Here is a 55,938-nt window from a genome sequence, read left to right as displayed (position 1 = left end):
CAACCACAAAAGATTGCACTCGACGCTGGGCTATGTCAGCCCGATGAGGTTTGAGCAACGCTGGATCGCGGCCCAGCAGCAAGACAGGAAGTCCGCATAATGGGCAGTCTATGGAGTGCGGGCAACAGGGGCAAGATCACATTGCTCATTCCAACGCAAGTCCTATGTGTTGCCGCGCGTGCCAAACTCGACCAGGAGCGGACGTTGCTGTTCGTTGATACAAAGTTAGCGGCTGCGATTCTTACGACAATTTACCGAGTGGAAACCGGTCGTCCATTGAGCCCCTGAACAACATCCTCCACGTCATTCCACCAGGCTCTTAGCGGACAATTTAAGCACCGCTACTAACTGGCTCATCCGCAACCATTGGGATTCCCCCAGTCTCCCGGACGATTTGTTTACCCCTTAAACCTCGCGCCGAGCCGGTCGCAATCGTTCAAAAGCGTTCAATCTGAGCGTTTTTAACTCCCTAGGAAACGAGACTCGGTACGGTTAGCAGAATTGAGTTGTTTTATGGTGCGGGTTCGCAAAGTTAACTTGTCGCCACCCGTGATGGGCACGAAAGTCCTACCTAAGTAGTTGATTCCAAAGGGAGTCGGTTAGCAGGTCAAACTTTTTCCGACAGCATCCGCGCTCCCTCTTCTTTTCGCCCAAGCATGTAGGACGACAGAGCATCATGCGCTGGCGTGCCTTTGAGCCGGTCAAACTGAGGGAATGCTTAACCATGACACTCTGAAACTGTGCCGCTGGGCCGCGTCGGCCTGCATGCTCACCAGCTTGGGCGCGGGCATTGTTCATGCCCAAGCGTCGGGCGCTGGTGCCGCCGAATCGGGCGCTGCTTCCTTGCAGGCCAAACACGCTGCCTTGACCCCCCAGCTCGCGCGTAACCCGTTCCAGCGACCGCTGGTGATGGACTCGACCGAGTCGGCCACGGCCGTCAGCGGCAGCGCTTACGCCGTCATCAACTACCCGTACACCACCGTGCTCGCGGCGTTCAAGGATGCGGACACCTGGTGTGAGGCTCTGATTCTTCATCTCAACACCAAACACTGCAGCGCCGACAAGGAGAGCCGGCCGACAGCACTTTCGGTCAGCGTTGGCAAAAAAACGCCTCAGGAGCTTAAGGATGCGCACGCCCTGACTTTCAGTTTCACGCCAGTCGCAGCGCGAGCCGACTATCTTGCGGTGCGGCTCAACGCGGCCAAGGGTCCGCTGGGCACCCATAACTACCGCATTGACCTGGAAGCCGTGCCGATTGAGGGTGACAAGACTTTCATGCATTTGCGTTATTCCTACGGCTACGGCATGACCGGCCGCTTGGCGATGCAGGCCTACATGGCCACGGTAGGGAGCAGCAAGATCGGATTTTCAGAAGTAGCCAGCGACACCGGCGCCAAGGCGCCGGTCGGCGGTATGCGCGGCGCGGTGGAACGTAACACCATGCGGTATTACCTGGCGATCGACGCCTACCTGGCGTCTCTGGTGGTGCCGCCCTCACAACAGTTTGAAAAGCGTCTGCAACACTGGTTTGAAGCAACGGAGCGTTATCCGCGCCAGTTGCATGAAATCGATCGAACGGCCTATCTGAGCATGAAGCGCAGCGAGTACCAGCGCCAACAAACCACGCCCTGAATACGGCCAGAACGGCTGCCCAGCAGCTGCTCCAACCCGCTGTCGCCCCTGTCCGTTCAGGCCTGAACCGGCGTTACCTTGCCTGGCTCACGCACCGGAATCGTGGGTTCAGTCGGCGGGGGCTCAATGATCTCAGGCGGACCGCCAGGGCCGGGCATAGGCGGCATGACCGGTGGCGGCATCTCCGGCGGAATCTGGGTGTCAGGGTCGGGCGTGTCGGCAAGTGTCATAAAGGGCATGTTTTCCCAGAAAGTGATTGAATAAAGCGTCAGCGGCGGGGTCGACTCAGCGCGGCTTTGATGAGCGCGGCCAGCAGGGCGCCCGCGGCCAGCGCGAGCAGCGCGGACTGAAACGGCTTTTCTGACGCGCGACGCGCCAGCCGGTCGGTGTAGGAAACGCGAGTCACGCCCTTGTCAGCTTCGGCCACATGTTCACCACCCTGCAGGGTGTCTACTGACGCGGGACTCGCCAGCACCGCTTCCTCTGCGGACTGCATCACCTCCTCGGTCAAGGGCCGGGAAGGCGCGCCGAAAGGCGTGTCGTGGATGTTGGAAACGGGCGTGCTCATGGTTCTGCTTTCTGGTGACAAAGGTTAAAAGATATCGGCTTATCAGCAAATCATCAATATGGGTGCTCTTGTCAAAGACTGCATCTGCACCCAGCTGTTCGCATCGCCAGCGGACCTCCGGCGTGGCGTGATTGTTTAAAACCACCATTCTCTGGTTCGCGTGCCGATAGCGGCAAGCTTTGACGACCCCCAAACCACTGCCTTCCTTTAAAAACAAGTCCACGATGGCCAGGTCCCATTGCGCGTCATTACGTGCCAGCCAGCGAGTGCCTTCGTCTTCGGTTTCGGCGATACCCATGGTTTGAATGGGCATCACCTCTTCCAGCGTGCCTATGAGGTTGTCACGAATGGTCACGTTGTCTTCGACAATGTAAGCCCGCATGAGTTTTTTACTCCTGTGTACGTTGGTGGTCCGGACAGCTTTATGCCGCAGCAATCACCTAACTTTAAAAGCACAGTCAGGGTGCACACGCGAGAAAGCCGAGCATGGTGGTGTAGGCCAAGGCCCTGCCCTTTTACGTCTTGCGCCTTAGCGCGCCTGCGCGCCCTTTTTCCGTCGGACAGGTCTTACAGGCACTCGCGATTGCCCTTACACCGGTTTCCGTTGGTCAGCTACGACGCAAACCAGTGTTTGTGCGTAACGTGAGACTTGATTGCAGGTTTTGCGTTCCTGCTTCTTTCTTTCAGGACTCACCATGACACTCGCAGCCTCCCCTCACACTGGCATCGGTGCCGCCAAGCGCTGGACGACTTCGTTTCGCCTTGCCGCTCCATGGCTGTCCATAGCTGCGGTCTTTGGCATGCTGATTGCGTTTTTAACGCTCACACCCAACGGCGTTGCCGAGCCAGTGCAAACCCTGGCGGGATGGCTGGTTGGAGGTGGCGTGGCCGCCCTCGCGGTCATCACCGTGGTCACAGGCATGGAGCGGCTGCTGGACTGCGAAGCCGATTGAACATCGATGCGGCAACGACATAGTTGCCGGCACCATCGCCGTCCGGACGAAAGTCGCCGGACTTTTTTTTAGCTTTTTCCAAGGAATCACACATGTCGCAACCCAAGCGCAGTCCAGCCAACACCCCAAAAACGTCCTCAGGTACGGACAAACAGAAACAGCTGCTGGCTTCGACTGCCGATGCGACAGGCAACCTGACGACCAACCAGGGGCTGCAAATTCCCGACAACCACAACTCGCTGAAAGCCGGTGTCCGCGGCCCGACTTTGCTGGAGGACTTCATCCTCCGCGAAAAAATCACTCACTTTGACCACGAGCGTATTCCCGAGCGAGCCGTACATGCGCGCGGCACTGCCGCCCACGGCTACTTCAAGGTCTACAAACCAATGGGGCAATACACCAGCGCAGGTTTTCTGCAGGATCCGGAGGCCGAGATTCCTGTCTTTGTGCGCTTTTCCACGGTCGCCGGCTCCCGCGGTTCGGCAGACACCGTGCGCGACGTACGCGGCTTTGCCGTGAAGTTTTATACCAACGAAGGCAACTACGATCTGGTCGGCAACAACATTCCGGTGTTTTTCATCCAGGACGCCATCAAGTTCCCGGACCTGATCCATGCCGTCAAACCCGAGCCGCACAACGACATGCCACAGGCCGCCAGCGCACACGACACGTTCTGGGACTTTGTCTCGCTGATGCCCGAGTCCACGCACATGTTGATGTGGGCCATGTCCGACCGCGCCTTGCCCCGCAGCTACCGCATGATGGAAGGTTTTGGTGTGCATACTTTCCGCTTCATCAATGCACGCGGCGAGTCGCACTTCGTAAAATTCCACTGGAAACCCAAGCTTGGCGTGCACGGGCTGGCTTGGGACGAAGCCCAGAAGATCGCTGGCAAGGATGCCGACTTTCACAGGCGCGACCTGTGGGAAGCCATCGACCAGGGCAACTTTCCCGAATGGGAATTGGGTGTACAAATTATCGAGGAAGGCAAGGAGGACAAACTCGGCTTTGACATCCTGGACCCGACCAAGCTGATTCCCGAATCGGTGGTGCCTGTTCAGCTTATCGGCAAGATGGTGCTCAATCGCAACCCCGACAACTTCTTCGCGGAAACCGAGCAGGTGGCCTTTCACCCCGGCCATCTGGTACCCGGCATTGATTTTTCGAACGATCCTCTGCTGCAGGGCCGTTTGTTTTCGTACACCGACACGCAGATTTCACGCCTGGGCGGCGCTAATTTTCATGAGCTGCCGATCAACAAGGCGGTCTGCCCTTTCCACAACTTCCAGCGTGATGGCATGCACCGCCAGACGGTCAACAAGGGCCGGGTCTCCTATGAGCCCAACACACTCGCTACCGGCGCTGAATACCGTGTCGACGGCGGCACCCAGGGTTTCCAGTCTTATCCCGAACAACTGGAATCGCCAAAAATACGGCGCCGCAGTCCGTCGTTCGACGATCATTTCTCACACGCTACGCTGTTCTGGAACAGCCAGAGCCCGGCGGAGAAAGACCACATCGTTGCGGCTTTCCGCTTCGAGTTGTCCAAGGTGGAGGTAGCAGAAATCCGCCAGCGCATGGTTGATAACCTGGCGCATGTGGACGCCAAACTCGCAGCGCGGGTGGCAGCGCCGCTGGGGATCAATACGCCGGACGCCAAGGCGGCGGCGGGCAGGCTCGGTTTTCGCGAATACCGTATCGAGAACACCGTGGAGGAAGACAGGGCGCTGAGCATGGCTCATCCATCGGAAGGCATCAAAACCCGAAAAGTTGCGATTCTGGTGGCCGACGGCGTGGACTTGCTGACCTTCAAACGCCTGCAACAGGAACTGCTGGACGCGGGTGCGGCCTGTAAATTGATCGCGCCGCAACTCGGCACGGTCAAAACGTCTTCAGGCAAGCAGCTTGCGGTGGACCACACCTTTACCAATGCGCCCTCAGTGATGTTCGATGCTGTGCTGGTGCCTGGTGGCGAAGCCAGTGTGGCCGCCCTGTCGCAGCTTGGCGATGCGGTTCACTTCATTCTGGAGTCCTACAAACATTGCAAAACCATCTGCGCGCTCAACGAAGGCGTGCAGTTGCTGGGCACGCTGGGTTTTGCACTGGAAAGCAACGGCAACCAGGTGATGGAGCCCACCACCGGTGTGTTGCTGGCCGACGCGCGCAAGACAGCCGATGGTCAGATCGCTCAGGCCTTTATCGCCTCCATCGCTGCCCACCGGCATTGGGACAGGCTTAATGTAGACGCCGTGCCGGCCTGAAGATACCGGAAATCGACTCAGGGCTTGAGCTGAAGTTCGTGGCTGAAGCTGGCCGGGCTCATCTGTAGCGGACGGTAGCTGACATCTGCCCATCTGCGGCTCATGTCGCGGTAGCGGCTGGAAAACACCAAGCCGCTCTGCCCTGTCTGGTAGACGAACTGCGATTTTTCCAGGTCCGCCAGGTCATATACCGCACGCAGGGAGGCGGCATGCCGGTTGGCAAATGGAAATTTGGAATCGTTGGGCCAGTATTGGCCGACGTTGACCGTGAACGTATCGCCCCCTGTCGGTACGTTGACATCGAACAGCTTCGCCAGCGCAGGCACATTGCTGAAAGGCCGGTGTGCCGACAACGCCTGGTGCGCCTCGCCCCATGTCCACTTCGCAGGCGAGCCGCCTCGCGTTGCCTGCAGCAGCGTCAACGCGCGATCCAGCGCGGCTGTGGACTGGGCCGCGCAACCGGCGGTCCCGCACCAGGATTTGTCATCGCGCTCCAACATGTCTTCGATGGCGCTGCGGAAATGGCGCTTGCCGTACATGCTTTTCAGCCGGGCTTCGCCAAGTTTGCTGCCAATAACGCCGCGTGACAACTCATCGATCCAGACTGAAAAAACCAGCGGCGCGGCACTGTCGGCGCGCATCACGCCATCAAAGCCGGTAAGCAGAGCCTGCACTTCGGCGGCCAGCGGATGCTGCGACACCGTCTTCTGCAAAAACGGCAGGAGTCGGAGTGTGGCCGACGACAACTGATCGGACTGGATTTTCTGCATGGAGGCCGCGTCATGCTTGGGCGCAGCAGCCAGCAGTTTTTCAATGCGGTCGAAGCGGTAAGGCACAACCCAATCCTGACCCAGAAACAAGTCGGAGCCGGGCGGCACCACGCTTTGGTTGGCGTTGGAGAACCAGCCTTTTTTGCCGATCGTAGCCGCGTCAGCCTGCGGCGTCTGTGCATAAGGCAACCAGCCAGCCCAGTCATACCTGGCCAGCCATCCCGGCGACGGCGCGACGCCGAGGATGTCGTTGTCAGCTTTGCGCAACGGCACCTTTCCGATGGCCTTGTAGGCGACCTTGCCGGCCACATCGGCCATCACCACGTTTTGCATCGGTGAATGGTGGTCGGCATAAGCCGCGATCAGCTCGTCCACCGACTGCGCCTGGTTGGCGCGCAGCGCAGCAACCGCCGTGAGATTGTCGGTTTCCAGCGCACTCCAGCGCAGAGAGATCACGTACTTGCTCGTGTCCAGCAAGTCGGTATGGGTTTTCTGCGCATCGCTGAGCACTGGCCCGTGGCGGCTGCTGCGCACATTCAGGCTGACATCGGACTTGCCCTTGACCTTGATCACCTCAACCCGTGTCTTGAACTTCGCCCACTGCGCCGGGCCAGCACCGGGCACGCGGTACTGCTGCGGGTTGGTCGGGTTGATCTGCTCCAGATACAGGTCCTGTACGTCGGGGCCGGTGTTGGTGAAGCCCCAAGCCACTTTGGCGGTGCGGCCCAACACCACAAAAGGCAGGCCTGGCAGGGTCGCGCCTATCACATCGAGTGCGGGTGTGACCTTGCCGTCCGCGCCCGGACCCGCCGGCGCCTGCAGGCGTGCAAAGTACCAGATGGCCGGCGCCGACAAACCCAGGTGTGGGTCGTTGGCCAGTAGCGGCTTGCCGCTGGCGGTGTGGGTACCGGCCAGCACCCAGCTGTTGGAGCCCTTTCCTTCCACATTGCCGATGTTGGCCGCCCAGTCATTGATGTCGAGCGCGAGGAGATTTGCCGATGTTGCCGGTTCTTCAGCATCAGACAAGCCTCCAGCCCTTTCAAAACGGGCGCCAGAAGCTCCTGTTTTGATAGCATCGGGACGGAAAACGCCAAGCTCGGCATAAAGCCTGGCGAAATCGGTTTTCGAGGCGGGGGCCTCGCCCGGGTAGGGTGTGAACAGTTGCCAGAGCTGTTCGGTGCTGAGCACCTTGGCCGCCGACAGGCGGGCAAACTCATTGCCCCAGTTGCCGCCCAGGTCCAGCGCCATCATCAGCGCCCAACCCACGCTGTCCTGCGGTGTCCAGGGCCGGCCGCTGCCGCACGGCTTGACGCCGAGGATGTGAAATTCCGGCGACAGCGCCTGCGCGCTGCCCGCATAAAACGCGTTGATGCCGTCACTGTAGGCCTGCAGCGCCTGCTTCGCCTCGGCGGGTAACACCTGCCACTGGCGCTGCGCCGCTGCCATGATGCCCAGCGTGCGCATCAGTTTGTCAGTGTCCAGCGTGGCTTCGCCCAGCACCTCGGACAACTCGCCGTGCATCACCCGGCGGTTGAACTCCAGCTGCCAGCCGCGCTCCTGCGCGTGCACATAACCGAGCGCCATCCACGCGTCGCGCGGCGACTGGGCCTTGATGTGGGTAACGTCGGCGCCATCACGCGCCACGTTCACGGCAGCGGACAGCCCGCCGACCTTGAGCTCGCCGTCGAGCGCCGGAAAGCTGCGGTAAATATAGATGCCGATGGCCGCAGCCAGTAACAGCACCAGCAGCAACACGCCGCCCAGCAATCGTTTGATCCAGACCATGACGCTCTCCCCGGATGAAGGCCTCTGACGGGCCGTGAAAATCAGGCCGCCGTGACGGGCTTGAGCTGCAAGGACTTGAACTCCAGAAATTCCTCGAAACCATACACCCCGTTTTCGCGGCCGTTACCCGACTGCTTGTAGCCGCCGAAAGGTGCATTGCCATTGAAGGGGCCACCGTTGATGTCGACCTGGCCGGTGCGGATGCGGCGCGCCACCTTCATCGCGTGTTCGTCGCTGCCGCTCCAGACGCCGCCGCCCAGGCCGTAGATGGTGCTGTTGGCAATGGCCACGGCTTCCTCTTCATCCTTGTACGGGATGACAACCAGCACCGGGCCGAAAATTTCCTCTTGCGCCAGGGTGTCGGTGGACTTGATGCCCAGGATGGTGGGTTGCACGAAGTAGCCCTTGGCAATGGCCGGCGGCTCGGCTCCACCGGCAATCACGTCCGCGCCCTCTTCAATGCCGGTACGGATGAAACCCAGCACGCGTGCGCGCTGGTTCGCGCTGACCAGCGGGCCGAGCCGGCTGGTCTCGTCCAGGCTTGGGCCGACGCTGAATTTGGCGATCGCGGTTTGGGCCAGCGCTTTGACCTCATCGTAACGGCCGGCAGGCACCAGCATGCGGGTGTGCGCCGAGCAGGTCTGGCCGCTGTTGAGCATGCAGGCGGAAATCGTGCCCTTGACTGCGGCTTCGAAGTCCGCGTCTTCCAGGATCACGCTGGCCGACTTGCCGCCGAGTTCGAGCGCGATGCGTTTGACTGACTGGCTGGCCAGCTCGCTCACGCGTTTGCCGGCGCCGGTCGATCCGGTGAAGCTGACCATGTCCACTTCCGGATGCGTCGCCAGCACCTCGCCGACCACCGGCCCCATGCCGTTGACCAGGTTGAATACGCCCGGCGGCAGGCCGGCTTCGTGGATGATTTCGGCCAGAATCATGGCGTTGACCGGCGCGATCTCGCTGGGCTTGAGCACCACGGTGCAGCCGGCGGCGAGCGCCGGAGCGATCTTCAGGGTGATCTGGCTCAGCGGGAAATTCCAGGGCGTGATGCAGCCCACCACTCCGATGGCTTCACGCACCACCAGCGAATTGCCGACCTTCTTTTCCCACTCGAAGTTGCGCGCGACCTTGGCAAAGTTGCCCCAGTGCCAGGTGGGGCCGCCGACCTGCACGGTTTTCGCCATCTTCAGCGGCATGCCGACTTCGCGCGCGATCGCCATGGCCATCTCGTCGGTGCGGGCCTTGAGGCCGGCAGCCACCTTTTCCAGGTAGGCCGCGCGCGTTTCGACCGGCAGCGTGGACCACGCGTCAAATGCGGCGCGGGCCGCCAGCACGGCCAGCTCGGCCTCTTGCGCAGTACCGGCAGGCACCGTGGCCATGACTTCTTCGGTGCTGGAGTCGTGAACCGGCAGGGTTTCCTTCGATCGGGCGGTGACCCACTGGCCATTGATGTAGTGCGAAGCGTAGGTGGTCATGGATGGGCTCACAGGGGGTTTGGAGTGGGTTTAAAGAGAAAAGGATGTGAATATTTCACGAGATCAGGAAATCGCAAACTCGCCACGCCGGCAAAAGGACAACGAATTCAAAAGTATTAATCTGGGCCGCATCAGAGAATCAGGATGACATTTAGTTACTAACGTCTTGATTTGTTTGTTGTTTTGCGTTAACCCCGTCACACGATACATCTTGCATCCCGGCCTTCGGGGCTTTAATCTACCAGATCGCGTACTCAATCGCGCCCGCTCAAACAGAAAGTCCCGAGACCTATGCGTTGGATTACCCCTCATTTAAAAAGCAGCTTGTTAGGCTTGCTCAGCGGTGGCGAGGCGACTCCCGCCGTCATGGAAAATCGCACGGAGGGCATCCGGCAGTTGATGCTCAACGAGTTGGGCGAGTTTGGTGAAAAGCATTACCCCAAAATTGCGCTTCGGGTACGTTACGCCCAGGACGCACAAGGCCTGTGGTACGCCCGCGGCGACGTGATGGCTGTGCTGTCGGCGATGCAGGGCGAAACCATTGCCCGGCAAAAAGTCGGCAGCATCACCAAGATGTTTGAAGGCCTGCTCCCCGGCAGCCTGGGCTCGCGGCGCAGCTCTCTGAACTGAGCTTCAAGTCCGGATCAGCACTGGCCACGGCACCACCCTCAGTGCGTGTGACCCCAGAGTAAAAACGCATCCCGGCCTTCCACGGCCAACGTCACTTTTGCGCCCACCGGTAGCAGCACCTTGGTCGGCACATGGCCGAACGGCAGGCCCATCAGCACGGGCGCCTTGATCTGCTTCTGCAACCACGCCACCACCGTCGCCAGCTTGAAGCCCTTGTCGTGCGGCACCAGCTTGTAGTTGGTGAACTGCCCCAGAACAATGGCTTTTTGCTGCGCCAGCACGCCAGCGTGCAGCAAGGACGTCAGCATGCGCTCCAGCCGGTACGGGTGTTCGTGCACTTCTTCAAGAAACAGGATGCCACCCTTGACCGCTGGAAAATAAGGAGTGCCGACGAGTGAAGTCAGCACCGCCAGATTGCCGCCCCACAGGGTCGCATCCTTGATGTTGAATACGCCTCCAGCCCTTTTTGGTAATAGGCTGATTGCTCCTTCTTTGATAGCAGATGCGGGCAGGCGCCAGCCGGTGCCTTCGCCCTGCCCGCTGATCAGGTCGTCAAAGCAGGCTTCCATGATGTCGTCAGGCTCACCGTCGACGCCGAAATCCTCCCCCACGGCGGGACCGGCCCAGGACACAGCGCCGGTTTTGGCCAGCAGCGCGTTTTGCAGCGCGGTGAAGTCGCTCAGGCCGACAAAACGCGTGCCTTTGTGCGCCGCCTTGGCCAGCGCCTTGTAATTGATGCTTGGCAAGATGCGCGTCAGCCCGTATCCGCCGCGTGAGATCAGGGCTACATCGGCGCCGCTGGCGGCCGCCCGGTGGATGGCGGCCAGACGCGTTTCGTCGTCACCCGCGAAACGCTGGTGGCTGGCGAGTACCGCCTCATCAAGTTCGACCTCGTAACCCAGGGCCTTCAAGCGGGACACGCCGCGTTTGAACGCTGCCTTGTCACGCACGGCGCTGGACGGGGAATAAATGTAGATATGTTTTTTCACGGCTCCGAGTATCCCACTGCCCGGAACCAGGCGCCCCGCCGGCCGCGGTATAAACGCCGCACCATGCTGCTTATTTTCTGGACCTCTTCGGTGTCGCCGTGTTCTCCATCAGCGGTGCGCTGGCCGCCGGCCTGCTGGAGCTTGATCTGCTCGGCGTCGTGGTGCTGGCCTCGCTGACAGCCATAGGCGGCGGCACGCTGCGCGATGTGCTGATGAACCGGCATCCGGTTTTCTGGATGGTCAACCCGACCTACCTGATGGTGATCTGCGCCGCAGCGCTGGGCACGGTCATGTATGTGCAGTTTTTGCCGATTCCGGCGCAGGCGCTGCTGGTGGCTGATGCGCTGGGCTTGGCGGTGTTTGCCCTGACCGGTGCAAACTGGCCGAGGCCGCGCGGCGGCACCCGTTGATCGTCGTGCTGATGGGCACCATCACCGGTGTGACCGGTGGCGTGATGCGTGACATCTTCAGCAACCAGGTGCCGCTGCTGCCGCGCCAGGACATTTACGCCACGGCGGCGATCGTTGGTATCGCGCTCTATCTGGTACTCAAGGCGCTGGGGCTGAAGCCGTCCTGGGCCTTCAGGACCGGCATGGCGGGGGTCACGGGCTTGCGGCTTGCGGCTTGCGGCTTGCGGCTTGCGGCTTGCGGCTTGGCGCGATTTTTCTCGGTTGGCACTTGCCAGTCTCCGGCTCCCTTACTAGGGTCCGGTGAAAAAATCGATGGCCTGTCGGGCGATAGGCTCCCCATGCTCCTGCACAAAATGCCCGGCATTCTCCATGACGATCGGCTCGGGACACCCTTTGATCCTCTGCTGCAGCTCAAGCATTACCGGCAGGCCCAGCACCGGGTCCTGCGCGCCGACTGCCATCAGGGTCTGGCCCTGCCACTGGTCGCGCCAGAAGTCACGCGCCCGCCGCGAGATCTCCGCGCCGGGCGAATCGAAAAATTCCGGCACCATGTGCGGGAAAGCGCGCAAGGCGGCGCGGTGGCCCTTGTCGGGAAAGGGTGCGTTGTAGGCGGCACATTCAGCGGCGCTCATCTGCGGATTGCCGCGGGTAAACAGGCGTGCCACATCGAATTCCGGATTCTTCGCGCACATCTCGCGCCACGCCAGAAAACCGGCAGACAGCGGTTGCTCGCCGGTCGCCAGCGTGGTGTTCATGACCAGCAGGCCGCGATAACGCTCGGGTGCAGCCATCGGCAAGGTCAAGCCGAGCAGGCCGCCCCAGTCCTGCACCACCAGCACGATGTTGCGCAGGTCCAGCCGCTCCACCAGGTCCAGCAGGTTCTGCCGGTGACCGTCGAAGCTGTGAAAGCTGTCCTTTTTGGGCTTGTCGCTCTTGCCGAATCCGATCAGGTCCGGCGCCACCACGCGATGCCCGGCGTCCAGAAACACCGGGATCATCTGGCGGTACAGATAGCTCCAGGCCGGGTTGCCGTGCAGACACAGATAGGTCAATGCGTCATTGCTACCCTCCCCCTCATCCAGGTAATGCATGCGCAACCCGGCCAGCGACGGCAGGTTGCTGAGGTAGTTGGGCTGCCACGGGTAGCCAGGTAAGCCGTCATACGCCTCGTCAGGCGTGCGCAGCGCGTCATCACGCAGCGGATGCGCTGCGCGTGTTTCTTGGCGCTGCAAGGCACGCCGCTGCCTGAAAAAATCCTGCAGCGTCGCGCCGCATTCATCGGCGAGCACCCCGCCCTGCACCAGCGTCTGGTGATTGAGTTGGGCATGGTCGAACAGGTTAAGCACCGAGCCGGCAGCGCCGGTCTTGGGGTCGGCCGCGCCGAACACCACCCGCTTGAGCCGGGCATGCAGCATGGCGCCCGAGCACATGGCGCAGGGCTCCAGCGTGACGAACAGTTCGCAATCTTCAAGCCGGTAGTTGCCCAGCACCCCTGCACCAGCGCGCAGGGCCAGCATCTCGGCGTGCGCCGTCGGGTCGTGGCGGTCTATGGGCGCATTGCGGCCGGTGGCAATGACTTGGCCCTGGTGTACCAGCACGGCACCGACCGGCACCTCGCCCGCAGCCGCAGCCTCGCCAGCCTGCGCCAGCGCCAGGCGCATGAAGTCCTCGTCACCCATGGCGCTTCTGTTTTGATAGCTGGCAGCGCCCGGTGGACAGGGGCTGGGCCCCGAATTGTTTCATTTTTCCGGATCCGGGGTGCCCATACCCAGCCGATCCATCCATTGCGCCAGCGCCTGTTCATCGGGCGAACCGGCGGCATAGGCGGCTTTCATGGCGGCATGTGATTCACGGCGGTGCTGGTTGAGTTTGACCTTGCATTGCAGCTCGGTGACCTGCAACTCGAAGGCCACAATGCCGGCCAGCATTTTGTGGGCATACTCCTCACCCAGCCCACGCCACTGCTCGGCGTACGGTGGCTCGTGGTCGCCGATCAGCTTTTTCAGCAAGGCGTCCTTGCCTGCGGGGTCTTCAATCAGCGTGGCCTGCACAGTGCAATGCACAGCCAGGTAGTTCCAGGTCGGCACACGGGCCAGGTCGGGGTAGACCTTGGGCGACATGTAGGCATGCGGCCCGAGAAAAGTCACCACGGCCTGGGGCCGGGCCTGCAGGTAGCGCCAGTGCGGGTTGGGTTTGGCGACGTGGCCCAACAGCACGAACTGGCCATCCCTGTCTTCGAGATGCAGAGGTAAATGCGTCACGTAAGGCAGGCCCGCATCTTCCACGCTGATCAGGCTGGCAAAAGGGTGTTCGTTGATGAGCGCCGCTGCCAGAATGCGGTCGCCTTTGAATTGGGGTGGCAAGTACATGGCGGAAGTATGCGATGAATTTGCCGATTTTAGGACGCTTGCCCTTCGCTGCGAGCCTCGCGAATTGCCCCATCGAGGGCAATTCACTCGCCGGCGGCTACGCTGGTCGACCCCGCTGCGCGGTGGTGCGCCAGAGCATTCGCGTTGCGCAGCAAGCAGCGGCGGCGCATCCTGTGGTCGCGCTCTACGGCTTCGCTTCGCCGAGCTGACGCCTCGCGCGATCCTCGCCCCTCGCTGCGAGTCTTACTCCCACTCAATCGTCGCCGGCGGTTTGCTGCTGACGTCGTAGGTCACGCGATTGATGCCGCGCACCTCGTTGATGATGCGGCTAGACACTTTTTTGAGCAGCGCGTACGGTAGCTCGGCCCAGTCGGCCGTCATGAAGTCGCTGGTCTGCACCGCGCGCAGCGCCACAACATAGTCGTAGGTGCGGCCGTCGCCCATCACGCCGACACTTTTCACCGGCAGGAAGACCGCAAAAGCCTGGCTGGTCAGGTCGTACCAGCTCTTGCCACTCTCCGCATCCTTGAAGTTCCGCAGTTCCTCGATGAAGATGGCATCGGCCTTGCGCAGCAGGTCGGCGTATTCCTTTTTGACTTCGCCGAGAATGCGCACGCCCAGGCCGGGGCCCGGAAACGGGTGGCGATATACCATGTCATGCGGCAGGCCCAGCGCCACGCCGAGTTCACGCACCTCGTCCTTGAACAGTTCGCGCAGCGGCTCCAGCAGCTTCAGGCCGAGTTGCTCGGGCAGGCCGCCAACGTTGTGGTGGCTTTTGATGAGCACGGCTTTTTTGCTCTTGGCGCCGCCGGACTCGATCACGTCCGGATAAATCGTGCCCTGCGCCAGCCACTTCGCCCCTTTGACGTCGGCACCGCCAGCCTTGAGGCTGGCGGCTTCGGCCTTGAACACCTCGACAAACTCGCGGCCGATGATCTTGCGCTTGGCTTCGGGCTCGTTGACCCCGGCGAGGTGGCCGAGAAACTGCGCGGCGGCATCGACCCGGATGACCTTGGCGTGCAGCTTGCCGACAAACATGTCCATCACCATGTCGCCCTCGTTCAGTCGCAACAGGCCGTGGTCGACAAACACGCAGGTGAGCTGGTCGCCAATCGCGCGGTGGATCAGCGCTGCGGCCACCGACGAATCAACGCCGCCGGACAGCCCGAGAATGACTTCTTCGTCACCCACCTGCTGGCGGATTTTCTCGACCGCTTCGCTGATGTAGTCACCCATGACCCAGTCGGGGCGTGTGCCGCAGATGTCCAGCACAAAGCGTTTGAGGATGGCATTGCCCTGCTTGGTGTGCGTGACCTCGGGGTGAAACTGCACCGCGTAAAAACGACGTTCTTCGTCAGCCATTCCCGCAATCGGGCAGGACTCGGTAGACGCCATGAGCTTGAAGCCGGGCGGCATCTCGGTCACATTGTCGCCATGGCTCATCCAGACATGCAGCATGCCGTGACCCTCGGGCGTGGCGTAGTCCTGAATGCCCTCGAATAGCTTGGTGTGACCGCGGGCGCGAACCTCTGCATAACCGAACTCGCGCTTGTGTCCGCCTTCGACCTTGCCGCCCAGCGCAGCGGCAATCGCGTACATGCCGAAGCAGATGCCCAGCACCGGAATGCCGAGTTCGAACACCGCCTGCGGCGCGCGCAGGGTTTCGTCTTCCCAGAGGCTGGCGTGGCTGCCCGAAAGAATCACGCCTTTCAAATTGCCATCTTTGGCATAGTCACGCACCCAGTCGTCAGTCACATCGCAAGGGTGAACCTCGCAAAACACATGGGCTTCGCGGATGCGTCGCGCGATCAGTTGGGTGACCTGGGAGCCGAAATCGAGAATGAGAATTTTTTGATGCATGCGGCGGGAATAGGCTATGGAGTAATAGCCCAAACAATAAATTCATGTTGAAGGCGCGTTTCGTCATTGGGCGTGAACGGCCCACAACCAAAAGCAAAAAGCCACGCTGATCGATGCAACCAGCTATGAACAAACTCGGCGGTAACCGGATCCTTTAAGAGCTCGTTCGCTTTAGCAAGCGTCGCAGGCGTATTCTGCGATGCAAGGTCTTTTTGCACCCGAGCCTTCAGTGCGGGAAATGAGGGGAGCTTTGAAAAGACCGGCCAAAGGGTGTCTCCGTCAACATGCTGTACCCGATCAATAGCCATTTCACGCTGCTGCTGTGTTATTTGTCGGGCAAAGGGCGCCTGCCACAAGCAGGATGGTATTTTTTGCCCCAGCATTTCAATCTGAGACTTCCAAAATATGGAATTTCCACTCAATGGAGCTGCGAATTTAAGTCTTTCCCTCATATCTTCGGCACTCAGTATTGGCGGGTCGACCCGGTTGGTATAGGTTGTAACCTGCGCAAGTAATCCAGTCGATACAAACGCGGTCAAGACGAGTAGCGTTATCAGAGACAAGATTTTCAGAAATTTACTGCGCACACCTAACTCCTCGTCGCGCTCACGCAATGGAAATGGATACACACAATAGCGGCCCCGCAAGCTCATCAATCGGCCCGGTAGTTCGGCGCTTCTTTCGTGATCTGCACATCGTGCACATGGCTTTCGCGGATGCCGGCCGTGGTGATCTCGACAAACTCGGCCTGGTTGCGCATGTCCTCGATGGTGGCGCAGCCGCAGTAACCCATACTGGCGCGCAGGCCGCCGGCCATCTGGTAAATGATGGCAACCATGGAACCCTTGTAAGGCACCCGGCCTTCAATGCCTTCGGGCACCAGCTTGTCGGCGTTCGGGTTGCCGGTGCTGCTTTCCTGGAAGTAGCGGTCGGCGCTGCCCTGCTGCATCGCACCTATGCTGCCCATGCCGCGGTAGCTTTTGTAGCTGCGGCCCTGAAACAAAATCACTTCACCGGGCGCTTCTTCGGTGCCGGCAAACATGCCGCCCATCATCACGGTACCGGCGCCGGCAGCAATTGCTTTGGCGATGTCGCCGCTGTAACGGATGCCGCCGTCGGCAATCAGCGGCACGCCGCTGCCGCGCAGCGCGGTTGCGACATTGTCAATGGCCATGATCTGCGGCACACCCACGCCGGCGACGATGCGCGTGGTGCAGATGCTGCCGGGGCCGATACCCACTTTGACGGCATCAGCACCGGCATCGGCCAGGGCCAGCGCTGCCGCGCCGGTGGCAATGTTGCCGCCAATCACGTCAATCTGCGGGTAGTTTTGCTTGACCCAGCGCACGCGGTCGATCACGCCCTTGCTGTGGCCGTGGGCGGTATCGACCACGATGGCGTCCACGCCAGCCTTGACCAGGGCCTCGACCCGTTCCTCGGTACCTTCACCCACCCCAACCGCTGCGCCTACGCGCAACTGGCCGTGCGAGTCGCGCGCGGCATTTGGAAAGGTGGTTTGTTTGGTGATGTCCTTGACGGTGATCAGGCCCTTGAGCTCGAAGTTGTCATTGACCAGCAACACCCGCTCCAGACGGTGCTTGTTCAGCAGCGCCTTGGCATCGGCCAGCGATGCGGTTTCAGAAATGGTGATCAGACGCTCGCGCGGCGTCATGATGGTGCTGACCGGCACGTCCATGCGGGACTCAAAACGCATGTCGCGCCCGGTCACGATGCCAACCACGCGGCCGCCGTCGATGACCGGAAAACCGGAGATGCCAAGCTGCTCGCTCATGGCCATGACCTGGCGCACGGTGTGGGTCGGGGTGATGACCACCGGGTCACGCAACACGCCGCTTTCGTAGCGCTTGACCTTGGCCACTTCGGCCGCCTGTTGCTGGGGCGTGAGGTTCTTGTGGACGATGCCGATGCCGCCCTCCTGGGCAATGGCAATGGCCAGCCGGGCTTCGGTGACCGTGTCCATGGCAGCTGAAACCAGCGGCAGGTTCAGGCGGATATTTCGGGAAAACTGGGTGGAAAGCGAGGTGTCCTTGGGCAGGACCTGGGAGAACGCTGGCACCAACAATACGTCGTCGAAGGTGAGCGCTTTGCCGAGTAGGCGCATAGGGATGGCTCCAAAAACACGATTGTACCCGCGCCGGTCGGTACAAACCCTGAACCCCAACTGCCATGGACCCGCGTTACAAAAAGACGCCATGTCCTCATGGCCGCCCTGTCCCGCCCGGGCAAGGCAAGGCTACACTGGAAAACATGGACTTGAAAATCACGCCCAAATACCTGATCCTGACCTTGGTTGGCTGGGCTTTTGCGCTGTCTGCAGCGGCCCAATACCAGTGGGTGGGCAAGGACGGCCGCAAGGTGTTCAGTGACCGGCCGCCGCCTGCAGATATTCAGGAAAAAGACATCGTCAAGCAACCCGGCGGTCGGCGCGCGGCCTTGCCCGTGATTGCTGCCGAGACTACGGATGCGGCCAGCACCAACGCCGCAGCGGCACCTGCAGCGGCAGCCGCGAAACTCAAAGTAGATCCCAACGCCCCGAAAATCTCCGGCAAAGATGCCGAGCTCGAGGCCAAAAAGAAGAAACTTGAGCAAGAAGCCGCAGCCAAGAAAAAGGCCGAGGAAGAAAAAGTCATCCAAGCCCAGGCCGAAAACTGCGAGCGCGCCAAAAAGGCCGTCGCCACCTTCCAGTCAGGCGTGCGCATCGCCAGCACCAATGCCAAGGGTGAGCGCGAGATCATGGACGACAGCGTCAGAGCCTCGGAACTCAAGCGTGTGCAAGCCGTGGTTGACCAGGACTGCAACAGGCCCGCAGCTCAGTAACCGGCCTTGCCCCCTGCCCTCTTGCGGGCAAACAACCCTGATTTTTTGACCCCCTGGTTGCTGAAGCGCTCGCGTCGCGCGACTTTCGGATCAACCCGCAGCGGGCGATAAACTTCCAGCCTGTCCTGAGCCTGCAAGACCTGCTTCAAGCTGGTTTTACGTCCCCAGAGACCGAGCGCGAGTTTGCCAGACGCGAGCTCCGGGCATGCTGTCAAGATGCCGCTGCTTTCAATCGCCTGCGCCACCGTGCAGCCTGACGGCAGCACCAGTGCCCACTCCCGCACCTGGCGGGGTGCTGGCGAATATACCAGCACGATGTTCATGGACTGGCCTCAGGTTTCGCCATACACCTGCGCCGCGCGTTTGACGAAGGCGTCCACCATGCTGCCGGCGATCTTGTCGAACACCGGGCCGACCAGCGCGGCCAGCGCCGCATTGTCGAAGTCATAACGCAGGCTGAAGTTGACCTTGCAGGCGCGCTGGGTGCCGTCGCCCAGGGGCATGAAGTCCCAGTGCCCGTCGAGTTTCGAAAATGGACCGTCCACAAGCTTGAGCGAGACCTTGCGGTCTTTCACGTGGGTGTTGCGGGTGGTGAAGCTCTGGCTCAGCCCAGCAAAAGAGATACCGACCTTGGCCGTCATGCCATGGGCGTCTTCCTCCACCACCACGGCCTGGTCACACCAGGGCAAAAACTGCGGATAACTGGCGACATCGGTGACCAGGGCAAACATTTCGGCTGCGCTGTACCAGATCAGGACGGACTTTTGGACGGTTTTCATACAATCAGGGGCTGCGCCCGATTGTATTGGGCCTGTTCACCCTTATTTTTGTAAGATGCGTTGCGAGTCAAAAATGCCGTGAGCAAGGCGCGAAATGAAGCTGGAGTGGACTCCAGCGAGGCTTCGCAACGCCGCGCACGGCATTTTTGGCCGCAACCCGGCGGGAAAGGGGTTAAAACGACACCACTCGGCGTTGCACTCCTAGGTCAGAGCACAGTCTGACCGTCGTCGAGCGCCTTGATTGGCACCGTTTTAACCCCTTTCGCACTTATAAAATAAGGGTGCACAGGCCCCGGCGCCGCCCTTACCTCCTGACCATGGCCACCAAAGAAGCATCCTCCAAAAAACCGGCCGCCGCCTCCTCCGGAAAATCCACCGGCAAGCCCGCCATCAACCTCACGCCGAAAGCTGCTGCTGCGGCCGTGCGTATTGCCGACAACAAAAAAGCGCTGTTCAATTACCATATCGAAGAGCGCTTCGAGGCCGGCATGGTGCTCGAAGGCTGGGAAGTCAAGTCCCTGCGCGAAGGCAAAGTGCAGCTGACTGACGGCTATGTCGTGATCCGCAACGGCGAACTGTTCATCATCGGCTGCCAGATCAATCCGCTGGGCACCGCGTCCACCCATATCCGGCCGGACTCGGTGCGCACCAAGAAGCTGCTGATGCACAAGGACGAGATCCGCCGCCTGATTGGCAAGATCGAGCAGAAAGGCTACACCCTGGTGCCGCTGAATCTGCACTGGAAAGCCGGCAAGGTCAAATGCGAGGTCGGGCTGGCCAAGGGCAAGGGTGAACATGACAAGCGCGACACCATCAAGGACCGCGAAGGCAAGCGTGAGGTCGAGCGGGCCATGAAGTCCCGCAGCCGCTGAGCAGCCGGCTCAGGTCAGGTCGCGCAGCGGGTGTGTATCAGCGGTCCAGGGGCTGGCAAAAAACGCCTGGGTCATCGCCGGCTTGACGTCCTCGATACGCGCCGGGTTCCACTTCGGCGCGTAGTCCTTGTCGATGGCCAGCGCGCGTATGCCTTCGACGGTTTCACTGGCGACGCCGGAATTCAGGTGGAAGCAGTGATGCACGATGTCGCGCTCCATGCGCAGGTCGTCGGCCAGGCTCAGGGTCCTGGCGCGGCGAACCTGCTCCAGCGTGACATGCAGCATCAGTGGCGACCGCTTGCGCAACATGGCGCCGATTTTTCGCGCTGCTTCTTCGGGCGCGGCCTCTAGCGCATCGACCATGTGTTTCACCCGTGCAAGCGAAAAGTATTGATCAAACTGACCTGCAGCCCTTTCCCGGCGGGCGTGACCAGCTATTAAATCAGTAGCAATCCAGGCATCCACAGATGCCGTTGAAGCAAAAACCTGATCCCCCAGCGCCTGCCACACGGCAGGCAATGAGGCAGCCGGCAGTTGGATGTCGGCCAGCCCGTAAGCCAACGCCTCGTCGCCAGTTATCACCACCCCGGTCAGTGCCAGGTACTCGCCGATGCTGCCGGGACAACGGCTCAAAAAGTAGCCACCGCCGACATCGGGGAACAAGCCGATGTTGGTTTCCGGCATGGCCAGCTTGCTGTGCTCGGTGACGATGCGGACTTTTGCCCCCTGCGAAATTCCCATGCCCCCGCCCATGACGACACCGTCCATGAAAGCGAGGTAGGGCTTGGGATAGTTGTGAATCAGGTGATTGAGCTTGTATTCCTCGGTGAAGAAGTCGTCGAGCGAGGTGTCACCCGCCAGCGCCACCTCATGGAAAAAGCGGATGTCGCCGCCAGCCGAGAAACCGCCAAACAGCGCCTCGGGTGTGCCGGGACGGCCGACCTTGTTAGTGCCGCGTATCGCCACCGCCAGGATGGCCGGATCGACCTGCCAGGCCGTCAGCGCTGCAGAAAGCTCACGCACCATGGCTAGCGACAGCGCGTTGAGCGCCTTGGGCCGGTTCAGGGTGATGAAGCCGACCTGGCCGCGCACCTCGATCAGCACGTCCCCTGTGGTTTTCAGCTGGTATGTCTGAGTCATGTTCTTTGTCTCCATCCCATCACTTCGTTAAGCACCAGTGCGCCTATGACCAGCAAGCCACCGCTCAGCACACTGGCGGCAGGCACCTCGCCGGCACCCAGCCAGGCCAGCAAGATGCCAAAAATAATTTCCAGCAGCGCCAGCAGCGCCATCTCCGGCGCCTTCAACACGCGGGCGCAGATGACTGAGAGCACACAGGGAATGGCGAGCTGCACCAGCCCAAGCAATGCCAACAAGCCCAAATCCCGACCGGTGGCGGCAAATGGAAAAGCCAGTGGCAAGGTCGCCAGCGAGGAAATCGCCGCGCCCACCAGCACGGCCGGCACCAGATCAATCTTTTCGCCTTGCGCCTGGCTGCGCTGCACCACCGTCCAGTTCACGGCTGCGGCCATCGGCACCAGCAGCGCCACCAGCGTGCCGGCGAACTGCCCCAGACCGCCGCCCAAGTTGACCTGGCTGCCGTACATCCAGGCGATGCCCACGCCCGCAACGGCAATCGCGAACCAGGTACGCGGCGCGATACGGTGTCCGATAAACACCCGTGCGATCAGAGCCGTCAGAAATGGCCCCAGCGCCATGGTCACCAGCACATTGGCCACGGTGGTCATGGTCAGCGCCAGCATGAAAGCGGTGAACATGATGCTCCAGCAGATACCGGAGACCCACAGGAAACGACCTGCATGGCGGATGCGCGAGAACACCTCGCGCCCTTGAAACATCGGCAGGATCACCAGCAGCGACACCAGGGTGAAGAAACTGCGCCAGAAAGTCACTTCAAAACTTCGGGCCGACTCAAGATGGCGCGTGACCACGCCGGCGATCGACCACATCAGGGTGATCGCAATCATCAGAAAGACGGCTCTGGAATGCGTGAGTTTCATGGATGGAGGGCTGGTTCAATCAGATCTCTGTGTACTAAATAGGAAGGCCGCTGGAGCGAAAACGCACAGCGGCCGTGTTCAAGCGTTCAACCCGGTTGCCGCCCTCCCCGACTTTATTCCAGCAGGAGCCGCAGATCCGGCTTTGCCGGTCCGCAGGCGCAGCGCCCCCTCGGGGGGCAGAGAGCTACACGCAGTGAGCGAACGTGGGGGCTCAACGTCCAGCGCGCTTGCGCTCGCTTTCGGTCAGGTGACGCTTGCGCAGGCGCACCGACTTGGGCGTGATTTCGACCAGCTCGTCTTCCTCGATGAATTCAACGCCGTATTCCAGCGTCAGCTCGATAGGCGGCGTGATCTTGATGGCGTCTTCCTTGCCGGACACACGGAAGTTGGTCAGCTGCTTGGTGCGCGTGGCATTGACCACCAGGTCGTTGTCGCGGCTGTGGATACCGACAATCATGCCTTCGTACACCGGGTCGTTGGCGCGCACAAACATGCGGCCACGGTCGTCCAGCTTGCCCAGGGCGTAAGTGAAAATTTCACCGGCATCCATGGAGATCAGCACCCCCTGCTTGCGGCCACCGATGTCGCCCTTGTGCGCCTCGTAGCTGTCGAAGATGTTGGAGATCAGTCCGGAGCCGCGCGTCAGGTTCAAGAATTCATTGGTGAAACCGATCAGGCCTCGCGCTGGAATGCGGTACTCCAGGCGAACCCGGCCACGGCCATCGGACTCCATGTTCACCAGGTCGCCCTTGCGCTCACCCAAAGCCTGCATCACGCCGCCCTGGTGCTGCTCTTCAATATCGGCAGTGACCAGCTCGATCGGCTCGTGCTTCTCGCCGTTGACTTCCTTCATCACGACGCGCGGCTTGGACACCGCCAGCTCAAAACCTTCGCGGCGCATGTTTTCCAACAGGATGGTCAGGTGCAACTCGCCGCGGCCCATGACTTCAAAAATGCCTTCCTCGCCGGTTTCCTTGACGCGCAAGGCCACGTTGTGTTGCAGCTCTTTTTGCAGGCGGTCCCAGATCTGGCGGCTGGTAACGAACTTGCCTTCGCGGCCAGCCAGGGGGCTGGTGTTGACGCAGAAGTTCATGGTCAGGGTCGGTTCATCGACCTTGAGCATGGGCAGCGGTGCCGGGGTGACCGGGTCGGTGATGGTCACGCCGATGCCGATCTCATTGATGCCGTTGATCAGCACAATTTCGCCCGGACCGGCCTCGGTGGCCTGCACGCGCTCGAGACCCTGGAAGGTCAACACCTGGTTGATCCGGCCCTTGATGGCCTTGCCGTCAGGGCCTTCCATGACGACCACGTCCATCATCGGTCTGATCGTGCCCTGGCTGATGCGGCCGACACCGATACGGCCAACGAAGGTCGAAAAGTCGAGTGCGGAAATTTGCAATTGCAGCGGCGCGGCGGGGTCGCCTTCCTGGTGCGGCACGTGCTTGAGAATGGTGTTGAACAGAGCCGACATGTCGGGACCCCACTGCTCGTTCGGTGGACCTTCTTCCAGCGACGACCAACCGTTGATACCTGAGGCATACACCACGGGGAAGTCGAGCTGTTCGTCGGTCGCGCCGAGCTTGTCGAACAAATCGAAGGCGGCGTTGACCACGTAATCGGGGCGCGCACCGGGCTTGTCCACCTTGTTGACCACCAGAATGGGCTTGAGGCCCAAGGCCAGCGCCTTCTTGGTCACGAAACGCGTCTGCGGCATCGGGCCTTCCTGCGCGTCGATCAGCAGCACCACGCCATCGACCATGGACAGCGCACGCTCCACCTCGCCGCCGAAGTCGGCGTGGCCGGGAGTGTCGACGATGTTGATGTGGGTGCCTTCCCAGGTCACGGCGCAGTTCTTGGCCAGGATGGTGATGCCACGCTCTTTTTCGATGGCGTTGTTGTCCATCACGGTATCGACCATTTTTTCATGCTCGGCGAAGGTGCCGGACTGACGCAGCAACTGGTCGACCATGGTGGTCTTGCCGTGGTCAACGTGGGCGATGATGGCGATGTTGCGGATTTGTTTGTGACTCATGGTTGGCTTTCTAAAAACTTCAAATCGGTGGTGCTAAGCCATCGCGGCCGTGGCCGCAGGGCTGGAGGAAACGGGTGAGACAGGTCGGCTCGCAGCGAGCATGTCCTGAATTTCAATCGGGCTGAGCAGGCGGCCTGGAATCAGTTCGTCAGCGGTAACATGGGCCGAACCCAGAAACGCCGCAGGATTTGTGCCGAACACCTGCACCAGTTCGGCGTCCGGACCCCACTGACCGGCATTGCCGCGACGCCGCAGGCCGCTCAGGAAACGCCCTGCATTGTCGGCATCAAGTGTGACAACCGGATAACTGGCCACCAGCGACTGCACCGGCAGCAGGCAGGCCTCTCGCTCGGCCTCGCTCATGGCTTCGAGCGAAAGCAAACTCACGCATTGACTGTCGGTGTAGCCGCCCGTCTCCAGCCGCCTGAGCGACCCCAGGTGCGCGCCGCAGCCAATGGCCTCGCCGATGTCTTCACCCAATGTTCGGATATAGGTACCCTTGCTGCAGGAAACTATGATTTTGATAGCTGCCAGTACCCGTGGATCATGGGCTGGAGCCATATTCAGCTTATAAATGGTGATGTGGCGGGCATCCCGCTCGACCTCTTGCCCCTTGCGCGCATATTCGTACAGCGCCTTGCCGTCTTTCTTCAGGGCCGAATACATGGGCGGCACTTGTGCCAGCGAACCGGTGAAGCGGCGTGTCATCTCGTCCAGCAGGGCCAAGGTAATGGGCGGTACCGGCCTCGTTTCAATGACCTCGCCCTCGGCATCGGCGGTGCTGGTTTTCTGGCCCAGCAGCAGCACGGCTTCGTAGGTCTTGTCGGCGTCAAGCTGTAGCTGGCTGAACTTGGTGGCTGCGCCGAAACACAGCGGCAACACGCCGGTGGCCAAAGGGTCCAGTGTGCCGGTGTGGCCGGCCTTGTCCGCACGCAATAGCCACTTCGCCTTCTGCAGCGCCTGGTTGCTCGACAGGCCAAGCGGCTTGTCGAGCAGCAACACGCCATGCACGGGACGTCGCTGTATCTTTTGGCGATGAGGAGAAGTTTGCGTCATAAATTTCGACAGGCTCAACGCGCGGGCAAGCCCGGCGTGTCGTTGGCACCGTTGTCCCTGAACCTGTCATCAAGGGAAACGGCGCGAACTCAGTCGTCCTGGGCGCGGGAGGAAACCGCCTTGGCAATCAGGGCGTTCATGTCGGCCGCACGCTCGGTGGTGCGGTCGAACTGGAAATGCAGCGTGGGCACGGTGTGGATCATCAGCTTCTTGAACAGGCCGTTGCGCAGGAAACCCGCCGCCTGGTTCAACGCGGTTTCGCACTCGGTCGGGTCGCCAATCAGCACGCTGAAAAACACCTTGGCATGGGCGTAATCGGCGGTAACCTCGACCGCCTGGATTGTGACCATGCCCACCCGTGGGTCTTTCAACTCGCGCGCGATCAGCTCCGTCAGATCACGCTGGATCTGATCGGCAACGCGAAAACCGCGGTTCGGGGTAGATGTTTTTTTACGCATAACTCAATGAGCCTGCCGGTCGGCGGGCAGCCCTCTCGGCGGGCAGCCGGCCTTGCGGCGATCAGACCTCCAGCGTTCTGGCCACTTCGCGGATTTCAAAGAACTCCAGGATGTCACCGACCTGGATGTCGTTGTAACCCTTGACGTTCAAGCCGCACTCGAAACCTTCCTTGACTTCCTTGGCGTCGTCCTTGAAACGCTTGAGCGAGTCGAGTTCACCGGTGAAGATGACCACGTTCTCGCGCAGCAGGCGCAGTCGCGCGGAGCGGCGGACCACACCGGCGGTGACCATGCAACCGGCAATCGAGCCGATCTTGCTGACCTTGAACACCTGGCGAATCTCGGCATTGCCAATGACTTCTTCTTTCTTGTCCGGCGTCAACATGCCCGACATCGCGGCGCGCAGCTCGTCCACAGCGTCATAAATGATGTTGTAGTAGCGAATTTCGACACCGTTGTTTTCGGCCTGCTTGCGGGCCTGGGCATCAGCGCGGGTGTTGAAACCTATCACCACCGCCTTGGATGCGATCGCCAGATTCACGTCGGACTCGGAAATACCACCGACACCGGAGTACACCAGTTGCACCTTGACCTCGTCGGTCGAGAGCTTGAGCAGCGACTGGGACAGCGCTTCCTGCGAACCTTGCACATCCGCCTTGATGATGATGGGCAGCATCTTGACCTCGCCGGCGCCGATGTCAGAGAACATGTTCTCCAGCTTGGACGCCTGCTGTCTGGCCAGCTTGGTGTTGCGGAACTTGCCGGCACGGTAGGTGGAGATTTCGCGGGCGCGGCGCTCGTCGAGCATGACCATGAACTCGTCACCGGCTTGCGGCACTTCCGTCAGGCCCTGGATTTCCACCGGAATCGACGGACCTGCGGTCTTGATCGGCTTGCCGTTTTCGTCCAGCATGGCGCGCACGCGGCCAAAGGTCGAACCGGCCAGCACCACGTCGCCGGTTTTCAGCGTACCGGCCTGCACCAGCACGGTGGCAACCGGGCCTCGGCCCTTGTCGAGGCGGGCTTCAATCACAAGGCCCTTGGCCAGCGCATCGACCGGCGCACGCAGTTCCAGCACCTCGGCTTGCAGCAGCACTTGCTCCAGCAGCGCGTCGATGCCGGCGCCTGTGTGGGCGGACACGCCAACAAACGGCACATCGCCACCGAACTCTTCGGGAATCACTTCTTCAGTGACCAGCTCGCCCTTGACGCGGTCCATGTTGATGCCAGGCTTGTCAATCTTGTTGATCGCTACCACGATGGGCACGCCCGCAGCTTTCGCATGCTTGATGGCTTCGCGTGTCTGCGGCATCACGCCGTCGTCAGCCGCCACCACCAAGATCACGATGTCGGTCGCCTGCGCACCACGGGCACGCATGGCGGTGAAGGCTTCGTGGCCCGGCGTGTCCAGGAAGGACACCATGCCGCGTGGGGTTTCCACGTGGTAGGCGCCGATGTGCTGGGTGATGCCGCCAGCTTCCCCGGACGCCACTTTGGCGGTGCGGATGTAATCGAGCAGCGAGGTCTTGCCGTGATCGACGTGGCCCATGACGGTGACAACCGGCGCGCGCGGCAGCAGCTCGGCCTGCTGGCCCTGCACGTCCTCGTCGGCAAAAGCTTCCGGATCGTCCAGCGACGCGGTGACCGCCTTGTGGCCCATCTCTTCCACGACGATCATCGCCGTGTCCTGATCCAGCGGCTGGTTGATGGTGACCATCTGACCCAGCTTCATCAGGTGCTTGATGACCTCGGACGATTTGACGCTCATCTTGTGGGCGAGCTCGGCCACCGTGATGGTCTCGGGCACATGCACTTCAATGACCTTGAATTCGGTCGGTGCTACAAAGTTGGACTCGGAGCGCGAATCGCGATCCGGCGTGCGGCGGCCACGCGGGCCACCCCTGAAGTTGCCACGCCCCGGCACAACCGGTGCGCCACGGGTCTTGATTTCGCCCTTCTTCTTGGCGGCATCGTCTTTCCAGGTCGAAGACAGGTTTTCCGACTTGACCTCCTTCTTGCCTGCGGCCCCAGCGGCGGCAGGCGCACCCGCGACAGCTGGTTTTGCAGCACCCGGCACCACGGCCGGTTTGTGCAAGGTGCCCTTGATGGCTGCCTTGGGATCGACGTGCGGTACCAGCACGCGTTTGGGCGCATTCATCATCGCGCGAATGCCTGCTGCTTCCGCCTCGGCTTTTTTGCGGCGGTCCTGCAGGTCCTGCGCCTTGACGGCATCGGCCTGGAATTCAGCGGTTGCTTTGGCTTTGGCTGCTGCCTGGACGGCGCTGGCCTCTGCAGCCTTGGCAGCCGCTTTTTCCGTCGCTGCCGCATCGTCAGCAACGGGCACCTCGGCGACCGCTGCTTTTGCCACGGCTTTGCCTGCGGGCTTGGCCAACTTGCTGGCAGCTTGGGCGCTGGCTTGTGCTGCCAGTTCCGCAGCCTCGCGCTCCTGCTGCTCGCGGGCCTGATCTCTGGCGTCCTGCTCTTCACGCAGGCGGCGTTTTTCCGTCAGTTCTTCTTCCTGGCGACGCAGCAATTCGGCGTGGCGGCTGGCTTCTTCCTCGCGGCGAACCAGCTCGGCATCGTCAATCGACAGAGCCTGCGGTGCGGTGGCCAACGGGCTTTGCTCTTCGGCGGGCGGCTCGGAGCCTTCATCTCGTTTGACGAAAGTACGTTTCTTGCGAACCTCAACCTGGATGGTGCGGGCACGCCCGGTGGCATCCGCCTGCTTGATTTCGCTGGTGGACTTTTTGACCAGGGTAATTTTTTTGCGCTCGGCGCTGGCAGTGCCGTGGCTCGCTTGCAAATAGCTCAGCAGCTTTTGCTTGTCGGACTCGGACAAGTGGTCATCGGCTTGCGCCTTGGCAACACCGGCACTGGTCAATTGCTCGATCAGTGTGGCGGTGGGTTTATTCAGTTCAGCTGCGAATTCAGCGACGGTAGTGGTACTGGACATATGTTTTTTTCCTGCTGGCCTCCATGATCATTGCTCTTTGGACGCGAGGTCTGCACTTGCAGGCTCAGCGGCAGCGGCGGGCTCGGCAGCTTCATCGGTAAACCAATGGGCGCGGGCGGTCATGATCAGGGCTTTGGCTTCGTCCTCGGACTGGCCGGTGATCTCGGTTAATTCATCGACCGCAAGATCGGCCAGGTCATCACGGGTGCCGACGCCGGCCTCGGTGAGTTTGGCGATCAGTTCGGGCGTAAGGCCTTCGACATCGCGCAGGTTCTGCGAGACGCCCTCGGCATTTTCTTCCTTGGCGATTTCCATGGTCAGGAGTGCATCCTTGGCGCGCGTGCGCAGCTCATTGACGGTGTCTTCGTCAAAAGAGTCGATCTCCAGCATTTCCTGCAGTGGCACATAAGCCACCTCTTCGAGGCTGGTGAAGCCTTCGGAAATCAGGATGTCGGCGATTTCCTCGTCCACATCGAGCTTTTCCATGAACAGCTTGCGGCTGGTGTCGGTCTCCGTGGCCTGCTTTTCCGCGGACTCATCAGCGGTCATGATGTTGATTTTCCAGCCAGTCAGCTCAGCGGCAAGGCGCACGTTCTGGCCGCCGCGACCTATGGAGATCGCGAGGTTTTCCTCGTCAACCACCACGTCCATGGCATGGCGCTCTTCGTCCACAACGATGGAAGACACATTGGCCGGCGCCAGCGCGCCGATCACAAACTGAGCCGGGTCTTCGCTCCACAGCACGATGTCAACACGTTCGCCAGCGAGCTCGTTGGTCACGCCGTTGACACGGGTGCCGCGCACACCGACACAGGTGCCAATCGGATCGACACGTTTGTCATGCGACAACACGGCGATCTTGGCGCGCGAACCGGGGTCACGGGCGCAGGACTTGATCTCCAGCAGGCCTTGTTCAATCTCCGGCACTTCCTGGCGGAACAGCTCGATCATGTATTCGGGCGAGGTGCGCGACAGGATGATGGGTGCGCCACGCAGAGTGGTGTCGACTTCCATGATCATGGCGCGGACGCGGTCGCCGGAGCGCAGGTTTTCTTTCGGAATCATGTCGCCGCGGCGCAGGCGGCCTTCAACACGACCGGACTCGACAATGATGTCGCCCTTGTCCATGCGCTTGACGGTACCGACAAAAATCTTGTCGCCGCGTGACATGAAGTCGTTGAGCAGCATTTCCCGCTCGGCATCACGGATCTTCTGCAGGATGACCTGCTTGGCCGCTTGCGCGCCAATGCGACCGATGGGCAGGCTTTCGACCGGCTTTTCGATGAAGTCGCCTTCTTCGATGTCGGCGATCTCGTCGCGTGCATCGCTGACCAGCTCTTCGGCTTCAGGATTTTGCAGGCCGGCTTCGTCGGGTACGACCAGCCAGCGTCGGAAAGTTTCGTAGTTGCCGCTGTCGCGGTCAACCGCAACGCGGATGTCCACTTCGCCCGCATACACCTTCTTCGTCGCGGAGGCGAGCGCGAGCTCGACCGCGCCGAAGACGACGTCACGTTCAACATTTTTCTCACGCGAGATGGCATCTACCAACATCAACAGTTCGCGATTCATTTCACAAGCCTGCCTTTCCTTTTTATATCTCTGTTGCGGGCGGGCTTTTCGGCCGGCGCCCCTTGAAGTCAACCACAGGCGCAAGCCGCGCCTGCGCAATCTCATCGAGTGTGAAACCCATCGCCTGCAGCGGCGCGGAAACCCTGTTCTTGCTCACCTTCACGCCGGGTTTGACGGCGGGCTCTTCGCTCCACACAATCTGCCAACCCGATGCCGCACGTTCCAGCGTGCCGCGAAATTTCTTGCGGCTGGCCGCTATGCCCGACCCGGCCGCGGCTGCGGAGCCGATGGCCGCCTTCAGCGTGATGTCCACCAGCTCGCCGGTAAACCGCACAAAATCCTTTTCACTGCGCAGGGGCCGGTCTATGCCTGGCGAGCTCACTTCGAGCCGGGAATAGGCCGCGCCTTCAACCTCCAGCACAAACTGCAATTGGCGCGTGATCTTTTCGCAGTCTTCCGCATTGATGAACTGCTCAGGCATACCCTCGACCTGCGGCTGATCAATCGTCACACGCAGCAAGCCGCCACTGGTGCGCTCAATTTCCACCAGTTCGTAACCCAGTCCCGTGACGGTTTGCTCAATCGTTTCGTGTAAGGCCATTCAGTCCGTAGATCGCTGCGTCAGCTTCTCAAAAAAATCAGTTTGCAAAAACAAACGCCCAAAAAAAAATGGGCGGTGAAAACCCGCCCATTTGGTCGTGAAGCTCGTATTCTACCCCGATACGGGAACCCGCGCAAGCAGTTTGCATGCCCGCAGTCGCTTGCGGCAGCACTGATGCGCCCTGGAAGGGCCAATTGATGAATTTGGCTTAAGCCGCCTGAATCTGGAAATTTGCTGAAACTGACAAGAGAACTCAAACCGCTTCGACAAGAATGCGCGTGTAGGGGTGTTGCGGCGCATCCAGCACTTGATCCACGGTCCCGCTTTCCAGCACCTCACCGTCCTTCATCACCATCACGTCGTGCGCCATGGCGCGGATCACATCCACATCGTGGGTGATCAGCAAATAGCTCAAGCCGCGTTCACGCTGCAGCTTTTGGAGCAGTTGCAGCACCTGCTTCTGAATCGTTACGTCGAGCGCGCTGGTTGGCTCATCGAGCACCAGCAACTGCGGTTGGACAATCAGCGCGCGGGCAATTGCCAGCCGCTGGCGTTGCCCGCCTGAAAACTCATGCGGATAACGCTGAAGCAGGCCAGGGAACTGAATTTCGCCCATGCCGACATCGGCGAGCGCGGCAATCACCTGCTCGCGACGTGCGGCGGGTGGCAGGTCGGGCGCATGGACCAGCAGGCCTTCACCGACAATCTCCTCGACCGTCATGCGTGGTGACAGTGAAGAAAACGGGTCCTGGAACACCACCTGGACCCGCCGGCGCATCGCCTTGTTGCCCGCCGCACCGTCGCCCCAGCGCTGTCCCATGACTTCGAGCTTGCCGGTGTGCGGCATCAGCCCCAGTGCGGCCAGCGCCAGCGTGGACTTGCCGGAGCCGGATTCACCGATCACGCCCAGGGTGCGGCCGGGCGCGACATCGAAGTCGGCGCCCTTCACCGCCACAAACTCGCCTTTGCGAAACCAGCCGTGCACGCCGGGAATCGGCACGGCATAAGCCGCGCGCAGGCCGCTGGCACGCATCACCGGCGGCGCGCCGGCTGGCCCAGTCTGCTCGACAACATCACGCGCTGGCCGGCTGTTGATCAACTTGCGGGTGTAGGCGTGTTGCGGATCGGCGAATACGCGCGCTACCGCGCCCTCTTCCACCAGATGACCGTCTTCCATCACCGCCACCCGGTCGGCAAATTTGCGCACCAGGTTCAGGTCATGTGTGATCATCAAAACCGCCATGCCGGTCTGCCGCTGCAGGTCCGACAGCAGGTCCAGGATCTGGATGCGCAGGGTGACATCAAGCGCTGTCGTCGGTTCGTCGGCCAGCAGCAGGCGGGGCCGACAGGCCAGCGCCATCGCAATCATGGCGCGCTGGCGTTGCCCGCCCGACAACTGGTGCGGAAAGGACTGCGCCCGGCGCGCCGGTTCGGGGATACCGGTGGCAGCCAGCGCCTCGATGGCGGCGTCCCAGGCCTGGCGCTTGCTCAGGGCCTGCTTGAGTTCCAGCACTTCGGCGATCTGGTCGCCCACCGAGAACAGCGGATTGAGCGCGGTCATCGGCTCCTGAAAAATCATCGCAACTTCTTCACCGCGGATGCCGCGCAATGCACGCTCTTTAATTGATAGCAGGTCACGCACGGCTGACATGGGCTGAGGGCCAAAAAGGTTTGCAACACCGCTGGTCTCGGCGTTTTGCGCCAAACGCAGCAGACTGAGCGCGGTAACGGTTTTGCCGGAGCCCGATTCACCGACCAGCGCCAGTTTTTCGCCCGGTGCGATGCTGAAGTTGACGCCGTGGACAACTTCCTTGCCGGCGAAGGAGACCCGAAGGTCCTTGACCTCCAGCAAATGCGGTGACATGGCCATGCCAGGCTGCGGACTCGTCATTTGTCAGCCTTGCGTGGATCGAGCGCATCGCGCAAGGCGTCGCCCATGAAGGTCAGCAGCAACAAGGTCATCACCAGCACCGCAAAGGTGGACAGCGAAATCCACCAGGCGTCGATGTTGGCCTTGCCCTGGCTCAGCAACTCGCCCAGCGAGGGCGTTCCCGGCGGCACCCCCAACCCGAGAAAGTCCAGCGAGGTCAGCGCCAGAATGGCGGCACTCATGCGAAACGGCAAAAAAGTCACCACCGGCGTCATGCTGTTGGGCAGGATATGCCGCCACATGATGCGGCCATTGCCCACCCCGAGCGCCCGCGCGGCCCGCACATAGTCCATCTGCCGATTGCGCAGGAACTCGGCGCGCACATAGTCCGACAGGCCCATCCAGCCGAACAGGCTCAGCAAAATCAGCAGCAGCGCGACGCTGGGGGTGAAGATGGCGCTGAAGATGATCAGCAGGTAGAGCTCGGGCATGGCGCTCCAGATCTCGATGAATCGCTGGAAGGCCAAGTCGGTCTTGCCGCCGAAAAACCCCTGGATCGCCCCGGTCGCGATGCCCAGCACCACGCCCAGCATGGTCAGCGCCAGCGCGAACAGCACGCTAACCCGGAAGCCGTAGATCAGCTGGGCCAGCAGGTCGCGCCCGCGGTCGTCGGTGCCGAACAGGTTGTCGCGGGATGGCGCCGACGGGTTGGGCAGTTTCGCGAAGTAATTGAGGGTCTTGGGTCCGTAGGGATTGGGCGCATAAACCGCCCAGTTGCCGTCCTGGGTGATGCGCTCGCGGATGAAAGGGTCGAGGTAGTCCGCCGGTGTTTCGAAGTCACCGCCAAAGGTCTTTTCCGCATGGTCGCGCAACACCGGAAAGTAGGTCTGGCCTTCATAACGCACCACCAGCGGTTTGTCGGTCGAGAGTACCTCAGCGAACAGGCTCAGAACCACCAGCACGGTGAAGACGACAAAGCTCCAGAAACCCAGCGGGTTGCGCCGGAACCGGCCCCAGGCCCGCCGGGAAGGACTGAGGGAAACAGGCGCTGCGCTAGTCAAATTTCACCCTTGGGTCGACCCAGACATAACAGAGGTCGCTGACGAGCTTGGTCAGCAGCCCGATCAGCGTGAACAGGTAAAGCGTGCCCATCACCACCGGGTAATCGCGGCGGATTACGCTTTCGTAGCTCAGCAGGCCGAGGCCGTCGAGCGAGAACAGCGTCTCGATCAGCAGCGAACCCGTGAAAAAGGCACCGATGAATGCAGCCGGAAAGCCGGTGATGATTGGGATCAGCGCATTGCGGAACATGTGTTTCCAGAGCACCTGACGGTCGGATAGACCCTTGGCACGGGCCGTCAACACGTACTGCTTGCGGATTTCCTCGAGGAAGGCATTTTTGGTCAGCATCGCGGTCACCGCAAAACTACCGAGGACCATGGCTGTCACCGGCAACGTGATGTGCCACAGGTAGTCGGTCGCCTTGGCGCCCCAGCTCAGCGCCTCCCAGTTGGTCGAGGTCAGCCCGCGCAGCGGAAACCACTGCAATTGCCCGCCGAAAATCACCAGCAGCGCCACGCCCAGCACAAAGCCCGGAATCGCATAACCGACCAGCACAAACAGGGTTGTAATGAAGTCGAAACGCGAGCCCGCCCGAACAGCCTTGGCCACGCCCAGCGGGACCGCGATCAGGTAGCTGATGAAGAAGGTCCACAGGCCAAGGCTGATCGAGACCGGCAGCTTCTCCTTGATGAGCGCCCAGACGTCCTTGCTCTGGAAGAAGCTCTTACCCAAGTCAAAGCGCGCGAACTGGGTGAGCATTTGCCAGAAGCGCTCGGGCGCCGGCTTGTCGAAGCCGTAAAGTGCCTTGATCTCCGCCACCTGCTTCGGATCCAGCGTACGCCCGGTCGGGCCGCCGGAGACGCGGCTTTCACGGTCGGTCAGTTGCGACAACAGTTGCTCAGCGGGTCCGCCTGGCACGAACTGCACCACGACGAAGTTGAGGATCAGCACGCCCAGCAAGGTGGGAATGATGAGGAGAAGGCGTCGAAGGATGTAGGCGGCCATGGGATCGGTACGGGGGCTATTTCTTTTCCGAGGGGTCGATCCACCACATCGTCAGCAGGGCCGAGCCGGCCAGCAGACGCTGCGGGAGCGGCGCGACCGGATGACGCAGGTATTGCTTGTGGGCAATGAAATACTGCTTGCCGTAGTACATGGGGGTCACGTAATGCTGATGCAGCAAGTAACGATCAAGTATCCGCGCTGCCGCGGCAAGTGACTTGCGATCGGGACTGTCGACGATGATCTCGAGGATCTCGTCAATTACCGGGTCGCTGATACCGCTCAGGTTCTGGCTGCCCTTCTCGGCGGCGGACTTGGAGCCGAAGTCGTCGAACAGTTCGTTGCCCGGGCTCGAGGAGCCACCCTGGAGGCTGATGGCCATATCGAAATCGAATTCATCGAGTTTCTTCTTGATCAGGCTGGCATCGCGCAGCCGGTACTGCAGCGAAATGCCCAGCTTGCCGAGGTTGCGCGCATAGGGCGCGAGCACGGTCTCGGAACTGCGGTCGGCAATGTCAAGGTTGATCACCAGCGGCGTGCCGGCACTGTCACGCAACGCACCGTCGCGGTAGACCCAGCCGGCTTCGCGCAACAGCGCCTGGGCGCGCACCAGATTGCGACGCAGCCCATCGGCGGTGTCGCCGGTCGAGGCGGGGCGCGGCAATTGGCCTTTCACATTGTCGAGAAAGCGCTGCTTGTTCTTGAGGCCGTCGATCAGCATCTGCTCTTGCTGGCTGACCTCGGCCCGCGCCATCAGGTCGTCACTATTCTGGAAATAGCTCTGGGTGCGGCCCCGGCGACCGTAGAAGAGGTGCGCGTTGAGCCAGTCGAAGTCGAAGGCCAGCGCGAGCGCCTGCCGCACGCGGGCATCGGTGAAACGAGCCTGGCGCAGGTTCACCGCCAGACCCTGCATGCCTGTGGGACGCCGGTGAGATATCTCTTCCTTCACGAGCTCGCCCGAATCGAAGCGTCGGCCCTTGTAGCGGCGTACCCAGGCAAGGATGGAGCTCTCTTCCAGCGCATCGAGCATGCCGGCCTTGAGCGACTCCTCTTCGCCCAACTTGTCCTTGAAGTACTGGTAGTTAACGGTGCCGTAATTGAACATGCCCTTGCGCACTGGGAGATCGGCCGCCCAATAGTCGGCGCGCCGGCGGTAGGTGATCGATTTGCCGAAATCGACCTTGTCGATGACGTAGGGACCGCTGGCGATCGGCGGCTCGGTCACCACCTGATCGAAAGGCTTGCCCTTGCCCCAGGCGCGCGAGAACACCGGCAACTGGCCGATGATCATGTGCAGCTCGGAGTTTCGGCGCTTGAAATCGAAGCGGATGGCGCGATCGTCGACCACCACCGCGTCCTTGATGTCCACCCAGTACGAGCGGAAAGTTGGCCCCGCCTGCTTGCTCATCAAGGTGTCGAAGGAGTGCTTCACGTCCTGTGCCAGCACCGGGCTGCCGTCGGAAAAGCGGGCCTTGGGATTGAGCGTGAAAGTGATGCTCAAACGGTCGGGCGCGAGCGCTGCGTCCTGGGCCAGCAGGCCGTAGTTCGAGAAGGGCTCATCCTCGCTCGGCGTCATCAGCGAGTCGAAGACCAGGCCGTACTCGGAGAACACGAAGCCGTTGGCGCTGTAGCCCATGCCCACCGCCGGCCGGCCGCGCAACGTGAACGGGTTAAGTTTGTCGAAGCTGCCACTGGCCGAGAGGGTCAGGTCACCGCCCTTGGGGGCGTCGGGATTCACGTAGTCGAAATGCGTGAACGATGCCGGGTACTTGGGCTGATAACCCATGCCCAGACCATGCGCCGCCCACGAAGGCAGCGCCAAGAAAGCCAATATCAGAAGCAGCCAGACTCGCATGCGACAATTCTGCACTACTTAAGGCGCTCATCTGCGTTTCCCCCGGGGACACGCTGGGGTATGCCGGTTCACTCGCACAACTGGAGCAGAAGATGGGTTTTCTTAACGGCAAAAAATTGTTGATCACGGGCGTGTTGTCGAACCGCTCGATCGCCTACGGCATCGCCAAGGCCTGCCATGGGCAGGGCGCGGAACTGGCTTTCAGCTACGTCGGTGAGCGTTTCAAGGACCGCATCACCGAGTTCGCGGCGGACTTCAACTCGACGCTGATTTTTGATTGCGACGTCGGCAGCGACGAGCAGATCGCCAACATGTTTGCCGACCTGTCGAAGACCTGGCCGGCATTTGACGGCTTTGTGCACAGCATTGGTTTTGCGCCGCGCGAGGCGATTGCCGGCGACTTCCTGGACGGCCTGAGCCGCGAGAGTTTTCGCATTGCGCACGACATAAGCGCCTACAGCTTCCCGGCCATGGCCAAGGCCGCCCTGCCCCTGCTCAACCCCAAATCAGCGCTGCTGACCTTGAGCTATCTGGGTGCGCTGCGTGTGCTGCCCAACTACAACACCATGGGCCTGGCGAAAGCCTCGCTGGAGGCCAGCGTGCGTTACCTGGCCGAGTCACTGGGCAGCAAGGGCACCGGCATGCGCGTCAACGGCATCAGCGCCGGCCCGATCAAGACGCTGGCTGCCAGCGGCATCAAAGACTTCGGCAAGATGCTGAAGGCCACGGCAGCAGCCCCGATTCGCCGCAACGTGACGATTGAAGATGTCGGCAACGTCGCCGCCTTTTTGCTCAGCGATCTGGCGAGCGGCGTCAGCGCCGAGATCACCTATGTGGACGGCGGTTTCAGCCAGGTGGTGGGCGGTATTGGCGATCCGGCTGAGGCCGGCTGAGCACCTTGCCAGCCTAGCGCGGCACCTGATTTGCTATCGAATAAATAGCTACTCGCGCTCGTCTGGTGGGAGCTAGAGGCCAAAAAGACTTAAGAAGCAGGGGCTCTGGAACGCTGCGTGGCTGACAGACCGTCGCTCAAGCCGCAGCTTATGCATGAAATCGGCCTTCAGCCCATGATCCACGGGCGTGAGAAGCTCCTGAAATCATAGCAATTTCGGCTTGTCGGGATCAATCCCGACGCCAGTATTCGTAAGTCCAGGCGGATGCAAACCCCGCCCGCCGGTACAGCGATTGCGCCGCCGTGTTGCCCGCTTCCACCTGCAAAAAGCAGCGTTCCAAGCCGCGCGTCGTGGCCGCATCGGCCAGCGCGGCGAGGATGCGTCCGGCCATGCCGCGGCCGCGCCAAGCGGGGGCGGTGCGCATGCCGTGCACGCTGACCCAGCCATGGGAAAAAGCCGCTGCGCCCGCCGCCACGGTATGGCCGCCTTCGCGCACGCTGGCATAGAGTGATCCCGGCGCGCGGCTCAGCCCCGCAACACGGCTGGCTCCGTCCACCGGATCAACACCCTCCCCCAGGAACAAGGCCACCCAGGCTGCATCCGGTGTGCCGGCGATGTCTGCCGGTGGGGCGATGCAAAGCGCGCGCATGGCGCTCACGCCGCCCAGTTGCACCCGCGTGGGACTTTGGGCGCTGTAGCTTCGCAGCCGCAGTTCGCGGCGCATACCTTCAAAGCAAACCAGCGTCGGCAAGCGAAAGAGCGGGGCCAGACCATGCGCAGCGTATCGCGCCTCGATCTTGCCGACCACGGCCTCATCACAGGCCGCGTGTTGCAGGGGGACAGCGCTTTTGGCGCGGTTCACGCTGCCGCGATCGAAAGCCAGCAGCCAGCCGTCCAGCTCTTCTACCGACTCGGGCGACACGGCCGAGGCGGTAGCCCGCTCTATGCCCTCGACATCATGAGCAGGCGCGGCCAGCGGACTGCCGGACGTGTTCACTCTTTCACACAGTCGGCGTAATAATGTCTTTTGCCGCTTTCGTCTTCCATCTCAACCAAGCCGTGGATATCGGTCTCAAAGCCAGGGCATTGCGCATTGAACTCGCGCGAGAACTTCAGGTAGTCGACGATCTTCTTGTTGAAGACCTCGCCGGGAATCAGGAGCGGGATGCCGGGCGGGTATGGCGTGACCAGGCCCACTGTGATGCGGCCTTCGAGCTTGTCGATCTCGACGCGCTCGGTCTTGTGCAACGCAATGTGTGCGTAGGCGTCGCTGGGCTTCATGGCAGGCGTCAGGTCGCTCAGGTACATGTCGGTGGTCAGGCGTGCAATGTCGTATTTGGCGTACAGGTTATGGATGTGGTGACACAGGTCGGCCAGGCCCATCTTCTCGTAGCGCGGAAACTTCTGGCAGAACTCGGGCAGGATGCGCCACATTGGCTGGTTCTTGGCGTAGTCGTCCTTGAACTGCTGCAACGCGGTCAGCATGCTGTTCCAGCGGCCCTTGGTGATGCCGATGGTGAACATGATGAAAAAGCTGTAGAGCCCGGTTTTCTCCACCACCACGCCGTGTTCGGCCAGAAACTTGGTCACGATGCTGGCCGGGATGCCGGTCTTGGAAAACTTGCCGTTGAGGTCCATGCCGGGCGTGACGATGGTCGACTTGATCGGGTCCAGCATGTTGAAGCCAGTCGCCATCTTGCCGAAGCCGTGCCAGTTGACGCCGGCTTTTGCGTTCTTGGACTCGCCCTTGATGATCCAGTCTTCCGAGCGGCCAATGCCCTCATCAACCAGCTTGTCGGGTCCCCAGACCTTGAACCACCAGTCGTCGCCGTACTCGTCGTCCACTTTACGCATGGCACGGCGGAAGTCCAGCGCCTCGGCAATACTTTCTTCGACCAGCGCGGTGCCGCCGGGTGGCTCCATCATTGCGGCAGCTACATCGCAGCTGGCAATGATGCTGTACTGCGGGCTGGTGCTAGTGTGCATCAGGTAAGCCTCATTGAAGAGGTGCCTGTCGAGCTTGACGGTCTGCGAGTCCTGCACCAGCACCTGACTGGCCTGGCTGATGCCGGCCAGCAGCTTGTGGATGGACTGGGTGGAATACACCATGGCCTGCTTGGGCCGGACGCGTTTTTTTCCCATCGCATGGTAGCTGCCGTAAAACGGGTGAAAGGCCGCGTGCGGCAGCCAGGCTTCGTCGAAATGCAGATTCTCGACATAACCATCGAGCATGCCCTTGATGGTTTCGGTGTTGTAAAGAACACCGTCGTAGGTGGATTGCGTGATGGTCAGCACGCGTGGCTTGACCTTCTTTGCATCTACGCCCTTGAGCAAAGGGTTGGCCTTGATCTTCGCCTGGATAGAAGCCTGCTCAAACTCTTCTTTCGGGATCGGGCCGATGATGCCGAAATGGTTGCGCGTCGGCTTCAGGAACACCGGGATGGAGCCGGTCATGATGATGGCATGCAGGATGGACTTGTGGCAGTTGCGGTCCACCACCACCACATCTCCCGGGGCCACCGTGTGGTGCCAGACCATCTTGTTGGAGGTCGAGGTGCCATTGGTGACAAAAAAGCAGTGATCGGCATTGAATATACGCGCCGCATTACGCTCGGAGGCACCCACCGGACCATCGTGGTCCAGCAACTGGCCGAGTTCTTCCACCGCGTTGCAGACGTCGGCGCGCAACATGTTTTCGCCAAAAAACTGGTGAAACATCTGCCCGACCGGGCTTTTCAGGAAAGCCACGCCGCCGGAGTGTCCCGGGCAATGCCAGGAGTAGGAGCCGTCCTCGGCGTAGTCCAGCAAAGCCTTGAAAAACGGCGGCTGCACGCCTTCGAGGTAACTTTTGGCTTCGCGGATGATGTGGCGCGCTACAAACTCCGGCGTGTCCTCGAACATGTGGATGAAGCCGTGCAGCTCACGCAGGATGTCGTTCGGGATATGGCGCGAGGTTTTGGTCTCGCCATAGACGTAAATCGGCACGTCCAGGTTCTTGCGCCGCACTTCCTCGATGAAGTGGCGCAGGTTCAGCACGGCCGGATCGAGATCCGGGCCCGGTGTGAACTCTTCGTCGTCAATCGACAAAATGAAAGCGCTGGCACGACTTTGCTGCTGCGCAAACTGCGACAGGTCGCCATAGCTGGTGACACCCAGCACCTCGAAGCCTTCGGTCTCTATGGCCTGGGCCAGCGCACGGATGCCCAGGCCGGAGGTATTTTCAGAGCGGAAGTCTTCGTCGATGATGACGATGGGAAAACGGAATTTCATCAAAAGGCCTTTGCCGGAAACTGCCAAAAAAAGCGAATCAGGGCCGAAGTGTAAGGATATTTGATGAAGGTCGAACCGCGTCGGCCTTTCATGCGCCCCGGTTAAGCTTGCTGGCTGGCCTTTGTGGCCCAAAATGTGGCTTTTAAGAAACGGGAGGAAGTGGACATGGCTGAATCAACCATTTGGTGGCTTCTGGCAGGTGGTGCAGTGGCACTGGAACTGATGACCGGCACCTTTTACCTGCTGATGCTGGCTGTTGGTCTGGCCGCAGCGGCGCTGGCGGCCCACTTCGGTCTGGCGCTTACCGCGCAAATTCTGGTGGCGGCCTTGGTGGGCGGAGGCGCGGTGGTGCTGTGGCACTGGAAGCGCAGCAAAGACCCTAAACCCGCCGAAGCCCAAGCCAATGCGGATGTGCAGATGGACATCGGCGAAACCGTCCATGTGGCGCAGTGGAATGCAGATGCCACCGCCAGCGTGAAATATCGCGGTTCCCAGTGGACCGTCGTGATCGCTGATACCGACGCTGCGCCCCAGCCAGGCCTGTTCAGGGTCAAGGAGCTCCAGGGCAACCGGCTCGTGGTCCATAAACTGTGAGACAGTGCACGGTGTCCGGCAGCAGCGCGGGCCGCTTCTTTTTTTGAACTATCGGAGAACCCCATGAAAATGGAAATTGCGCTTGTTATTCTCGTGATTGCGGTCATTTTTATCATCCGCAGCATGAAAGTGGTGCCCCAGCAGAACGCCTGGGTCGTCGAGCGCCTGGGCAAGTACCACGGCAGCCTGACCCCCGGCCTGAATTTCCTGATCCCCTTCATAGACCGCGTTGCCTACAAACACTCGCTGAAGGAAATTCCGCTCGACGTGCCCAGCCAGGTCTGTATCACCCGTGACAATACCCAGCTGCAGGTAGACGGCATCCTTTACTTCCAGGTCACCGACCCGATGCGCGCCAGCTACGGCTCGTCCAACTACATCGTCGCCGTCACGCAACTGGCGCAAACCTCACTGCGCAGCGTGATCGGCAAGCTCGAACTCGACAAGACCTTTGAAGAACGCGACATCATCAACGCCCAGGTGGTGGCCGCGATTGACGAGGCCGCGCTGAACTGGGGCGTCAAGGTGCTGCGTTATGAAATCAAGGATCTGACACCGCCCAAGGAAATCCTGCATGCGATGCAGTCACAAATCACCGCCGAGCGCGAGAAACGCGCGCTGATTGCCGCTTCGGAAGGCCGGCGCCAGGAACAGATCAACATCGCCACTGGTGAACGCGAGGCTTTCATCGCCCGGTCTGAAGGCGAAAAGCTCGCGGCCATCAACAATGCGCAAGGCGAGGCGTCGGCCATCACTGCCGTGGCCGAAGCCAATGCGCGCGCCATCGAGGTGGTTGCCGCCGCCATCCGCCAGCCTGGCGGTGAAATGGCTGTGCAGCTCAAGGTTGCCGAAAAAGCCGTCGAGGCCTATTCACGCGTTGCCGCCGACTCCACCACCACGCTGATCGTGCCCAGCAACATGACCGAAGTCTCGGCCCTGGTTGCTTCGGCGATGAAGATGGTGCAGTCCACCAGCAAACCCTGAACAGGCCTCAGGCAACCCATGAGCGACACGAGTGGCATCAGCGCCAGGAATGTGCTGGGCACCGAGCTGGTCCCCTGCTCCTATGACCCGTTGACGGGCTACTTTAGGGATGGTTGTTGCAACACCGATGCGTCCGATCTCGGCTCACACCTCATTTGCGTACGCGTGTCAGCGAATTTTCTGGCGTTTTCCACCGAGCGCGGCAACGACCTGTCGACCCCTCGCCCTGAATACCGGTTTGCCGGCCTCAAGCCAGGCGACCGCTGGTGCCTGTGCGCCAACCGCTGGCGCGAAGCGCTGGAAGCCGGCGCAGCGCCGCCTGTGGTTCTGGAGTCCACCCACATCAACGCGCTGAAGATTGTGAGCCTGGCGCAGCTGGAAAAACACCGTTTTCACAACGTTGCCCATTGAGCCGGCCTTAACCAGGCCGTCGGCACTGCTACAATCTGAGGCTTCGCGGAAGGGTGGATGAGCGGTTTAAGTCACACGCCTGGAAAGCGTGCGTGGGGTTATACCCACCGCGGGTTCGAATCCCGCCTCTTCCGCCAAAAGTCTCTGTTGCCGTGAGTTTCCAACACGGTGGTAAAAACTCCTGAAAACCCAGCCTGCCTGGGTTTTTTTGTGCCTGAATGGGCCGTGTCTTACAAAAGTACGCGGCTTTAAACGCCTTTTCTCATTTATCAGCCCTATAGACTGCAGCAACCATAAGGGGGAAGCGCCATGACCGAAAGAGATGAAGGGGAGAAGCTGCGGCAAGACGCGCTAGACCGCCTGCACGTTGTCGACACCCCTGAAGAGCAGGCCTATGACGACATCACCCGGCTGGCCGCCGATATGTGCGGGACACCCATCGCCCTGATTTCCCTCAGTGACAATAACCGTCAATGGTTCAAGTCGCGGATCGGCCTGCAGATCAAGGAAATGCCGCGCGAAAACAGTTTCTGCTCTCATGCGCTTTTGTCGCCTCAGGACTTGATGATCATCAAGGACACCGCCCAGGACGAGCGCTTTGTCAGCCATCCGCTGGTGACCGGAGAGCCCAACATCAGGTTTTATGCCGGCGCGCCACTTTTGACCCGCGACGGCCATGCCGTCGGGGCCATTTGCGTGATTGACATGATGCCCAGGGAACTGAGCACGAAGCAGCTTGAAGAACTGCAGTTCCTGGCCCAGCAGGTCGTGGTGATGCTTGAAAGCAGGGTTACTTCAGTCGAAGTGCTCGCGCCGGATTGAACCCCTCCCTGTTAATACTGTCCTGAAAGCCCCAACCAATGAGGCTTTCTTGTTTGGTGTCAGATTACAGCACCGTGGGCGAGCGCACAAACAGTTTCGCCATCGTTTGGCGCAACCAGATGTTGCCCCCATCGGCCATAAAGCGTTCATGCCAATGCTGTTTGACTTTGTAGTGGGGCAGCAAAGCAGGTGGCTCCAGGACCTGAACATGCTCCTGCGCTGCCAACGCCATACCGAACAATCGGGGCACGACAACCAGAAAATCGGTCTGCGCCACGATGCGCGCAACGCCCAGAAAGCTGGGCACACGCAGTACAACACGGCGCGCTATTTTTTTCCTGGCCAGCACCTTGTCAACAATGGTATGGCCGGTACCCGAGGTGGAAACCAGGATGTGGCCTTCGCCGGAAAAAAGACGGGGGCTGAGCCGGCCCTGTATTCTGGGATGGTTTTTTGCTGCCAGACAGACAAAGTCCTGTTCAAAGAGCGACTGTTGATAAAACCCCGCCTCCAGATTCGGTAGAAAGCCCACCGCCAAATCAACCTCGCCGGACGTGAGTCTCGCCCGGCTTTCTGCCGAAATGGTCTCCGCCTTGACCACCAGTCCAGGCGCAGTATTTTGCAGGTAGTTGATCAACTTCGGCAGGATGATGATCTCGCTGATATCGGTCATGCAGATACGAAATTCACGCACTGCATTCGCAGGAGAAAACACCGCTGGCTTGCCGCGCGCTGCATCAATTCGCGCCAGCGCTTCAAGCAGCTCGGGATAGATGTGTTTTGACCTCGGCGTGGGGATCATGCCTTCGGCTGTGCGGACGAACAGGCGGTCATCAAAATGTTGCCGCAGCTTGTTCAAGGCAATGCTCGCGCTCGCCTGCTCCATGCCAAGACGGGATGCCGCCCGGGTCACGCTTTTCGTTTTGTAGATTTGAACGAAAACTTCGAGCCAATCAACGCTGAGTTTTGCCATTCCCGCAGTATATAAAAACAATATAGTGCCTATTGCGGCAAGCCTGTTGATGCAATACTCAGGCACCGCCATAGTTGACCGCAACCCCCAACACAACGGCTCAACATGCAATTCCACCTGAACGGCTTCAGTACAGGCGATCCCGGCCTTCTGGACGCGGTAGTTTCCGCCCAAGAACCAGGGGCCGCACTACCGGGCGAAGCCGACGTCCTGATTGTTGGTTGTGGCCCCGCCGGACTCACACTTGCAGCCCAAATGGCGGCCTTCCCAAATATTCGTACGGTGATCGTCGAACAAAAAGCCGGCCCTTTGCAACTGGGTCAGGCCGATGGTGTCGCATGCCGCACGATGGAAATGTTTGAAGCTTTCGGGTTCGCGCACCGCATCCTGAATGAAGCTTACTGGGTGAATGAGACAAGCTTCTGGAGGCCGGATAACGCGCATGGCGCAGACGGGAGCGGGATTGTGCGCAGTGGACGTGTGCCCGACGTGGAAGAAGGCCTCTCGCACATGCCCCATGTGATCCTGAACCAGGCGCGAGTTCACGATTTCTATCTTGAGAAGATGGAAAAGTCGGCCACACGTCTTGCTCCTCACTATGGCCGCCGGCTCACCAGGCTTGAACGCGCGTCTGATGAATCAATGACACATCCTGTCACGGTGCAGTTCGAGCGCCAGGAGGCTGGTCACGCAGGTGAGATGGAAACCATCCGCGCCCGTTATGTGGTGGGTTGTGATGGTGCGCGCAGCGCGGTGCGCCAATCCATGGGCCTTGCACTCAAGGGCGACTCCGCCAACCACGCCTGGGGCGTCATGGATGTGCTGCTTGTCACGGACTTTCCCGATATCCGCTTGAAAGCGGTGATCCAGTCCGCCAACGAGGGCAGCGCGGTGCTGATACCGCGCGAGGGGGGCTATATGGTGCGCATCTATGTGGAGATGGACAAATTAACCGAGAACGAGCGCGTCGCCGGACGCAACATCACCATTGAGCAACTGATAGCCGCTGCGCAGCGAATCTTTCATCCCTACACCCTGGACGTCAAGGAAGTGGCCTGGTGGTCGGTGTACGAAATTGGCCAGCGCCTCTGCGACCGCTTTGATGATGTCAAGCCGGACAAAAGCCAGTTTCACTCGCCACGCGTCTTCATTGCAGGAGACGCTTGCCACACGCACAGCCCCAAGGCGGGTCAGGGCATGAATGTCTCGATGCAGGATGCGTTCAACCTGGGCTGGAAGCTGGCTGCCGTGCTGCGGGGAAGCAGCCCGACAAGTCTCCTGCACACCTACACTATCGAACGGCACGCGGTCGCCAAGGAACTGATTGACTTTGATCGCGAATGGGCCGCCATGCTCAGTACAAGCACCAACCCTGCCGAAGTGCAACAGTACTTTGTGCAGCATGGTCGTTACACGGCGGGGACGGCCACGCAATACAAACCTGCCCTGCTCACGGGTTCATCCACGCACCAGCACCTGGCCCAAGGGCTGGTCATCGGTACGCGTTTTCACTCGGCACCCGTTGTTCGCCTGGGCGATGGCAAGCTGATGCAGCTTGGCGGGGCCATTGAAGCGGACGGCCGCTGGCGTTTGATTGCGTTTGCCGGCCGAGGCGACACAGCCACACCTGACTCGCCTGCGGGCAAGCTGTGCACCTACCTCACCGAATCTGTGCATTCTCCCCTCAAGCTCTTTACGCCAGCAGGTGCGGATGTTGATGCAGTGATTGACGTGCGGGCTGTGTTTCAGCCAAACCATCACACACTTGTCATCGCGTCCATGCCCGGACTGCTGCTTCCGCAAAAGGGCCGGTACGGCCTGCGCGACTATGAAAAAGCGTTTTGTGCGTTGGGCGAGGACAACAATGACATCTACGCCATGCGCGGTATCAACCGCCAGACCGGATGCCTGGTTGTCGTGCGACCCGATCAGTACGTCGCTCACGTCTTGCCAATAAGTGACACGGATGCGCTGGCAAATTTCTTTGCCAGCTTCATGCGCAAGCCCACCCGTGAATAATTTCGTCGAAACCTTGCGCGAAAAAAAGCCACCTTGCGGTGGCTTTTTTTTTGCTGAGGCTACGGAAATTTATTCCAGAGCGGTTTTCTTGCCTTCCTTGTAGTTGTACAAGGTGATGGCCGGGTTCTTCAACTCGCCATTGGGCTGGAACTCGATGGTGGTGGTCACGCCCTTAAAGCTGGTCTTGATCAGCTCGGGGGTGTAGACCTTCGGGTCAATGGAGTTGGCGCGTTTCATCGCGTCAACCAGCACGAAGGTTGCGTCGTAAGTGTACGGGCTGTAGACCTGGAACTGGTTCGGGTACTTCGTGTCGTAGCGCTTTTTCCACTCGGCGCCGCCTGGCATTTTGGCCAGCGATGCGCCGCCTTCGGCGCAGATCACGTTGTCGAGGGTTTTGGCGCCAGCAGCCAGCTTGGCAATCTCGGAGGTGCAGATGCCGTCGCCGCCGAAGTACTTGACCTTGCTCATGCCGAGCTGCTCCATCTGGCGCAACATCGGGCCGGCTTGCGGGTCCATGCCGCCGTAGAACACGGCGTCAGGGCCCTTGGCCTTGATGGCGGTCAGGATCGCCATGAAGTCGGTGGCCTTGTCGGTGGTGAACTGCTCGTCCACCACGATCATGCCTTTTTCCTTGGCGGTTTTCTTGAAAATGTCAGCGACGCCCTGGCCGTAAGCGGAACGGTCGTCGATGATGGCGACTTTTTTCAGCTTCAGGGTATCGGCAGCGTAAAACGCCAAGCCAGCGCCCAGTGCCAGATCATTGGCAATGATGCGGTAAGTGGTCTTGTAGCCGGGCTTGGTCAGGTCAGGGTTGGTGGCCGCACCGGTGACGTGGGGGATGCCGCAGTCGTTGTAGACCTTGGATGCGGGAATGGTGGTGCCTGAATTAAGGTGGCCAACCACGCCGGCGACCTTGGAGTCGCACAGTTTCTGTGCGGCTGCGGTGCCCTGTTTTGGATCAGCAGCATCATCTTCGGCAACGATTTCAAATGTGGCTTTTTTGCCGCCGATCATGACGCCCTGTTTGTTGAGGTCTTCAATGGCCATGCGCACGCCATTTTCATTGTCCTTGCCGTAGTGGGCTTGCGCGCCTGAAACGGGGGCAACGTGGCCGATCTTGACGACGAGCGTATCACCGGCGGGGGCAGCAGGAGCCGCAACGACGGGCGCAGCAGGTGCGGTGGCAGCGGGTGCGGCTTCCTCTTTTTTGCCGCAGGCAACTACCAACGTGGCGGCCAAAGCGACCGCAGTCCATTTCATTTGCATAAATACTCCAATTAGGAAATTATCGTTAAAGGTTGAGGACAGTTTTTTTTGCTCAACGGCACCGAACATATCGCAATTTTCACGCCTGCACCATAGCTAGCTGCCCTAGGGTCCCTTTCTATGCGTCGCGCCCGACGCTTTTCGGCTCAAAAACGGCAACCCTGTCGTACAAGTGGTTACGTTGGCCGAAGGTCGCGTGGCTTTGAGCCTGGCAGGCCGTCGGCTGGCAAGCGCCAGCTCCCAAGGCATTTGTCGACCGGCTGCTTACCGAGCATTTCGATCGCATGCGCAGCAACTGCCCGGGGTAAGGTCCACCCTCCAGATCACCCGGTGCATCATCTGAGCCGCTGAGGCACGGCTTTATTGCCGTTCGGACCACTGGCTGGCCAATTCCTGCTCAAAAGCCTGGTTGACCGACTGGCGCACAACGATCTCTATCTCATCGCGCAGGCTCGGGGCCAGCGCCTGGGTATGTTCCAGCACCAGCCGCCCCACGGTCTCGCGCAGCAGCCGGTCCAGCGTCAGGTCAACGCGTTGCATCACACGATGAACCATCTGCTCCTGAAGATTCTTCATGTCAGGCGCACGGGTGACCGAGCTATCCGCAGCGGGGGCTTCAGGCCGTGCCGGCTGAACAATTTCTGTCAGCGTGGGCACAAATCGCTGTGGCGGAGGGGAGCGGTTCATGGCCTGGCCTCCTGGGCGAGATCATGGCGCTTCATGGCGTAGCCGCGGTCGGAATAATGCTTCCAGCGAGTGCGCGCCGCTGCCCGGTCGTCATCGGCCAGCGTGACCAGTTCAATGAAGCGTTCGAAGCGTTCAAACCCGGCAGGCACCTCCTGCCCCAGATTCACCAGCACCTCATGATGGGGACAGGCATCCAGTGCGCCGGCCAGCAGAACTGGCGTGGCGGCCACTGTTTCCGCCGGTGCACCCAACTGGCAATGCGGCACGAATTCCAGCGCGGAAAAAGTCCAGAGCAACTGGTCCAGCCGGCGCAATGTGTCCGCTTCGCCCGTCACCACCACACGCGCCCCGCTGCCCCAGGCTTTGCGCAGCAGGCGGCAGCTGTACTGCAGCTTGTCCGGCACGTTGAAATGGAAGGCGACTTCGGTCATGCGCGTGAACTGACCCGCTTTTTGGGCACTGGCCTGGCCGGCTGTACCTGGCCGAGCAGGAAATCCACCAGCAGCGGCACTGGCCGACCGGTCGAACCTTTGGCGGCACCGCTTTTCCAGGCTGTGCCGGCAATGTCCAGGTGCGCCCACGGAAATTTACCGGCAAAACGCTGGAGAAACTTCGCCGCCGTGATGGCGCCGCCGGCGCGGCCGGCCACGTTGGCCACATCGGCAAAATGCGTCTTCAGGCCATCGGCATACTCGTCGTCCAGCGGCATGCGCCAGCACAGGTCCATCGAGCTGTCACCGGCTGCAGCCAGCGACTGGGCCAGCGCGTCGTCGCTGGAAAACAAGCCGCTGCGCACGCCGCCCAGCGCGATCACGCAGGCGCCGGTCAGTGTGGCAATGTCGACTACCGCGCGCGGCTTGAAACGCTCGGCGTAGGTCAGGGCGTCGCACAGCACGAGCCGGCCTTCGGCGTCGGTGTTGAGGATCTCAATGGTTTGCCCGCTCATGCTGGTGACCACGTCGCCAGGCTTAATGGCCCGGCCGTCTGGCATGTTCTCGCAGGCCGGGATCAGGCCGATGACATTGAGCGCCGGTTGCAACTCGGCCAGCGCCCGGAAGGTTCCGAGCACACTGGCGGCCCCACCCATGTCGTACTTCATCTCGTCCATTTCGGCGGCCGGCTTGATGGAAATGCCGCCGGTATCAAAAGTGATGCCCTTGCCGATCAGCACCACCGGCGCCTCGGTTTTTGTGCCGCCGTCGTAACGCAGCACGATGAAACGCAGCGGTTCTTCTGAACCCCGGGCAACGGCCATGAACGAGCCCATGCCGAGTTTGGACACTTCCCTGGGCCCGAGCACCTCGACCTTGATGCCCGGCAGCTTGCCAAGCTCTTTGGCAGCTTGTCCGAGCAAGGTCGGCGTGGCATGGTTGGCAGGACGGTTCGCCCACTCACGGGTCAGTGCCAGGCCTTTGGACAAGCCCACGCCCTTGTCAAAACCGGCGCGGCTTGAAGCCAGGGCGGACACCACCAGCACCACCCGTTGCAGCTTTTGTTCCACCGGCTTCGATTTGGTGGTGCTGTAAACATAACAGGCATCGGCGCAGGCCAGCACTGCTGCTCGAACGGATTCATGGTCAGCCTTGGGCAAGCCCACCAGGCTCAACAGCACACGTCGGACATTGGTGCTTTTCAGTGCGGCCATCGCCGCATGAACGGCTGTCCGTATGCTTTTGGTGCTGCCATCGCCTGCTCCGGCCAGCAGCACCCGGGTGGCACTGATGTCCTGCGGGCGGTAGGCACTGAGCAGCTTGCCGGCCTTGCTCTCGAAGTCCCCGGACTTGATCGCCCCTGCCGCCAGGGTGGTCACAGCGTCGCTCCCGGAAGCGGCGGCCTCGCCGACTAGCACGATCAGCGCGTCACATTTTTCAGCGCAAATGCGCGCAGGGGTCAGGGTTTTGAGTTCAAAGTCCATAATTGGGGGTTGGGCGCAGCAAGCGCCGTCAGCAAGCGTTGGTTGTCAGGTAAAAAAGGCACAGTTTCAGGCAATGTTATTCCAATCTTCGATCCGCAAAGAGTTGGCACGCAGTTTCGGGGCGACCCTTGTGGTTTTGATGACCATTGTGATCACCATCATCTTGATCCGGACGCTGGGTCAGGCTTCACGCGGCAGTGTCAATCCGCAGGACGTGATGATGGTCATGGGTTACACGGCGCTCGGCCGCCTGCCCATCATCCTGACGCTGTCCCTGTTTGTCGCCATGGTCAGCACCCTGTCGCGGATGTACCGCGACAGTGAAATGGTGGTCTGGTTCGTCAGCGGCCGCGGCCTGGGCTTTTTCCTGGTACCGCTGTTCCGGTTTGCCTGGCCCGTGCTGCTCGTGATCACGGTGATGTCGGTATTTGTCTGGCCCTGGTCCAACCAGCAGGCCCAGGAGATGAAAGACCGCTATGAGCAGCGCGGCGACCTGGAGCGCGTCTCGCCCGGCCAGTTCCAGGAGTCGTCCAGCGGCAACCGGGTTTTCTTCATCGACCGCGACACCTCAGAGGGCAAGACCAGCAACAACGTGTTTATTGCGTCGACAGAAAAAGGCAAAAACTCGGTCACCACGGCGCGCGCCGGTCGCATTCAAACCATAGGCAACTCCCAGTTTTTGCTGCTCGACAATGGCCAGCGGCTGGAGAGCACGATAGGCAAGTCGGCCCTGAAAATCACCGAATTCGAGGAATACGGCAGCAAGGCCGGTGACAGCGCGTTGACCAATGGCGCCAACGTGCCCGAGAAATCCAAGTCCACCCGGGAACTGTTGCGCACACCCACCCGTGGCAACCAGGGAGAACTGGCCTGGCGGCTGGGCATGGCGGTGGCGGCCATCAATTTTGTCGTCATTGCCTTGGCGCTGGCCAGCGTCAATCCGCGCGCGGGACGCAGCGGCAACCTGATCTTTGTGCTGTTCACTTTTGTGGTCTATCACAACCTGCTGAACCTGGGCCAAAGCTGGATCACCGTCGGCGTGGCCAGTTTCGGACCTTTCATCCTCGCCTTGCACGGCGGCGCCTTGCTGCTGGCACTGGCCTGGCTGTCCAAGCGCCACCTGAACTGGACGTTCAAGGGGGCCGCCAGCCGGCAACGCAAACGCCAGGCCAGCCGGCAGGAAAGCAAAAAGGGAACGGCGTGAAAACCATTCGCCGTCTGATTTATGGCGAGGTGCTAGGCTCCATCGCCTTTGTGGCCGCGGGATTTCTCGCGCTGTTCTTCTTTTTTGACCTTGTGGACGAATTGCAATACCTCGGCAAAAATGCCGCGGGGGCGATCAGCTCGGACGAGAACACCTACCAGATCCGGCATGCGCTGCTCTATGTCGCGCTGCTGATTCCCAGCCACCTGTACGAGCTGGTGCCGATCTCGGTGTTGATTGGCACCATCTTTGTGATGGCACGGCTGGCGCAAAGCTCGGAGTACACCATTTTGCGCACCAGCGGCCTGGAGCCCTGGCGTGCCCTGCGCCTGCTGCTGACACTGGGCGCGTTTTTCACCATCCTGTGTTTTTCCATTGGCGACTACCTGGCCCCTGCCGCCGACCGAAGCGCCCAATTGCTCAAGGCGCGTTACCAGGGCCGCATCACCATCGGCCAGACCGGCGCCTGGCTCAAGGAAAAGCAAGCCTACAACAGCTATGTGGTCAATGTCGGCGCGCTGTCGTCCAACAACGAAATGCAGGCCGTGCGCGTTTTCGAGTTCGACAACAAAGGGCTGCTGGTGTCCATCACCCAGTCACCGCTTGCCCGGTTTTCGGCTGATGGGTCGTGGCAATTCGAGGGCGGCAACCGCACCGACTTCACCGTGAAGGCAGGACAGGCCACGCCCACCGACACCGGCCGTGACTCCGCCCAGATCATCATCAAAAAGATCGAACGGTTTCGCTGGCCGACCGACATCAGCGCCGAAATGGTCTCGGTCGCCGTGCTCAAGCCCGAACGAATGAGCACGATTGACCTGTTCACCTACATCCGCCACCTGAACGCCAATGGTCAGACGGCCCAGCGTTACGAGATCGAGTTCTGGAAAAAAGTCTTCTACCCGCTCAGTTGCCTGGTAATGGTGGTGCTTGCCCTGCCCTTTGCCTACCTGCACTTTCGCAGCGGCGGCATCGCCGGTTATGTGTTCGGCGGCGTGATGATCGGCATCAGTTTCTTCCTGCTCAACAACGTGTTTGGCTACATCGGCAACCTGCAGAGCTGGCGGCCGTGGCTTGCGGCGGCCGCGCCGGGCTTGCTTTACATGGCGATCTCGCTTGGAGCCTTCGGCTGGCTGGTGCTGAGGCGATGATGGACAAACGCGGCATCATTTTGTTCGCGCACGGCTCGCGTGACCCACTGTGGCATGCGCCCATTGAAGCGGTGGCTGAAGTCATCCGGACTCGCGACAGCAAGCTGCTGGTCTGCTGTGCCTATCTGGAATTGAGCACCCCCGACCTGGCGCAGGCGGCTGCGGATCTAATCGCTGCTGGCGCCCGGCAGTTAAAGATTTTTCCGCTATTCCTGGGTGTCGGCAAACATGCGCGCGAGGATCTGCCGCGCCTGGTGGCACAGCTTCGCACCCAGTACCCTGCGCTGGTCGTGGAATTGATGCCGGCTGCCGGCGAGCACCCGCAATTGACCGAATTGATGGCCAGCATCGCCTTGTCATGATGGTCGAGACGCCGAACCTCAGGGCGGCTTGAATTTACCAATCCCCTCCGAGTTCTTTAGCCACGGACAGGCATAATAAAGTAAATAATTAGCCAAAATAACATATGAATCTGCACCAATTTCGCTTTGTCCAGGAAGCCGTCCGGCGCAACCTCAATCTCACTGAAACCGCGCGTTCCCTGCACACATCGCAGCCTGGAGTGTCCAAAGCCATCATCGAACTGGAAGAAGAGTTGGGCGTCGAGATTTTTGCGCGCCACGGCAAACGGCTCAAACGCGTGACCGAGCCGGGTGAACATGTCATCAAAAGCATTGAGGTGATCCTGCGCGAAGTCGGCAACCTGCGCCGCATCGGCGAGCAGTTCTCGGCGCAGGACAATGGCACCCTGTCGATTGCCACCACCCACACCCAGGCACGTTATGTGTTGCCGGTGCCTGTGGCGAAATTGCGCGAAGCCTTTCCCAAGGTCAACGTCAGCCTGCACCAGGGCTCGCCCGACCAAGTCGCGCGCATGTTGATCGACGAGGTGGCGGAAGTCGGCATTGCCACCGAATCGCTGGCGCAGTACCAAGAACTCGTCACCCTGCCCTGCTACGAATGGCAGCACATGCTGGTGATGCCGCTGGACCATCCGCTGGCCAGGCAGGAACACATCACGCTGGAAGACTTGGCCGAACAGCCGCTTATCACCTACCACCCTTCTTTCACCGGCCGCACCAAGGTGGACCAGGCTTTCGCGGCCAAGCGTTTGCAGCCACGCATTGCGCTCGAAGCGATTGACTCGGACGTGATAAAGACCTATGTGCGTCTGGGCCTGGGCATCGGCATCGTGGCCGAAATGGCGCTCAAGGACGACGGCACCAACAGCGATCTGCTGGCGCGACCGGCTGGCGCGCTGTTTGGCGTCAACGTCGCCCGCGTGGCCTTCAAACGCAGCGCTTACCTGCGCAACTTTGTCTACAAGTTTGTCGAGCTGCTGAGCGACAAGCTAGACCGCACCGAGATCACCCGCGCCATGAGCCGACGCCATAACGACATCGACCCCTGAAACCCATGAGCACCACAACTGCGAGCGAATACACCCCGGCCCTGCAAACCAAACTGCCGGCGGTTGGGACCACAATCTTTACCGTGATGTCGACCCTGGCGTCCGAAAAAGACGCCGTCAACCTGGGCCAGGGCTTCCCCGACTTTGACTGCGACCCCAAGCTGGTGGGCGCGGTCACCGACGCCATGACACGCGGCCTGAACCAGTACCCGCCCATGACCGGTGTACCGGTGCTGCGCGAGGCCGTTGCGGCCAAGCTGCAAAATCTGCACGGCCGCAGTTATGACGCCGGCAGCGAAATCACCATCACGGCAGGCGCCACCCAGGCCATCATCACCGCCATCCTGGCTGTGGTGCACCCCGGTGATGAAGTCATCGTGCTTGAGCCCTGTTACGACAGCTACATTCCCAACATCGAACTGGCTGGCGGCATCGCCGTGCGAGTACCGCTGGTGCCCGGCTCATTCCGGCCCGACTTTGACAAGATCGCCGCCGCCATTAACGGCAAGACACGCGCCATCCTCATCAACTCGCCGCACAACCCCAGCGCCACCGTCTGGAGCCGCGAGGACATGCTGCGCCTGCAGGAAATACTGGCGCCGACGGAGGTGTTGCTGATCAGCGACGAGGTGTATGAACACATGGTTTTCGACGCCGCGCAGGGCCGTGTGCATGAAAGCGCCGCGCGTTTCCCCGGCCTGGCGGCACGCGCCTTCATCGTCAGCAGCTTCGGCAAAACGTATCACGTCACCGGATGGAAGGTCGGTTATGTGGCAGCGCCCGCCGCGCTGACGGCCGAATTTCGCAAGGTGCACCAGTTCAACGTCTTCACCGTCAACACGCCGGTGCAGCACGGACTGGCCGCCTACATGGCAGACGCCAGCCCTTACCTGGACCTGCCAGTTTTTTACCAGCGAAAGCGCGACCTGTTCCGCGCCGGCCTCGCGAAAACCCGCTTCAAGCTGCTGCCCAGCGAGGGCAGCTACTTCCAGTGCGTGGACATCTCGGAGGTCAGCGACCTCGGTGAAGCCGACTTCTGCAAATGGCTGACTACCGAGATCGGCGTTGCCGCCATTCCGCTGTCGGCGTTTTACGGCAACGGTTTCGACCAGCGGGTGGTGCGTTTTTGTTTTTCGAAGAAGGATGAGACGCTGAACCTGGCGCTGGAGCGGCTGGCCAAGCTGTAATTTGCTCTTTAATTGATAGCTGCTGGCGCGCGTTAGATACGGGCTGAAGGCCGATTTCCTTCACAAGATGGGCTTAACGCCTTGCCTGCATCACGCTCTGCCTGCGGCCTGCTTGGGGCAGTAGGTGCAACTCCCCACTCCCACCCCTAGCCCCTCCCTCGCCCCGCTGGGCGATGGAGGGGGACTTCATTTGGCCGCGTGTGCTGCGCTCGCGTGCATGACTGACAGTCTCTGGGAAGTCCCGACGAAGACGCGCTTTGCGCGTCTTCGTCTCCGGAGTTTTGCATTCGGTATCTGGAATTGGTTTTCTCTACCCCACCCGTCGGGCTGGGCCGAGGAGCGCAGCCGAAAACGAATCAGGGCGAGCGATTGTCTGAGGCGCTAGCCGAGTTCGAGCGAGACCCCGTTTTTGGCGAGCACCGCAGGTTGCCTGCAGCGAAGCGAAGGGATCCGGACCATCGGGTCTTTCTTTTAGCGACGC

At 60.8% G+C, this 55,938-nt stretch carries 51 protein-coding genes, 1 tRNA gene and 2 pseudogenes; 21 read left to right on the top strand and 33 right to left on the bottom strand.

Annotated elements, in window-relative coordinates; genetic code table 11:
• Positions 1-714 precede the first annotated feature (714 nt).
• Entirely contained in the window at positions 715-1,632 is a 918-nt protein-coding gene (locus IEX16_RS19355) for a hypothetical protein (protein ID WP_229676454.1), read from the top strand.
• Positions 1,633-1,688: 56 nt separating this feature from the next.
• Here the strand turns inward: IEX16_RS19355 and IEX16_RS19350 are convergent, their stop codons facing one another.
• From IEX16_RS19350 to IEX16_RS19340, 3 genes and pseudogenes are all read right to left on the bottom strand, one after another.
• Positions 1,689-1,871, bottom strand: a complete 183-nt coding sequence (locus IEX16_RS19350) for a hypothetical protein (RefSeq protein ID WP_188710198.1) — start codon at positions 1,869-1,871, stop codon at positions 1,689-1,691.
• 29 nt (positions 1,872-1,900) lie between these two features.
• Positions 1,901-2,200, bottom strand: a complete 300-nt coding sequence (locus IEX16_RS20175) for a hypothetical protein (protein ID WP_229676455.1) — start codon at positions 2,198-2,200, stop codon at positions 1,901-1,903.
• 43 nt (positions 2,201-2,243) lie between these two features.
• Positions 2,244-2,582: pseudogene (locus tag IEX16_RS19340) on the bottom strand (response regulator); the annotation flags it as partial.
• Positions 2,583-2,895: 313 nt separating this feature from the next.
• Between IEX16_RS19340 and IEX16_RS19335 the strand changes: the two are divergent.
• Positions 2,896-3,153 (top strand): hypothetical protein, encoded by a 258-nt coding sequence (locus IEX16_RS19335; RefSeq protein ID WP_188710195.1) that lies wholly within the window; start codon positions 2,896-2,898, stop codon positions 3,151-3,153.
• A gap of 92 nt (positions 3,154-3,245) precedes the next feature.
• Complete coding sequence (gene katE, locus IEX16_RS19330; protein ID WP_188710194.1) at positions 3,246-5,414, top strand: catalase HPII; 2,169 nt, start codon at positions 3,246-3,248, stop codon at positions 5,412-5,414.
• A 17-nt stretch (positions 5,415-5,431) separates the two neighbouring features.
• Here katE and IEX16_RS19325 read toward each other — a convergent pair whose 3' ends face one another.
• Together IEX16_RS19325 and IEX16_RS19320 are read right to left on the bottom strand one after the other, a co-directional pair.
• A complete protein-coding gene (locus tag IEX16_RS19325; RefSeq protein ID WP_188710193.1) occupies positions 5,432-7,969 on the bottom strand; it encodes a penicillin acylase family protein in 2,538 nt (845 codons plus the stop codon).
• Between the two features lie 41 nt (positions 7,970-8,010).
• Positions 8,011-9,441 (bottom strand): aldehyde dehydrogenase family protein, encoded by a 1,431-nt coding sequence (locus IEX16_RS19320; RefSeq protein ID WP_188710192.1) that lies wholly within the window; start codon positions 9,439-9,441, stop codon positions 8,011-8,013.
• A gap of 366 nt (positions 9,442-9,807) precedes the next feature.
• Between IEX16_RS19320 and IEX16_RS19315 the strand changes: the two genes are divergently transcribed.
• Positions 9,808-10,071, top strand: coding sequence for a hypothetical protein (locus IEX16_RS19315; protein WP_229676453.1), 264 nt, complete (start codon positions 9,808-9,810; stop codon positions 10,069-10,071).
• Between the two features lie 38 nt (positions 10,072-10,109).
• Here IEX16_RS19315 and IEX16_RS19310 read toward each other — a convergent pair whose 3' ends face one another.
• Positions 10,110-11,060, bottom strand: coding sequence for an LD-carboxypeptidase (locus IEX16_RS19310; protein WP_188710190.1), 951 nt, complete (start codon positions 11,058-11,060; stop codon positions 10,110-10,112).
• A 98-nt stretch (positions 11,061-11,158) separates the two neighbouring features.
• On the opposite strand from IEX16_RS19310, the gene IEX16_RS20170 reads away from it, so the two are divergent.
• Complete coding sequence (locus IEX16_RS20170; RefSeq protein WP_229676452.1) at positions 11,159-11,470, top strand: trimeric intracellular cation channel family protein; 312 nt, start codon at positions 11,159-11,161, stop codon at positions 11,468-11,470.
• Between the two features lie 11 nt (positions 11,471-11,481).
• A pseudogene (locus IEX16_RS20165) lies at positions 11,482-11,553 on the top strand (TRIC cation channel family protein); the annotation flags it as partial.
• Positions 11,554-11,597: 44 nt separating this feature from the next.
• Here the strand turns inward: IEX16_RS20165 and IEX16_RS20160 are convergent.
• Genes IEX16_RS20160 through IEX16_RS19295 form a run of 3 tightly spaced genes read right to left on the bottom strand, consistent with a single transcriptional unit; the run spans position 11,598 to position 13,839 of the window.
• Complete coding sequence (locus IEX16_RS20160; RefSeq protein WP_229676451.1) at positions 11,598-11,738, bottom strand: hypothetical protein; 141 nt, start codon at positions 11,736-11,738, stop codon at positions 11,598-11,600.
• A 22-nt stretch (positions 11,739-11,760) separates the two neighbouring features.
• Entirely contained in the window at positions 11,761-13,149 is a 1,389-nt protein-coding gene (tadA, locus tag IEX16_RS19300; RefSeq protein WP_188710189.1) for a tRNA adenosine(34) deaminase TadA, read from the bottom strand.
• Between the two features lie 60 nt (positions 13,150-13,209).
• The gene (locus IEX16_RS19295) at positions 13,210-13,839 is read right to left on the bottom strand and encodes an FMN-binding negative transcriptional regulator (RefSeq protein ID WP_188710188.1); all 630 of its coding nucleotides are present in this window, start codon (positions 13,837-13,839) and stop codon (positions 13,210-13,212) included.
• 14 nt (positions 13,840-13,853) lie between these two features.
• Between IEX16_RS19295 and IEX16_RS19290 the strand changes: the two genes are divergently transcribed.
• Positions 13,854-14,048: a hypothetical protein gene (locus IEX16_RS19290; protein WP_188710187.1), complete on the top strand. Its 195-nt coding sequence runs from the start codon at positions 13,854-13,856 to the stop codon at positions 14,046-14,048.
• Positions 14,049-14,082: 34 nt separating this feature from the next.
• Here the strand turns inward: IEX16_RS19290 and guaA are convergent, their stop codons facing one another.
• From guaA to guaB, 3 genes are read right to left on the bottom strand one after another with little or no spacing between them, the layout of a single operon-like run.
• Complete coding sequence (gene guaA / locus IEX16_RS19285; RefSeq protein ID WP_188710186.1) at positions 14,083-15,699, bottom strand: glutamine-hydrolyzing GMP synthase; 1,617 nt, start codon at positions 15,697-15,699, stop codon at positions 14,083-14,085.
• A gap of 14 nt (positions 15,700-15,713) precedes the next feature.
• A complete protein-coding gene (locus IEX16_RS19280) occupies positions 15,714-16,352 on the bottom strand; it encodes a hypothetical protein (RefSeq protein WP_188710185.1) in 639 nt (212 codons plus the stop codon).
• Entirely contained in the window at positions 16,352-17,821 is a 1,470-nt protein-coding gene (guaB, locus tag IEX16_RS19275) for an IMP dehydrogenase (protein ID WP_188710184.1), read from the bottom strand. The genes IEX16_RS19280 and guaB overlap by 1 nt, the downstream gene beginning before the upstream one ends.
• 146 nt (positions 17,822-17,967) lie before the next feature.
• Here guaB and IEX16_RS19270 point away from each other — a divergent pair, with 146 nt between their 5' ends.
• Positions 17,968-18,537 carry a DUF4124 domain-containing protein gene (locus tag IEX16_RS19270; protein ID WP_188710183.1) on the top strand — a complete coding sequence of 190 codons (570 nt, stop codon included), beginning with the start codon at positions 17,968-17,970 and terminating at the stop codon, positions 18,535-18,537.
• Here the strand turns inward: IEX16_RS19270 and IEX16_RS19265 are convergent.
• Together IEX16_RS19265 and IEX16_RS19260 are read right to left on the bottom strand one after the other, a co-directional pair.
• Positions 18,531-18,860, bottom strand: coding sequence for an RnfH family protein (locus IEX16_RS19265; RefSeq protein WP_188710182.1), 330 nt, complete (start codon positions 18,858-18,860; stop codon positions 18,531-18,533). The two genes, IEX16_RS19270 and IEX16_RS19265, sit on opposite strands and share 7 nt — an antisense overlap.
• 9 nt (positions 18,861-18,869) lie before the next feature.
• A complete protein-coding gene (locus IEX16_RS19260; RefSeq protein ID WP_188710181.1) occupies positions 18,870-19,316 on the bottom strand; it encodes a type II toxin-antitoxin system RatA family toxin in 447 nt (148 codons plus the stop codon).
• Between the two features lie 317 nt (positions 19,317-19,633).
• On the opposite strand from IEX16_RS19260, the gene smpB reads away from it, so the two are divergent.
• Complete coding sequence (gene smpB, locus IEX16_RS19255) at positions 19,634-20,188, top strand: SsrA-binding protein SmpB (RefSeq protein WP_229676450.1); 555 nt, start codon at positions 19,634-19,636, stop codon at positions 20,186-20,188.
• Between the two features lie 9 nt (positions 20,189-20,197).
• Here smpB and IEX16_RS19250 read toward each other — a convergent pair whose 3' ends face one another.
• The 12 genes from IEX16_RS19250 to IEX16_RS19195 all read right to left on the bottom strand — a co-directional run bounded on the left by IEX16_RS19250 (position 20,198) and on the right by IEX16_RS19195 (position 36,670).
• Complete coding sequence (locus IEX16_RS19250) at positions 20,198-21,328, bottom strand: enoyl-CoA hydratase/isomerase family protein (RefSeq protein WP_188710180.1); 1,131 nt, start codon at positions 21,326-21,328, stop codon at positions 20,198-20,200.
• Positions 21,325-22,209 carry a DMT family transporter gene (locus tag IEX16_RS19245; protein WP_188710179.1) on the bottom strand — a complete coding sequence of 295 codons (885 nt, stop codon included), beginning with the start codon at positions 22,207-22,209 and terminating at the stop codon, positions 21,325-21,327. Before IEX16_RS19245 ends, IEX16_RS19250 begins: the two co-directional genes overlap by 4 nt.
• A gap of 211 nt (positions 22,210-22,420) precedes the next feature.
• Positions 22,421-24,244 carry a translational GTPase TypA gene (gene typA, locus IEX16_RS19240; protein WP_188710178.1) on the bottom strand — a complete coding sequence of 608 codons (1,824 nt, stop codon included), beginning with the start codon at positions 24,242-24,244 and terminating at the stop codon, positions 22,421-22,423.
• Positions 24,245-24,277: 33 nt separating this feature from the next.
• Entirely contained in the window at positions 24,278-25,300 is a 1,023-nt protein-coding gene (truB, locus tag IEX16_RS19235) for a tRNA pseudouridine(55) synthase TruB (RefSeq protein WP_188710177.1), read from the bottom strand.
• 89 nt (positions 25,301-25,389) lie between these two features.
• Positions 25,390-25,758, bottom strand: a complete 369-nt coding sequence (gene rbfA / locus IEX16_RS19230; RefSeq protein ID WP_188710176.1) for a 30S ribosome-binding factor RbfA — start codon at positions 25,756-25,758, stop codon at positions 25,390-25,392.
• Positions 25,759-25,819: 61 nt separating this feature from the next.
• Positions 25,820-28,711 (bottom strand): translation initiation factor IF-2, encoded by a 2,892-nt coding sequence (infB, locus tag IEX16_RS19225; protein WP_188710175.1) that lies wholly within the window; start codon positions 28,709-28,711, stop codon positions 25,820-25,822.
• A 27-nt stretch (positions 28,712-28,738) separates the two neighbouring features.
• The gene (gene nusA, locus IEX16_RS19220; protein ID WP_188710174.1) at positions 28,739-30,280 is read right to left on the bottom strand and encodes a transcription termination factor NusA; all 1,542 of its coding nucleotides are present in this window, start codon (positions 30,278-30,280) and stop codon (positions 28,739-28,741) included.
• Between the two features lie 22 nt (positions 30,281-30,302).
• Positions 30,303-30,881 carry a ribosome maturation factor RimP gene (rimP, locus tag IEX16_RS19215; protein WP_188710173.1) on the bottom strand — a complete coding sequence of 193 codons (579 nt, stop codon included), beginning with the start codon at positions 30,879-30,881 and terminating at the stop codon, positions 30,303-30,305.
• A 253-nt stretch (positions 30,882-31,134) separates the two neighbouring features.
• The gene (locus IEX16_RS19210) at positions 31,135-32,772 is read right to left on the bottom strand and encodes an ABC transporter ATP-binding protein (RefSeq protein ID WP_373288379.1); all 1,638 of its coding nucleotides are present in this window, start codon (positions 32,770-32,772) and stop codon (positions 31,135-31,137) included.
• Entirely contained in the window at positions 32,769-33,812 is a 1,044-nt protein-coding gene (locus IEX16_RS19205; protein WP_188710172.1) for an ABC transporter permease, read from the bottom strand. Before IEX16_RS19205 ends, IEX16_RS19210 begins: the two co-directional genes overlap by 4 nt.
• Positions 33,805-34,818, bottom strand: coding sequence for a microcin C ABC transporter permease YejB (locus IEX16_RS19200; protein ID WP_188710171.1), 1,014 nt, complete (start codon positions 34,816-34,818; stop codon positions 33,805-33,807). The genes IEX16_RS19205 and IEX16_RS19200 overlap by 8 nt, the downstream gene beginning before the upstream one ends.
• A gap of 16 nt (positions 34,819-34,834) precedes the next feature.
• Entirely contained in the window at positions 34,835-36,670 is a 1,836-nt protein-coding gene (locus IEX16_RS19195; RefSeq protein ID WP_188710170.1) for an extracellular solute-binding protein, read from the bottom strand.
• A gap of 92 nt (positions 36,671-36,762) precedes the next feature.
• On the opposite strand from IEX16_RS19195, the gene fabI reads away from it, so the two are divergent.
• A complete protein-coding gene (gene fabI / locus IEX16_RS19190) occupies positions 36,763-37,563 on the top strand; it encodes an enoyl-ACP reductase FabI (RefSeq protein ID WP_188710169.1) in 801 nt (266 codons plus the stop codon).
• A gap of 229 nt (positions 37,564-37,792) precedes the next feature.
• Here fabI and IEX16_RS19185 read toward each other — a convergent pair whose 3' ends face one another.
• Together IEX16_RS19185 and IEX16_RS19180 are read right to left on the bottom strand one after the other, a co-directional pair.
• A complete protein-coding gene (locus IEX16_RS19185) occupies positions 37,793-38,560 on the bottom strand; it encodes a GNAT family N-acetyltransferase (protein WP_188710168.1) in 768 nt (255 codons plus the stop codon).
• The gene (locus IEX16_RS19180; RefSeq protein ID WP_188710167.1) at positions 38,557-40,833 is read right to left on the bottom strand and encodes an arginine/lysine/ornithine decarboxylase; all 2,277 of its coding nucleotides are present in this window, start codon (positions 40,831-40,833) and stop codon (positions 38,557-38,559) included. The genes IEX16_RS19185 and IEX16_RS19180 overlap by 4 nt, the downstream gene beginning before the upstream one ends.
• Before the next feature lie 165 nt (positions 40,834-40,998).
• Between IEX16_RS19180 and IEX16_RS19175 the strand changes: the two genes are divergently transcribed.
• The 5 genes from IEX16_RS19175 to IEX16_RS19155 all read left to right on the top strand — a co-directional run bounded on the left by IEX16_RS19175 (position 40,999) and on the right by IEX16_RS19155 (position 43,644).
• Positions 40,999-41,427, top strand: a complete 429-nt coding sequence (locus IEX16_RS19175) for an NfeD family protein (RefSeq protein WP_188710166.1) — start codon at positions 40,999-41,001, stop codon at positions 41,425-41,427.
• A gap of 69 nt (positions 41,428-41,496) precedes the next feature.
• On the top strand, positions 41,497-42,411 hold the full coding sequence (locus IEX16_RS19170; RefSeq protein WP_188710200.1) for an SPFH domain-containing protein: 915 nt from the start codon (positions 41,497-41,499) through the stop codon (positions 42,409-42,411).
• A gap of 18 nt (positions 42,412-42,429) precedes the next feature.
• Positions 42,430-42,822, top strand: coding sequence for a DUF2237 family protein (locus IEX16_RS19165; protein ID WP_188710165.1), 393 nt, complete (start codon positions 42,430-42,432; stop codon positions 42,820-42,822).
• Positions 42,823-42,869: 47 nt separating this feature from the next.
• Positions 42,870-42,959 (top strand) — tRNA-Ser (locus tag IEX16_RS19160).
• Positions 42,960-43,131: 172 nt separating this feature from the next.
• The gene (locus IEX16_RS19155) at positions 43,132-43,644 is read left to right on the top strand and encodes a GAF domain-containing protein (protein ID WP_188710164.1); all 513 of its coding nucleotides are present in this window, start codon (positions 43,132-43,134) and stop codon (positions 43,642-43,644) included.
• 64 nt (positions 43,645-43,708) lie between these two features.
• Here the strand turns inward: IEX16_RS19155 and IEX16_RS19150 are convergent, their stop codons facing one another.
• The gene (locus IEX16_RS19150) at positions 43,709-44,791 is read right to left on the bottom strand and encodes a LysR family transcriptional regulator (RefSeq protein WP_229676449.1); all 1,083 of its coding nucleotides are present in this window, start codon (positions 44,789-44,791) and stop codon (positions 43,709-43,711) included.
• Between IEX16_RS19150 and IEX16_RS19145 the strand changes: the two genes are divergently transcribed.
• Positions 44,723-46,636: an FAD-binding monooxygenase gene (locus IEX16_RS19145; RefSeq protein ID WP_188710163.1), complete on the top strand. Its 1,914-nt coding sequence runs from the start codon at positions 44,723-44,725 to the stop codon at positions 46,634-46,636. The two genes, IEX16_RS19150 and IEX16_RS19145, sit on opposite strands and share 69 nt — an antisense overlap.
• Positions 46,637-46,705: 69 nt before the next feature.
• On the opposite strand, the gene IEX16_RS19140 is transcribed toward IEX16_RS19145, so the two are convergent.
• The 4 genes from IEX16_RS19140 to IEX16_RS19125 form a co-directional block, all read right to left on the bottom strand.
• The gene (locus IEX16_RS19140; protein WP_188710162.1) at positions 46,706-47,902 is read right to left on the bottom strand and encodes a branched-chain amino acid ABC transporter substrate-binding protein; all 1,197 of its coding nucleotides are present in this window, start codon (positions 47,900-47,902) and stop codon (positions 46,706-46,708) included.
• Positions 47,903-48,262: 360 nt separating this feature from the next.
• Positions 48,263-48,589, bottom strand: a complete 327-nt coding sequence (locus IEX16_RS19135; protein WP_188710161.1) for a hypothetical protein — start codon at positions 48,587-48,589, stop codon at positions 48,263-48,265.
• Positions 48,586-49,020 carry a DNA polymerase III subunit chi gene (locus IEX16_RS19130; RefSeq protein WP_188710160.1) on the bottom strand — a complete coding sequence of 145 codons (435 nt, stop codon included), beginning with the start codon at positions 49,018-49,020 and terminating at the stop codon, positions 48,586-48,588. Before IEX16_RS19130 ends, IEX16_RS19135 begins: the two co-directional genes overlap by 4 nt.
• A complete protein-coding gene (locus IEX16_RS19125) occupies positions 49,017-50,504 on the bottom strand; it encodes a leucyl aminopeptidase (protein WP_188710159.1) in 1,488 nt (495 codons plus the stop codon). Before IEX16_RS19125 ends, IEX16_RS19130 begins: the two co-directional genes overlap by 4 nt.
• Before the next feature lie 73 nt (positions 50,505-50,577).
• On the opposite strand from IEX16_RS19125, the gene lptF reads away from it, so the two are divergent.
• The 5 genes from lptF to IEX16_RS19100 all read left to right on the top strand — a co-directional run bounded on the left by lptF (position 50,578) and on the right by IEX16_RS19100 (position 55,457).
• Positions 50,578-51,708 (top strand): LPS export ABC transporter permease LptF, encoded by a 1,131-nt coding sequence (gene lptF / locus IEX16_RS19120; protein ID WP_188710158.1) that lies wholly within the window; start codon positions 50,578-50,580, stop codon positions 51,706-51,708.
• Positions 51,705-52,859 carry an LPS export ABC transporter permease LptG gene (gene lptG / locus IEX16_RS19115; protein WP_188710157.1) on the top strand — a complete coding sequence of 385 codons (1,155 nt, stop codon included), beginning with the start codon at positions 51,705-51,707 and terminating at the stop codon, positions 52,857-52,859. The genes lptF and lptG overlap by 4 nt, the downstream gene beginning before the upstream one ends.
• Positions 52,856-53,221: a sirohydrochlorin chelatase gene (locus IEX16_RS19110; RefSeq protein ID WP_188710156.1), complete on the top strand. Its 366-nt coding sequence runs from the start codon at positions 52,856-52,858 to the stop codon at positions 53,219-53,221. The genes lptG and IEX16_RS19110 overlap by 4 nt, the downstream gene beginning before the upstream one ends.
• Positions 53,222-53,325: 104 nt before the next feature.
• The gene (locus tag IEX16_RS19105; protein WP_188710155.1) at positions 53,326-54,270 is read left to right on the top strand and encodes a CysB family HTH-type transcriptional regulator; all 945 of its coding nucleotides are present in this window, start codon (positions 53,326-53,328) and stop codon (positions 54,268-54,270) included.
• A gap of 5 nt (positions 54,271-54,275) precedes the next feature.
• On the top strand, positions 54,276-55,457 hold the full coding sequence (locus tag IEX16_RS19100) for a pyridoxal phosphate-dependent aminotransferase (protein ID WP_188710154.1): 1,182 nt from the start codon (positions 54,276-54,278) through the stop codon (positions 55,455-55,457).
• Positions 55,458-55,938 lie beyond the last annotated feature (481 nt).

It is taken from the genome of Polaromonas eurypsychrophila (assembly GCF_014641715.1).
Classification (GTDB): domain Bacteria; phylum Pseudomonadota; class Gammaproteobacteria; order Burkholderiales; family Burkholderiaceae_C; genus Polaromonas; species Polaromonas eurypsychrophila.
Note: the sequence above shows the minus strand (reverse complement) of the source record. Positions and strands in the feature narration are given on the sequence as shown.

Excerpts from the sequence above, each read along its gene's own strand:
- IEX16_RS19110 (WP_188710156.1), top strand. The coding sequence starts at position 52,856 with ATGATGGACAAACGCGGCATCATTTTGTTCGCGCACGGCTCGCGTGAC.
- IEX16_RS19260 (WP_188710181.1), bottom strand. The coding sequence starts at position 19,316 with ATGAAAACCGTCCAAAAGTCCGTCCTGATCTGGTACAGCGCAGCCGAA.
- IEX16_RS19175 (WP_188710166.1), top strand. The coding sequence starts at position 40,999 with ATGGCTGAATCAACCATTTGGTGGCTTCTGGCAGGTGGTGCAGTGGCA.
- katE (WP_188710194.1), top strand. The coding sequence starts at position 3,246 with ATGTCGCAACCCAAGCGCAGTCCAGCCAACACCCCAAAAACGTCCTCA.
- IEX16_RS19140 (WP_188710162.1), bottom strand. The coding sequence starts at position 47,902 with ATGCAAATGAAATGGACTGCGGTCGCTTTGGCCGCCACGTTGGTAGTT.
- infB (WP_188710175.1), bottom strand. The coding sequence starts at position 28,711 with ATGTCCAGTACCACTACCGTCGCTGAATTCGCAGCTGAACTGAATAAA.
- IEX16_RS19295 (WP_188710188.1), bottom strand. The coding sequence starts at position 13,839 with ATGTACTTGCCACCCCAATTCAAAGGCGACCGCATTCTGGCAGCGGCG.
- IEX16_RS19195 (WP_188710170.1), bottom strand. The coding sequence starts at position 36,670 with ATGCGAGTCTGGCTGCTTCTGATATTGGCTTTCTTGGCGCTGCCTTCG.
- IEX16_RS19245 (WP_188710179.1), bottom strand. The coding sequence starts at position 22,209 with ATGAAACTCACGCATTCCAGAGCCGTCTTTCTGATGATTGCGATCACC.
- IEX16_RS19210 (WP_373288379.1), bottom strand. The coding sequence starts at position 32,772 with ATGACGAGTCCGCAGCCTGGCATGGCCATGTCACCGCATTTGCTGGAG.
- IEX16_RS19180 (WP_188710167.1), bottom strand. The coding sequence starts at position 40,833 with ATGAAATTCCGTTTTCCCATCGTCATCATCGACGAAGACTTCCGCTCT.
- IEX16_RS19165 (WP_188710165.1), top strand. The coding sequence starts at position 42,430 with ATGAGCGACACGAGTGGCATCAGCGCCAGGAATGTGCTGGGCACCGAG.
- IEX16_RS19335 (WP_188710195.1), top strand. The coding sequence starts at position 2,896 with ATGACACTCGCAGCCTCCCCTCACACTGGCATCGGTGCCGCCAAGCGC.
- IEX16_RS19170 (WP_188710200.1), top strand. The coding sequence starts at position 41,497 with ATGGAAATTGCGCTTGTTATTCTCGTGATTGCGGTCATTTTTATCATC.
- IEX16_RS19125 (WP_188710159.1), bottom strand. The coding sequence starts at position 50,504 with ATGGACTTTGAACTCAAAACCCTGACCCCTGCGCGCATTTGCGCTGAA.
- IEX16_RS19315 (WP_229676453.1), top strand. The coding sequence starts at position 9,808 with ATGGAAAATCGCACGGAGGGCATCCGGCAGTTGATGCTCAACGAGTTG.
- IEX16_RS19155 (WP_188710164.1), top strand. The coding sequence starts at position 43,132 with ATGACCGAAAGAGATGAAGGGGAGAAGCTGCGGCAAGACGCGCTAGAC.
- IEX16_RS19350 (WP_188710198.1), bottom strand. The coding sequence starts at position 1,871 with ATGCCCTTTATGACACTTGCCGACACGCCCGACCCTGACACCCAGATT.
- IEX16_RS19250 (WP_188710180.1), bottom strand. The coding sequence starts at position 21,328 with ATGACTCAGACATACCAGCTGAAAACCACAGGGGACGTGCTGATCGAG.
- tadA (WP_188710189.1), bottom strand. The coding sequence starts at position 13,149 with ATGGGTGACGAGGACTTCATGCGCCTGGCGCTGGCGCAGGCTGGCGAG.
- truB (WP_188710177.1), bottom strand. The coding sequence starts at position 25,300 with ATGACGCAAACTTCTCCTCATCGCCAAAAGATACAGCGACGTCCCGTG.
- guaA (WP_188710186.1), bottom strand. The coding sequence starts at position 15,699 with ATGCATCAAAAAATTCTCATTCTCGATTTCGGCTCCCAGGTCACCCAA.
- smpB (WP_229676450.1), top strand. The coding sequence starts at position 19,634 with ATGGCCACCAAAGAAGCATCCTCCAAAAAACCGGCCGCCGCCTCCTCC.
- IEX16_RS20175 (WP_229676455.1), bottom strand. The coding sequence starts at position 2,200 with ATGAGCACGCCCGTTTCCAACATCCACGACACGCCTTTCGGCGCGCCT.
- IEX16_RS19130 (WP_188710160.1), bottom strand. The coding sequence starts at position 49,020 with ATGACCGAAGTCGCCTTCCATTTCAACGTGCCGGACAAGCTGCAGTAC.
- IEX16_RS19145 (WP_188710163.1), top strand. The coding sequence starts at position 44,723 with ATGCAATTCCACCTGAACGGCTTCAGTACAGGCGATCCCGGCCTTCTG.
- IEX16_RS19320 (WP_188710192.1), bottom strand. The coding sequence starts at position 9,441 with ATGACCACCTACGCTTCGCACTACATCAATGGCCAGTGGGTCACCGCC.
- rimP (WP_188710173.1), bottom strand. The coding sequence starts at position 30,881 with ATGGCCTTACACGAAACGATTGAGCAAACCGTCACGGGACTGGGTTAC.
- nusA (WP_188710174.1), bottom strand. The coding sequence starts at position 30,280 with ATGAATCGCGAACTGTTGATGTTGGTAGATGCCATCTCGCGTGAGAAA.
- IEX16_RS19200 (WP_188710171.1), bottom strand. The coding sequence starts at position 34,818 with ATGGCCGCCTACATCCTTCGACGCCTTCTCCTCATCATTCCCACCTTG.
- IEX16_RS19105 (WP_188710155.1), top strand. The coding sequence starts at position 53,326 with ATGAATCTGCACCAATTTCGCTTTGTCCAGGAAGCCGTCCGGCGCAAC.
- IEX16_RS19290 (WP_188710187.1), top strand. The coding sequence starts at position 13,854 with ATGAATTTGCCGATTTTAGGACGCTTGCCCTTCGCTGCGAGCCTCGCG.
- fabI (WP_188710169.1), top strand. The coding sequence starts at position 36,763 with ATGGGTTTTCTTAACGGCAAAAAATTGTTGATCACGGGCGTGTTGTCG.
- IEX16_RS19355 (WP_229676454.1), top strand. The coding sequence starts at position 715 with ATGCTTAACCATGACACTCTGAAACTGTGCCGCTGGGCCGCGTCGGCC.
- IEX16_RS19325 (WP_188710193.1), bottom strand. The coding sequence starts at position 7,969 with ATGGTCTGGATCAAACGATTGCTGGGCGGCGTGTTGCTGCTGGTGCTG.
- IEX16_RS19135 (WP_188710161.1), bottom strand. The coding sequence starts at position 48,589 with ATGAACCGCTCCCCTCCGCCACAGCGATTTGTGCCCACGCTGACAGAA.
- lptF (WP_188710158.1), top strand. The coding sequence starts at position 50,578 with ATGTTATTCCAATCTTCGATCCGCAAAGAGTTGGCACGCAGTTTCGGG.
- IEX16_RS19280 (WP_188710185.1), bottom strand. The coding sequence starts at position 16,352 with ATGAGCTTGCGGGGCCGCTATTGTGTGTATCCATTTCCATTGCGTGAG.
- rbfA (WP_188710176.1), bottom strand. The coding sequence starts at position 25,758 with ATGCGTAAAAAAACATCTACCCCGAACCGCGGTTTTCGCGTTGCCGAT.
- IEX16_RS19265 (WP_188710182.1), bottom strand. The coding sequence starts at position 18,860 with ATGAACATCGTGCTGGTATATTCGCCAGCACCCCGCCAGGTGCGGGAG.
- guaB (WP_188710184.1), bottom strand. The coding sequence starts at position 17,821 with ATGCGCCTACTCGGCAAAGCGCTCACCTTCGACGACGTATTGTTGGTG.
- IEX16_RS19100 (WP_188710154.1), top strand. The coding sequence starts at position 54,276 with ATGAGCACCACAACTGCGAGCGAATACACCCCGGCCCTGCAAACCAAA.
- IEX16_RS19270 (WP_188710183.1), top strand. The coding sequence starts at position 17,968 with ATGGACTTGAAAATCACGCCCAAATACCTGATCCTGACCTTGGTTGGC.
- typA (WP_188710178.1), bottom strand. The coding sequence starts at position 24,244 with ATGAGTCACAAACAAATCCGCAACATCGCCATCATCGCCCACGTTGAC.